Origin of the sequence: Streptomyces sp. NPDC016562, from assembly GCF_043076955.1 — a bacterium.
Classification (GTDB): Bacteria; Actinomycetota; Actinomycetes; order Streptomycetales; family Streptomycetaceae; genus Streptomyces.
In genome coordinates this window covers 1-57,671 of record NZ_JBIBRZ010000008.1, presented here as the reverse complement: position 1 = coordinate 57,671, position 57,671 = coordinate 1, and the positions used below count along the sequence as shown (strand labels likewise).

At 73.2% G+C, this 57,671-nt stretch carries 46 protein-coding genes (1 of these 46 running past the window's edge); 33 read left to right on the top strand and 13 right to left on the bottom strand.

Annotated elements, in window-relative coordinates; genetic code table 11:
• The 6 genes from ACF059_RS27430 to ACF059_RS27405 all read left to right on the top strand — a co-directional run.
• On the top strand, positions 1–1,410 hold the 3' portion of the coding sequence (locus ACF059_RS27430; protein WP_392062058.1) for a protein kinase. It extends 963 nt beyond the left edge of the window; 1,410 of the gene's 2,373 nt are visible here — the last part of the coding sequence; its start codon lies off the left edge, out of view; it ends in the stop codon at positions 1,408–1,410.
• A gap of 105 nt (positions 1,411–1,515) precedes the next feature.
• A complete protein-coding gene (locus ACF059_RS27425) occupies positions 1,516–4,050 on the top strand; it encodes a protein kinase (RefSeq protein WP_392062055.1) in 2,535 nt (844 codons plus the stop codon).
• Between the two features lie 125 nt (positions 4,051–4,175).
• Complete coding sequence (locus tag ACF059_RS27420; RefSeq protein ID WP_392062052.1) at positions 4,176–5,825, top strand: serine/threonine-protein kinase; 1,650 nt, start codon at positions 4,176–4,178, stop codon at positions 5,823–5,825.
• 105 nt (positions 5,826–5,930) lie between these two features.
• On the top strand, positions 5,931–7,604 hold the full coding sequence (locus tag ACF059_RS27415) for a succinic semialdehyde dehydrogenase (RefSeq protein ID WP_392062049.1): 1,674 nt from the start codon (positions 5,931–5,933) through the stop codon (positions 7,602–7,604).
• A 12-nt stretch (positions 7,605–7,616) separates the two neighbouring features.
• Positions 7,617–9,446 (top strand): GMC oxidoreductase, encoded by a 1,830-nt coding sequence (locus tag ACF059_RS27410; protein WP_392062045.1) that lies wholly within the window; start codon positions 7,617–7,619, stop codon positions 9,444–9,446.
• 166 nt (positions 9,447–9,612) lie between these two features.
• Positions 9,613–11,253, top strand: coding sequence for a peptidase (locus ACF059_RS27405; protein ID WP_392062042.1), 1,641 nt, complete (start codon positions 9,613–9,615; stop codon positions 11,251–11,253).
• Between the two features lie 294 nt (positions 11,254–11,547).
• Here ACF059_RS27405 and ACF059_RS27400 read toward each other — a convergent pair whose 3' ends face one another.
• Entirely contained in the window at positions 11,548–11,811 is a 264-nt protein-coding gene (locus tag ACF059_RS27400; RefSeq protein ID WP_360891121.1) for a chorismate mutase, read from the bottom strand.
• 298 nt (positions 11,812–12,109) lie between these two features.
• Between ACF059_RS27400 and guaA the strand changes: the two genes are divergently transcribed.
• The 4 genes from guaA to ACF059_RS27380 all read left to right on the top strand — a co-directional run bounded on the left by guaA (position 12,110) and on the right by ACF059_RS27380 (position 16,540).
• Positions 12,110–13,696 carry a glutamine-hydrolyzing GMP synthase gene (gene guaA / locus ACF059_RS27395; RefSeq protein WP_392062039.1) on the top strand — a complete coding sequence of 529 codons (1,587 nt, stop codon included), beginning with the start codon at positions 12,110–12,112 and terminating at the stop codon, positions 13,694–13,696.
• Positions 13,697–13,835: 139 nt separating this feature from the next.
• A complete protein-coding gene (locus tag ACF059_RS27390) occupies positions 13,836–14,648 on the top strand; it encodes a class II aldolase/adducin family protein (protein WP_392062037.1) in 813 nt (270 codons plus the stop codon).
• 101 nt (positions 14,649–14,749) lie between these two features.
• The gene (locus ACF059_RS27385; RefSeq protein WP_361944903.1) at positions 14,750–16,006 is read left to right on the top strand and encodes a hypothetical protein; all 1,257 of its coding nucleotides are present in this window, start codon (positions 14,750–14,752) and stop codon (positions 16,004–16,006) included.
• 18 nt (positions 16,007–16,024) lie between these two features.
• Positions 16,025–16,540: a DoxX family protein gene (locus ACF059_RS27380; RefSeq protein WP_392062034.1), complete on the top strand. Its 516-nt coding sequence runs from the start codon at positions 16,025–16,027 to the stop codon at positions 16,538–16,540.
• Here the strand turns inward: ACF059_RS27380 and ACF059_RS27375 are convergent.
• Together ACF059_RS27375 and ACF059_RS27370 are read right to left on the bottom strand one after the other, a co-directional pair.
• On the bottom strand, positions 16,486–16,710 hold the full coding sequence (locus tag ACF059_RS27375) for a hypothetical protein (RefSeq protein ID WP_392062032.1): 225 nt from the start codon (positions 16,708–16,710) through the stop codon (positions 16,486–16,488). The two genes, ACF059_RS27380 and ACF059_RS27375, sit on opposite strands and share 55 nt — an antisense overlap.
• Positions 16,697–18,010 (bottom strand): PspC domain-containing protein, encoded by a 1,314-nt coding sequence (locus ACF059_RS27370; protein ID WP_392062029.1) that lies wholly within the window; start codon positions 18,008–18,010, stop codon positions 16,697–16,699. The genes ACF059_RS27375 and ACF059_RS27370 overlap by 14 nt, the downstream gene beginning before the upstream one ends.
• A 131-nt stretch (positions 18,011–18,141) precedes the next feature.
• On the opposite strand from ACF059_RS27370, the gene ACF059_RS27365 reads away from it, so the two are divergent.
• The 5 genes from ACF059_RS27365 (at position 18,142) to ACF059_RS27345 (ending at position 23,632) form a co-directional block, all read left to right on the top strand.
• Positions 18,142–19,437 (top strand): PspC domain-containing protein, encoded by a 1,296-nt coding sequence (locus ACF059_RS27365; RefSeq protein ID WP_366865832.1) that lies wholly within the window; start codon positions 18,142–18,144, stop codon positions 19,435–19,437.
• A complete protein-coding gene (locus tag ACF059_RS27360) occupies positions 19,434–20,120 on the top strand; it encodes a response regulator transcription factor (RefSeq protein ID WP_360891145.1) in 687 nt (228 codons plus the stop codon). Before ACF059_RS27365 ends, ACF059_RS27360 begins: the two co-directional genes overlap by 4 nt.
• Positions 20,121–20,230: 110 nt before the next feature.
• The gene (locus ACF059_RS27355; RefSeq protein ID WP_392062026.1) at positions 20,231–21,334 is read left to right on the top strand and encodes an alpha/beta hydrolase; all 1,104 of its coding nucleotides are present in this window, start codon (positions 20,231–20,233) and stop codon (positions 21,332–21,334) included.
• A 269-nt stretch (positions 21,335–21,603) separates the two neighbouring features.
• Positions 21,604–22,878, top strand: coding sequence for a hypothetical protein (locus ACF059_RS27350; RefSeq protein WP_392062023.1), 1,275 nt, complete (start codon positions 21,604–21,606; stop codon positions 22,876–22,878).
• 1 nt (position 22,879) lies between these two features.
• The gene (locus ACF059_RS27345; protein ID WP_392062020.1) at positions 22,880–23,632 is read left to right on the top strand and encodes a hypothetical protein; all 753 of its coding nucleotides are present in this window, start codon (positions 22,880–22,882) and stop codon (positions 23,630–23,632) included.
• 34 nt (positions 23,633–23,666) lie between these two features.
• Here ACF059_RS27345 and ACF059_RS27340 read toward each other — a convergent pair whose 3' ends face one another.
• Positions 23,667–24,713, bottom strand: coding sequence for an NlpC/P60 family protein (locus tag ACF059_RS27340; protein ID WP_392062018.1), 1,047 nt, complete (start codon positions 24,711–24,713; stop codon positions 23,667–23,669).
• 116 nt (positions 24,714–24,829) lie between these two features.
• The gene (locus ACF059_RS27335; protein ID WP_392062015.1) at positions 24,830–25,183 is read right to left on the bottom strand and encodes a hypothetical protein; all 354 of its coding nucleotides are present in this window, start codon (positions 25,181–25,183) and stop codon (positions 24,830–24,832) included.
• Positions 25,184–25,296: 113 nt separating this feature from the next.
• Between ACF059_RS27335 and ACF059_RS27330 the strand changes: the two genes are divergently transcribed.
• Positions 25,297–25,656 carry an ArsR/SmtB family transcription factor gene (locus ACF059_RS27330; RefSeq protein ID WP_392062012.1) on the top strand — a complete coding sequence of 120 codons (360 nt, stop codon included), beginning with the start codon at positions 25,297–25,299 and terminating at the stop codon, positions 25,654–25,656.
• A gap of 12 nt (positions 25,657–25,668) precedes the next feature.
• On the top strand, positions 25,669–28,206 hold the full coding sequence (gene pcrA, locus ACF059_RS27325) for a DNA helicase PcrA (protein WP_392062009.1): 2,538 nt from the start codon (positions 25,669–25,671) through the stop codon (positions 28,204–28,206).
• Between the two features lie 72 nt (positions 28,207–28,278).
• Here the strand turns inward: pcrA and ACF059_RS27320 are convergent, their stop codons facing one another.
• Together ACF059_RS27320 and ACF059_RS27315 are read right to left on the bottom strand one after the other, a co-directional pair.
• Entirely contained in the window at positions 28,279–29,862 is a 1,584-nt protein-coding gene (locus ACF059_RS27320; protein ID WP_392062006.1) for a peptidoglycan DD-metalloendopeptidase family protein, read from the bottom strand.
• Positions 29,863–30,082: 220 nt separating this feature from the next.
• The gene (locus ACF059_RS27315; protein WP_392062003.1) at positions 30,083–30,865 is read right to left on the bottom strand and encodes an esterase/lipase family protein; all 783 of its coding nucleotides are present in this window, start codon (positions 30,863–30,865) and stop codon (positions 30,083–30,085) included.
• A gap of 174 nt (positions 30,866–31,039) precedes the next feature.
• Between ACF059_RS27315 and ACF059_RS27310 the strand changes: the two genes are divergently transcribed.
• Positions 31,040–31,441, top strand: a complete 402-nt coding sequence (locus tag ACF059_RS27310; protein WP_366865821.1) for a cobalamin B12-binding domain-containing protein — start codon at positions 31,040–31,042, stop codon at positions 31,439–31,441.
• A gap of 136 nt (positions 31,442–31,577) precedes the next feature.
• Here the strand turns inward: ACF059_RS27310 and ACF059_RS27305 are convergent, their stop codons facing one another.
• Together ACF059_RS27305 and ACF059_RS27300 are read right to left on the bottom strand one after the other, a co-directional pair.
• Positions 31,578–33,161, bottom strand: a complete 1,584-nt coding sequence (locus ACF059_RS27305; RefSeq protein ID WP_392062000.1) for a DUF5691 domain-containing protein — start codon at positions 33,159–33,161, stop codon at positions 31,578–31,580.
• Positions 33,162–33,466: 305 nt separating this feature from the next.
• On the bottom strand, positions 33,467–34,810 hold the full coding sequence (locus ACF059_RS27300; protein ID WP_392061997.1) for an SWIM zinc finger family protein: 1,344 nt from the start codon (positions 34,808–34,810) through the stop codon (positions 33,467–33,469).
• A gap of 135 nt (positions 34,811–34,945) precedes the next feature.
• Here ACF059_RS27300 and ACF059_RS27295 point away from each other — a divergent pair, with 135 nt between their 5' ends.
• The 5 genes from ACF059_RS27295 to sucD all read left to right on the top strand — a co-directional run bounded on the left by ACF059_RS27295 (position 34,946) and on the right by sucD (position 42,054).
• Positions 34,946–36,052, top strand: a complete 1,107-nt coding sequence (locus ACF059_RS27295) for an AAA family ATPase (protein ID WP_392061994.1) — start codon at positions 34,946–34,948, stop codon at positions 36,050–36,052.
• Complete coding sequence (locus ACF059_RS27290; protein WP_392061991.1) at positions 36,049–38,328, top strand: DUF5682 family protein; 2,280 nt, start codon at positions 36,049–36,051, stop codon at positions 38,326–38,328. Before ACF059_RS27295 ends, ACF059_RS27290 begins: the two co-directional genes overlap by 4 nt.
• A 187-nt stretch (positions 38,329–38,515) precedes the next feature.
• Positions 38,516–39,682, top strand: coding sequence for a VWA domain-containing protein (locus tag ACF059_RS27285; protein WP_392061989.1), 1,167 nt, complete (start codon positions 38,516–38,518; stop codon positions 39,680–39,682).
• Positions 39,683–39,963: 281 nt separating this feature from the next.
• Positions 39,964–41,142 (top strand): ADP-forming succinate--CoA ligase subunit beta, encoded by a 1,179-nt coding sequence (gene sucC, locus ACF059_RS27280; RefSeq protein ID WP_272259988.1) that lies wholly within the window; start codon positions 39,964–39,966, stop codon positions 41,140–41,142.
• Between the two features lie 21 nt (positions 41,143–41,163).
• Positions 41,164–42,054: a succinate--CoA ligase subunit alpha gene (sucD, locus tag ACF059_RS27275; protein ID WP_361954335.1), complete on the top strand. Its 891-nt coding sequence runs from the start codon at positions 41,164–41,166 to the stop codon at positions 42,052–42,054.
• Between the two features lie 97 nt (positions 42,055–42,151).
• Here sucD and ACF059_RS27270 read toward each other — a convergent pair whose 3' ends face one another.
• Positions 42,152–43,423: a helix-turn-helix domain-containing protein gene (locus ACF059_RS27270; protein WP_392061986.1), complete on the bottom strand. Its 1,272-nt coding sequence runs from the start codon at positions 43,421–43,423 to the stop codon at positions 42,152–42,154.
• Positions 43,424–43,644: 221 nt separating this feature from the next.
• Here ACF059_RS27270 and ACF059_RS27265 point away from each other — a divergent pair, with 221 nt between their 5' ends.
• Positions 43,645–45,333 (top strand): DUF6350 family protein, encoded by a 1,689-nt coding sequence (locus ACF059_RS27265; RefSeq protein ID WP_392061983.1) that lies wholly within the window; start codon positions 43,645–43,647, stop codon positions 45,331–45,333.
• A gap of 362 nt (positions 45,334–45,695) precedes the next feature.
• Here the strand turns inward: ACF059_RS27265 and ACF059_RS27260 are convergent, their stop codons facing one another.
• Positions 45,696–46,271 carry a hypothetical protein gene (locus ACF059_RS27260; protein WP_392061980.1) on the bottom strand — a complete coding sequence of 192 codons (576 nt, stop codon included), beginning with the start codon at positions 46,269–46,271 and terminating at the stop codon, positions 45,696–45,698.
• A 253-nt stretch (positions 46,272–46,524) separates the two neighbouring features.
• On the opposite strand from ACF059_RS27260, the gene purN reads away from it, so the two are divergent.
• Positions 46,525–47,148: a phosphoribosylglycinamide formyltransferase gene (gene purN, locus ACF059_RS27255; protein ID WP_392061977.1), complete on the top strand. Its 624-nt coding sequence runs from the start codon at positions 46,525–46,527 to the stop codon at positions 47,146–47,148.
• The gene (gene purH / locus ACF059_RS27250; RefSeq protein ID WP_392061974.1) at positions 47,145–48,737 is read left to right on the top strand and encodes a bifunctional phosphoribosylaminoimidazolecarboxamide formyltransferase/IMP cyclohydrolase; all 1,593 of its coding nucleotides are present in this window, start codon (positions 47,145–47,147) and stop codon (positions 48,735–48,737) included. The genes purN and purH overlap by 4 nt, the downstream gene beginning before the upstream one ends.
• 107 nt (positions 48,738–48,844) lie before the next feature.
• Here the strand turns inward: purH and ACF059_RS27245 are convergent, their stop codons facing one another.
• Entirely contained in the window at positions 48,845–49,522 is a 678-nt protein-coding gene (locus ACF059_RS27245) for a hypothetical protein (RefSeq protein WP_392061971.1), read from the bottom strand.
• A gap of 245 nt (positions 49,523–49,767) precedes the next feature.
• Here ACF059_RS27245 and ACF059_RS27240 point away from each other — a divergent pair, with 245 nt between their 5' ends.
• From ACF059_RS27240 to ACF059_RS27215, 6 genes are all read left to right on the top strand, one after another.
• Positions 49,768–50,628 carry a bifunctional methylenetetrahydrofolate dehydrogenase/methenyltetrahydrofolate cyclohydrolase gene (locus ACF059_RS27240; protein WP_360897303.1) on the top strand — a complete coding sequence of 287 codons (861 nt, stop codon included), beginning with the start codon at positions 49,768–49,770 and terminating at the stop codon, positions 50,626–50,628.
• The gene (locus ACF059_RS27235; protein WP_392061968.1) at positions 50,618–51,103 is read left to right on the top strand and encodes a DUF3017 domain-containing protein; all 486 of its coding nucleotides are present in this window, start codon (positions 50,618–50,620) and stop codon (positions 51,101–51,103) included. The genes ACF059_RS27240 and ACF059_RS27235 overlap by 11 nt, the downstream gene beginning before the upstream one ends.
• 261 nt (positions 51,104–51,364) lie before the next feature.
• Positions 51,365–52,354: a malate dehydrogenase gene (locus ACF059_RS27230; protein ID WP_361943340.1), complete on the top strand. Its 990-nt coding sequence runs from the start codon at positions 51,365–51,367 to the stop codon at positions 52,352–52,354.
• Between the two features lie 170 nt (positions 52,355–52,524).
• Entirely contained in the window at positions 52,525–54,237 is a 1,713-nt protein-coding gene (locus tag ACF059_RS27225; protein WP_392061965.1) for a hypothetical protein, read from the top strand.
• On the top strand, positions 54,227–54,643 hold the full coding sequence (locus ACF059_RS27220; protein WP_392061961.1) for a hypothetical protein: 417 nt from the start codon (positions 54,227–54,229) through the stop codon (positions 54,641–54,643). Before ACF059_RS27225 ends, ACF059_RS27220 begins: the two co-directional genes overlap by 11 nt.
• 3 nt (positions 54,644–54,646) lie before the next feature.
• On the top strand, positions 54,647–55,471 hold the full coding sequence (locus tag ACF059_RS27215; protein WP_392061958.1) for a hypothetical protein: 825 nt from the start codon (positions 54,647–54,649) through the stop codon (positions 55,469–55,471).
• A 3-nt stretch (positions 55,472–55,474) separates the two neighbouring features.
• On the opposite strand, the gene ACF059_RS27210 is transcribed toward ACF059_RS27215, so the two are convergent.
• Positions 55,475–55,981: a carboxymuconolactone decarboxylase family protein gene (locus ACF059_RS27210; RefSeq protein ID WP_360897315.1), complete on the bottom strand. Its 507-nt coding sequence runs from the start codon at positions 55,979–55,981 to the stop codon at positions 55,475–55,477.
• Between the two features lie 47 nt (positions 55,982–56,028).
• On the opposite strand from ACF059_RS27210, the gene ACF059_RS27205 reads away from it, so the two are divergent.
• Positions 56,029–57,450, top strand: coding sequence for a PLP-dependent aminotransferase family protein (locus tag ACF059_RS27205; protein ID WP_392061955.1), 1,422 nt, complete (start codon positions 56,029–56,031; stop codon positions 57,448–57,450).
• Positions 57,451–57,671: the final 221 nt, after the last annotated feature.

The following is a 57,671-nucleotide window of genomic DNA, read 5'->3' as shown; positions in this document are numbered from 1 at the left end:
GAGGGCGATCCCTCCGTCACCTCCACCGGCATGCTCGTCGGCGCCCCCTCCTACATCTCCCCCGAGCGCGCCCGCGGTTACAAGCCGGGCCCGCCCGCCGACATGTGGTCGCTCGGCGGTCTGCTGTACGCCGCCGTCGAGGGAGTGCCCCCGTACGACAAGGGCTCGGCGCTCGCCACCCTCACGGCGGTGATGACCGAGCCCGTGGACCCGCCGAAGAACGCCGGCCCGCTGACCGAGGTCATCTACGGCCTCCTCGTCAAGGACCCCGCGCTGCGGCTCGACGACGAGCGGGCGCGGGCGATGCTCACCGCCGTCGTCAACGCGCCCGAGCCCGCGCCGGCCCCCGTGGCCGCCGCGGTGGCCGAGGAGACCCGGCAGATATCCCTGGCGGACGCCAAGGAGGCCGCGGAGAAGGCCACGGCGGAGAAGGCAGCCGAGAAGGCGGCGAAGAAGGAGCGCGAGCGGCGCGACCGCGAGCAGCGCGAACGCGCCCGCGCCGCGCTGAAGTCGGCCCGCAAGGCGGCGGCCGCGGCGGCGACCCCCGCGGTGGCCGTCTCCGCCGCCGAAGCGCCGACGCCGAAGCCCAGGACCCGGACTTCTCCCGTCGCGGCTCCGCTCACCGACGTCATGCCGCGCCGCACGATCGCGCTGGCGATAGCCGCCGTACTCGTCGTCCTGGCGGTGGTCGGCTCGCTGATCGCCTACGCCTTCAGCGGCGAGGACAAGGGCGCCAAGAACGAGGGCAAGGGCGGCCAGAACACTCCCAGCGCCTCGGCCCCGCAGGCGGCCGGCGGCGCCGCACAGGGATCCCCGAAGCCGTCGCCGAACACCGGTGAGCCGGGCGGCGCCGGCGGCGCGGCGGGTACCGGCGGCAAGCCGGACCAGGGGCAGCAGGCGGCCTCCGGAGGCCAGGGGCAGGGCGCCACGACCGGGGGAGCGGCCGGTGGGATCCCCGCCGGATTCGCCCTGGTGCAGGACTTCGGATTCCACTTCTCGATGGTGATGCCCGAGGGCTTCCAGCACCTGGAGACGGCGGGCGAGAACTCCGGCGCCATCTACAGCCGCGCCAAGGACTTCCCGAAGATCCAGGTCGACTACAACTCCAAGCCGGGCGACGACGCGCGCACCGCCTGGGTCCAGCTGGCCCCCGCCGTGAGCGGCAGCAGCCGGGGATACAAGCTGATCCGTATCGACACGGTGGACTACAAGGGCTACCCGACCGTCGCGGACTGGGAGTTCGAGCGGGAGCAGAACGGGACGAGGGTCCGGGTGCTCAACCGCGGGTTCAAGGTGGACGCGACGCACGGCTACGCCATCATGATCAGCTGTCCCGCCGACCAGTGGGACGGCGCCCAGTGCACCCAGATGCGCAACGTCGCCTTCGAGACCTTCCAGCCGCTCGGCTGACCCTGGGACGCGGGCGGCCCCGGCGACGTATCGTGTCAGCGGGGCCACGGGGGACCCTCCCCCAGCTACCGCTGGGTGGTGCCCCCAGCACTCGGGGGAGGCGATGTGGAGGAGTACGCGGGCCGGATCCTGGCCCACCGCTACCGCCTGCCGCTGCCGCCGTCGGACGCGTACGAGCTGGTCGAGACCCGGGCCTTCGACACCCGCAGCGGGCAGGAAGTCCTGGTGCGGCAGCTGCCGTTGCCGGAGGTCGTGGACGCCGAGCTGATGGACGGGCCGCGGACCGTGCCGACGGCGGCGCGCCGCTCGCCCGCCGACCTGCCGGCCGTGCGGCGCGCCATCGAGGCGGCGCAGGCCGCGGCCTCGATCCCCGACCATCCCCGGCTCGACCAGGTCTTCGACGTGTTCGCCGAGGGCGAGTCGCTGTGGATAGTGAGCGAACTGATCCCGGCCAGGCCGCTGGCCGCGCTGATCGCCGACGAACCGCTGAGCCCCTACCGGGCCGCTGAGGTGGCGTCGGACGTACTGACCGCGCTGCGGGTGCTGCACGCGCACGGCTGGACGCACCGGAACATCACCGTCCGGACGGTCCTGGTGTGCGACGACGGCCGGGTCGTGCTGACGGGCCTCGCGGCCGGTGCGGCGGAGGAGGCCCTGTGCGGGTACGACCCCGTCCCCGGCGCGGAGGCCTCCGGCGGTGACGCCGGGTGGGGCGGCGGCGGGCCGGACCCGGCGGCGCCGGAGCCCGGGTGGGGTCATCCGCAGGAACCGGTGAGCCCCCGTCCGCCGGCACCACGGCCGGAGCCCGAGCCCGCGCCGGATCCGGAGCCCGGTTACGCGCCCCTGGTGGCCCCGGGATACGACACCGGGCCGCGGTACACCGACCACATCACCCCCGGGCGGCCGCAGGACCGGGCCGAAGTGCAGGCGGCCGCGCGGGCCGGGGCCATCGCCGCGTACCGGGCCGGGGCGCGGGCCGCAGCCGCCCGGGTCACCGAGCAGCGCAAGGCCGGGGCCGGGGCGGAGCCCCTGCCGGAGGGCAGGCCGGAGCGCAGGCCCGAGGGGTCGACCCTGCCGCAGGGGTACTCGTACCCGTACGGCGGACCGGAGGCCGGCGCCGCCGCCTCCTGGCACGGCGCGACACCCCGTCACCCGGCCCTGGCCCCGCAGGAGCGGGAGTCAGAGCGGGAGTTGGAGCCGCGGCCCGGCTCCGAGCTGCTGCCGGAGGCGGTGCCCGACCCGGAGCGCACGCCCCGCCCGGAGGTGGAGCCCCGGTCCGTGCTGCCCGCCCAGCTCCCCCCGGCCGCCCCCCAGCCCCTGCCCGCGCGGCTCGCCCTGCCCCAGGGCTTCCGTCAGGCCGACGCCGGCGACCGGGCACCGGCCCGGCCGGACGACACCCGCGCGGCCTCCGCCACCGGCGGGTGGGCCGGGCCCCAGGCCGGGCCGCAGACCGGCCTGGACGCCGAGCGGGCCCGCCAGACGCGGATGGCCGTCGTCGGGGCCGTCACCGAGCGGTGGGCTCCCGAGCAGGCGGGCCCCGTGCGCGGGCACTGGCAGCTGGCGCCCCCCGTCGGGCCCGCCACCGACCTGTGGGCGCTCGGCGCGCTGCTCTACCGGGCCGTGCAGGGACACGCCCCGTATCCCGAGGAGAGCGTCGCCGAGCTCGTCGAGATGGTCTGCGCCGAGCCCCCCGCCTTCGCGGAGGAGTGCGGCGCGCTCCGCCCGATCGTGGAGTCCCTGCTGCGTCAGGACCCCACCGAGCGGCCCGACTTCGAGGAGCTCCGCGGCTGGCTGCGCTCGCTCGTACGGTCCGCGCCCGAGCCGGAGGCCGGGTTCGGCGTGCTCCCGATGCCGGACCCGGATCCCGCGCGCCTGCCCGTCGTACGCCGCCGCGGCGAGCTCCACGGGCGTCACCGCAATCCCGCGGCCCCCCGCGCACCGCGCGCCCTCGGCCGGACGCTGCTCCTCGGCATCCTGGTCCTCCTCGCCGGGGCCGTGGCGTACGCGATGCTGTTCATGCCCCGCGCCGCCGATCCGGACGCACCGGGCGCAGGCAGCCAGGGCCAGGGCGGGGCCACGCGGACGCCGTCGGCGCAGAGCCCCTCCCAGGTGCCCAGCGGCACGCCGGAGTCCGGTCCCGCGCCCCAGACGACCGGGCCGGCCGCCACCCCGGCCGCCCCCGCTCCCGCCCCGGCCGGCTACACCACCCAGCAGGATCCGGAGCACTTCGAGATCGCCGTCCCCGAGGGCTGGGAGCGCCGCGGGATCAACGAGGCCGGTCAGGTGCGGTACACGGACGGGGCGTTCGTCCTGACGATCGTGCCCGGCCGGGACAAGGTCCAGGGCAACCCGGACCCGGCGGCCTACCAGAAGGACAAGGAGCCGGAGCTGACCCCGTACCGCACCTCCACCTGGTCGACGGTCGGTGACGTCAAGACCACCAAGGTGGGCTCCCAACTGCGGGCGACGGGACGGTACACGTGGATCGACGGCACCGGACGCAACGTCTACGCACGCAACTTCGTGGTCGCGCTGGGCGGCAGCTATCACGTCGTCATGGTCACCGGCCCGGAGGACGAGCAGGGCAAGGTCACCGAGGTCTTCGAAAAGGCCACGGCGAGTTACAAGTCCGGTGGCTGAGCGCGTCCTGATGACCGGTCAGTACGGCGATTGCGTCACAGTGCGGCCTTTCGGAGCCCGCGCGGTTCCGGCAGCCCCCGTGAGCTCCGTAATCTGGCCTGAAGTGCAGAGAGCGGCGGGATTTCGTGGAACAGCAGACAGGTGGGGGCGCCGTGCTGGCGGGCCGGTACCGGCTCGTCGAGCCGATCGGCCGGGGCGGCATGGGCAAGGTGTGGCGCGCGCATGACGAGCTGCTCCACAGGACCGTCGCCGTCAAGGAACTGACGGCGGGTCTGTACGTCGCCCAGGCCGACCGGGACGTCATGCACGCCCGGACCCAGAAGGAGGCCCGGGCCGCGGCCCGGATCCAGCATCCGGCGGTCGTCACCGTCCACGACGTGCTGGAGCACGACGACCGGCCGTGGATCGTCATGGAGTACGTCGACGGCCCCTCCCTCGCGGAGGCGGCCAAGGCGGCCGGACGGATCGAGCCCCGCGAGGCGGCCCGGATCGGCCTGCACGTCCTGGGCGCGCTGCGCGCCGCGCACGCGGTGGGCGTACTGCACCGGGACGTGAAACCTGGCAACGTGCTGCTCGCCAAGGACGGCCGGGTCCTGCTCACGGACTTCGGGATCGCCGCGATCGAGGGCGACTCCTCCATCACGCGCACCGGCGAGATCGTGGGCTCCATCGACTACCTGGCTCCCGAGCGGGTCACCGGCGCGACCCCCGGCACGGCCTCCGACCTGTGGTCCCTGGGCGCCACCCTCTACACGGCGGTGGAGGCCCGCTCGCCGTTCCGCCGCACCTCGCCGATCTCCAGCCTGCAGGCCGTCGTGAACGACGAGCCGCCCGCGCCGCGCCAGGCCGGAGCCCTGGGATCGGTGATCACGGCCCTGCTGCGCAAGGACCCGGCGCAGCGGCCCTCGGCGGCGGAGGCCGAGCGGATGCTGCTGGAGGCGATGGAGGGCCGGGAGCCGAAGGCGGCGCAGGCGTACGTACCGACGCGCGCGGTGAGCGTGGAGGAACTCGCCCCGGCGCAGGAGCGGCCCGAGGAGCCGGCGGGCCGCCGCCTCCCGCCGCCGGACGCCGCGGCGACGGCCCCCCTGCCCGAACCCCAGGCGCCCGAGCCCGCGGCCCCGGCCAAGGGCCGGCTCAAGCGCGCCGCGGCCGTCGCCCTGGTGGCGGCGCTGCTCGGCGGCGGCGGTGTCTTCGGCGTGCTCCAGTTCACCGGTGACTCGGACCGGGGGTACGGCGGTGGCCGCGCCGACGGCGGCTCCGACCGGACGGTGAGCGGGTCCGACACCGCGTCGGGTGACAAGGGCGGAGAGCAGACCCTCGCCGCGCCGGCGGGGTGGCAGAAGGTGACCGACCCCACGGGCTTCACCCTCTTCGTGCCGGACCACTGGACGCGCCAGATGGACGGCGACCAGATCGACTACACGCCGGACAACGGAAAGCACTTCATCCGGATCGCCGCCGACCCCACCCCGGACTACGAGAACCCGTACGTGCACCTGCTCGACCTGGAGAAGCAGGTGCAGAAGCGCACGGACTACAAGAAGCAGAGGCTGAACCAGAACACCTTCCGCGACAGCACCCGGGCCGCGCTGTGGGAGTTCACCTGGACCGAGAAGGTGAACCACCCCGGACCGCGCCGGGCCATCGAGCAGATGTACGTCGCCCCGAACGGCACCGAGTACGCGATCTACATGTCGAGCCCCGTCGCGGACTTCAACCGGCAGCAGTTCGACACGGTGCTCAGCGGCTGGCAGCCGCCCGCCGACAAGTCCTGATCCGCCAGCCGGATTCCGCCATCACGCCAGCGATCACTGGCAGAAATGGCAAAATCGGGTTACCCACGGGTACCCAAAGGCCCCCTGGCGCAATACGCTCACCGCATGACGGACTCGCAGGCCCCCGCCGCCCCTCTCCGGACCGTACCGGAGCCCACCCACCCGGTCGCCCCGGCCCCGGCCGGCGCCCGCCCCGCCACCAACCCGGTCGCACCCGCCCCCGCCGGCGCACGCACCGCCGCCGACGTGGTCACCCCGGGCCTCGTCGCCCGGCTGACCCGCGGAGTCATCGGCTCCGGGCGCACCGCCAACCACACCCCCTTCAGCGGGGACCGGCTGGCGGAGCTCCCCGAGGCCAGCGCCGAGGACGTGGCCGAGGCCTTCCGCCGGGCCCGCGCCGCCCAGCCCGCCTGGGCGGCCGTCCCCGTACGCGGGCGGGCGGCCGTCCTGCTGCGCTTCCACGACCTGATCCTGGCCCGCCAGTCCGAGATCCTCGACCTCATCCAGCTGGAGACCGGCAAGGCCCGCCTGCACGCCCACGAGGAGCTCCAGGCGGTCGTGATCGCCGCCCGCCACTACGGCCGCAAGGCCCCCTCGTACCTGCGCCCCAAGGGCCACACCGGCGCCATGCCCACCCTCACCAAGGTCACCGAGCTGCGCCAGCCGCGCGGGGTCGTCGGCCAGATCGCCCCCTGGAACTACCCCCTGGAACTGTCGGTCGGCGACGCCCTGCCCGCCTTCGTGGCGGGCAACGCGGTCGTCATGAAGCCCGACACCGAGACCGCCCTGACCGCCCTGTGGGCCCGCGACCTGCTGATCGAGGCCGGGATGCCCGCCGAGGTCTTCCAGATCGTCCTCGGGGAGGGCCCCGTCGTCGGCCCCGAGGTGGTCCGGCACGCCGACTACGTCTCCTTCACCGGCTCCACCCGTACCGGCCGCGAGGTCGCCCGGGGCGCGGCCGACCGCCTGATCGGGGTCAGCCTCGAACTCGGCGGCAAGAACCCCATGCTCGTCCTGCACGACGCCGACGTCGAGAAGGCCGCCGCGGGCGCCGTCCGCGCCTGCTTCTCCTCCGCCGGCCAGCTGTGCATCTCCATCGAGCGGCTCTACGTCCACGCCTCGATCGCCGACGTCTTCATCGAGCGGTTCGCCGCCCGCACCAAGGCCATGCGCCTGGGCAGCTCCCTCGCGTTCGGCGCCGACATGGGCTCCCTGGCGGGCGAGCGCCAGCTGGAGAACGTACGGCGGCACGTGGACGAGGCCGTCGCCAAGGGAGCCACCCTCGTCGCGGGCGGCGCCGCCCGCCCCGACATCGGCCCGCTCTTCTACGAGCCCACCATCCTCGACGGCGTCGAGGCGCCGATGGCGGTGTGCGCCGAGGAGACCTTCGGCCCGGTCGTGTCCATTTACCGCTTCACCGACGAGGACCAGGCCATCGCGGAGGCCAACGCCACCTCCTACGGCCTGAACTCCAGCGTCTGGACCAAGGACTCCCGGCGCGGCCACGCCGTCGCCGCCCGCCTGCGCACCGGCACCGTCAACATCAACGAGGGCTACGCCCCCACCTACGGCAGCGCCCAGGCGCCCATGGGCGGCATGAAGGACTCCGGCCTCGGCCGCCGCCACGGCTCCGAGGGCATCCTCAAGTACACCGAGGCGCAGACGGTCGCCCAGCAGCGGCTGCTGCCGATGGCGCCCTCGCTGGGCATGGACGACGAGAAGTACGCGGCGTTCATGACGCGCAGCCTCAAGGTCATGAAGGCTCTCCGACTCCGCTAAAGGGGCAGCTCAGTGTCGTACGACTACGACGTCATCGTCATCGGATCGGGCTTCGGGGGGTCGGTCTCGGCACTGCGCCTCACCGAGAAGGGCTACCGGGTCGGCGTCCTGGAGGCAGGGCGCCGCTTCACCCGCGAGGGCCTGCCGAAGAACAGCTGGGACCTGCGGAACTACCTGTGGGCCCCGGCCCTCGGGCTGTACGGGATCCAGCGCATCCACCTGCTCGGCAACGTCATGGTGCTCGCGGGCGCCGGCGTGGGCGGCGGCTCGCTCAACTACGCCAACACCCACTACGTGCCGCCCGCCGCCTTCTTCGAGGACCGGCAGTGGGCGTCCATCACCGACTGGCGCGAGGAACTCGCCCCGTACTACGACCAGGCCAAGCGGATGCTCGGCGTGCGGCTCAACCCGACCATGACCCCCTCCGACGTCCACCTCAAGGCCGCCGCCGAGAAGATGGGCTGCGCCGACTCCTTCCACCTCGCCCCGGTCGCCGTCTTCTTCGGCGACGGGGACGACGGCGAAGGACAGCGCAGGGTCCGGCCCGGCGACGAGGTCGCCGACCCGTACTTCGGCGGCGCCGGCCCCGCCCGCAAGGCCTGCACCGAATGCGGCGAGTGCATGACCGGCTGCCGGCACGGCGCGAAGAACACCCTGAACGAGAACTACCTGCACCTCGCGGAGGGCGCCGGCGCCGTCATCCACCCCATGACGACGGTCACCGCGCTCGCCGAGCACCCCGAGGGCGGCTACCGCGTCCGCACCGTCCCCACCGACGGCCGCCGCCGCGGCAAGGCCAAGGTGCTGCGCGCCCGGTACGTGGTCCTCGCGGCGGGCACGTACGGCACGCAGACCCTGCTGCACACCATGAAGGACCGCGGTGAGCTGCCGCGCCTGTCGCAGCGGCTCGGCGAGCTGACCCGTACCAACTCCGAGGGCCTGGTCGGCGCGCAGACCGACGACCGCCGCTACCGCAGGCGGCCCGGCGCGGGACCCGGCCGGGAACAGCGCGCCGACTTCACCCGCGGCGTGGCGATCACCTCCTCGGTGCACCCCAACGCCCAGACGCACATCGAGCCCGTGCGCTACGGCAAGGGCTCCAACGCCATGGGGTTCATGACCACCCTCCAGGTGCCCTACGGCCCGAACCGGGTCCGGGCCTGGCTGGCCAGGACCGCGAAGCACCCGGTGCAGCTGGTGCGTTCGCTGTCCAACCGGCGCTGGTCGGAGCGGACCATCATCGGCCTGATCATGCAGTCGGTCGACAACTCCCTGACCACCTACCGCAAGCCCGGCGGACTCGGGAAGGGACTGCTCACCGCGCGCCAGGGCCACGGCGCCCCCAACCCGGTCCAGATCGCGGAGGCCACGCAGACCGCGACCCTGCTGGCGCAGGAGATCAACGGCTTCCCGGGCAGCAACGTCGGCGAGCTGATGGGCACTCCGCTGACCGCGCACTTCCTCGGCGGCTGTCCGATCGGAGCCTCGCCCGAGGAGGGCGTGGTGGACCCGTACCACCGGCTCTACGGGTACCCGGGCATTTCGGTGGTGGACGGCTCGGCCATCACCGCGAACCTCGGGGTCAACCCGTCGCTGACGATCACGGCGCAGGCGGAGCGGGCGATGTCGTACTGGCCGAACAAGGGCGAGCAGGACCCGCGGCCCGAGCAGGGGGCGGCGTACGTCCGCCTGGAGGCGGTGGAGCCGGCCCGTCCGGCGGTCCCGAAGGAGGCCTTCGGCGCGCTGCGGCTGCCGTTCCTCGCGGTCCCGGAGATCCCGCCGCGCAGCGAGCCGCGGGACGAGCCGCGGATCGCGCCCCGCGATCCGGAACCGGCCGGATGACAGCGGCGGGTACCGCGCTCCCCCTCCGAGCGCGGTACCCGCCGCGGTACATAGGTGACAGATGTTCAGCCTTGATGGTTGTACCGGAACCGGGCGGACCGGTCTGTGGCGTCGATCACACGGTGAAGCGCGCAACTGCCGCTGATCTTCGTCGGTCAACGGCTGCATGAGAAAGCGCATCTCCTTGCTGGCCGCCTGCGGCCTCGTGGCCCTGGGGCCGGCCATCACCCCCGCCCACGCCGCGGACCCGGCCTTCACCCTGACCGGACCCGCCGAGATCGGCCTGCGCCCGCACCCGGGGCAGAGCGGCGAGCCGCAGAAGGCCTCGCTCGCGTTCCGCGTCGTCAACGACAGCGCCAAGCCCTTCGACCACCAGAGCACCTTCACGATCGACCTCAGCCCCCTCAAGGGCGTCGCCGACGTCAAGCTGGCCCAGCGGCAGGGCTCGGACTGCACGCTCACCGCCACCGCGGTCACCTGCCAGCGCGGCGGGCTCTGGGCGGGCGAGACCACCGTCGTGGACCTGGACCTCACCGCCGCCAAGGACGGCAAGGCCGGCGCGAGCGCCGACCTGACGGTGACCGGCACGACCCAGGGCGCCACCTTCAAGGCCGCCACCACCAAGGTGCGGGTCGGCGGCCCGGACCTGGTGCTGGAGCCGGCCCGGCTGAAGGCGGAACAGAAGCCCGGCGACCAGCAGAACCTGCCCGTCGTCTTCGCCAACGAGGGCACCGAGGCCGTGCAGGGCGTGGTCCTCGAACTGCGCACCACGCACGGCATCGGCCTGGTGGAGCGGTACGAGAACTGCTCGTACTCCGAGGACAGGGGCGACGGGCAGCCCTGGAACACCGGCTGGAGCACGGTGCAGTGCCTGCTCGACGGCACCTACGCGCCGGGCACGGTCTACGAGGTCAGCGGCGCGCTGACCCTCAAGGCCGCCCCGCACGCCTTCATGGACGGCCTGACCTACGCCGTGTACGCGGCGGGCGACCAGCCGAAGTCCGTCCGGCAGCTCAAGAAGCCGGCGGCCGGCGCGAAGCTGGCCGCCACGGCGCGCGCGGCCAAGGCCTCGGCGCGGTCGGTGGACCTCGACCCCTGGAACAACCTGCAGGAGTTCGACTTCGCGACGCGCAACACCGCCGACCTGGTGGCCACGGCCACGTCCCCCAAGGGCAAGGAGGGCGAGACGGTCAGGGCCGAGTTCGGCTTCCGCAACAACGGTCCGGCGTGGGTGGCGTACCTGCGCTCCGGTGAGGCCGTCGCCCGCACCGACATCGTCATCCCGGCGGGCACGAAGGTCACCAAGGTGCCGACGGGCTGCGAGGCGGTCAACGCCGACGGCTCCCGCCGCGAGCAGGCGCTGGGGGCGCCGCGCTACTTCTGCTCCACCGGGCACGTGGTGGGGGAGAAGGAGGCGTTCTCCTACCCGTTCGAGCTGAAGATCGACAAGCTGGTGCGGGGCGCCATGGGCTTCGTCTCGGTCGGCGGCTGGACGCCGGAGGGCACCCAGGCCCCGCGCTGGGACTCCGACCACGCCAACGACAAGACCGCCTTCGTGATCATCGCGAAGGACGGCGGTGCCACACCCACGCCGACCACCTCGGCCACGGCGACCCCGAGCGCCTCGGCCACCCCCTCCGCGACCGCCTCGACGACGGCGGGCGCCACCGCCGGCACGACGGCGCACGGCGGCCTCGCCTCCACCGGCACCTCCGCCGGGACGCTCGCGCTCGGCGGCGCGGTCCTGGTGGCGGCCGGCGGCGCGCTCACCCTGGCCTTCCGCCGTAAGGCGTCGGGGCACGCGTGACCTGACCCCGTAGGCGTCACGGCGTACGCGTCGTCGGCGTCACGGCGCACAGAAGAACGGCCGGCCCGGGGCGTCCCCAGGGCCGGCCGTCCTCTACGGGGTGACCGGGCTGCTGTCCCCTGCCGTCCGGTCACGCGAAGGAGCGAGGTCCCACGACGCGCGCTCCACGGGGCGCACGTCTCATCGCTCCAGCGCCACGCGTGGTGGTGCCGTCCCGCGACTGGCTGCCGCGGACTACCTCACCAACGAAGGCCCCCGGGGGCGGTCACGCTCCGGACGGGTGACGAACAGCCGTCAGACGCGGCCGCGGCACAGCTCCAGCAGGGTCATGGCGAGGGCGGTGCCCGGCTTGCCGAGGGCGTCGCTCCAGTGCGAGAGCACCTCCATCTCGCGGGAGAGGTTCACCCGCCTCCCGCCCGCCGCGATCCGGGCGTCCTGGATGACGGTGGAGACGGCCATCCGCTCCTGGATGAGACCGATGATCCGGTCGTCGAGGGCGTCGATGCGGGTGCGGCAGTCGGCGATCAGCTGCTCGGGGGTGGTGGTGATCGTGGTCATGGTCTTCTCTCCTGTCGGGTGGGGCCCGCAGGTCCGGAGCAACGCCAGAGCGCCCCGGTCCTGTCGGACCGGGGCGCTCTGGGAAGTCAGCGGCTCAAGCGAGCATCACGATGACCCATGGCGACCGGACCGGCCGGTGCCATAGGTAAAGAGGAAGCTCAGCTGCTTGCGCATGGTTCGGATTATTACCTTCCGTCCCGCTCCAGGCCAAGCGGGTTCGGATGGTGAGACGAAGAGGGGTGTGGGTCCCCCGTTAGAATTGACAAAACAGCCACCTCTTCCGCCGGAAGGCCGCCCCGTGCCAGAAGCACCCTCCGCCGCCCACGACAGCGCCCCGGACACGGTTCTCGTCGTCGACTTCGGCGCCCAGTACGCCCAGCTCATCGCCCGCCGCGTCCGCGAGGCACGGGTCTACAGCGAGATCGTGCCGAGCTCGATGCCCGTTGACGAGATGCTGGCCAAGAACCCCAAGGCGATCATCCTCTCCGGCGGACCGTCCTCCGTGTACGAGGAGGGCGCCCCCCAGCTCGACCGCGCCATCTTCGAGGCCGGGGTCCCGGTCTTCGGCATGTGCTACGGCTTCCAGCTGATGGCGACCACCCTCGGCGGGCAGGTCGACAACACCGGCGCCCGCGAGTACGGCCGCACGCCGCTGGCCGTCTCCAAGGCCGGCTCGACCCTCTTCGAGGGCACCCCCGAGAACCAGTCGGTGTGGATGTCCCACGGCGACGCCTGCTCCGCCGCCCCCGAGGGCTTCACCGTCACCGCGTCGACGAACGTCGTCCCGGTCGCGGCCTTCGAGAACGACGAGAAGAAGCTGTACGGCGTGCAGTACCACCCCGAGGTGATGCACTCCACGCACGGCCAGCAGATCCTGGAGCACTTCCTCTACCGCGGCGCCGGCCTCGCCCCCACCTGGACCACCGGCAACATCGTCGAGGAGCAGGTCGCGGCCATCCGCGAGCAGGTCGGCGACAAGCGCGCCATCTGCGGCCTCTCCGGCGGCGTGGACTCCGCGGTCGCCGCGGCCCTCGTGCAGAAGGCCATCGGCTCGCAGCTGACCTGCGTGTACGTCGACCACGGTCTGATGCGCAAGGGCGAGACCGAGCAGGTCGAGAAGGACTTCGTCGCCGCCACCGGCGTGCAGCTGAAGGTCGTCGACGCGCAGGAGCGCTTCCTGAACGCGCTGGCCGGGGTCTCCGACCCGGAGACCAAGCGCAAGATCATCGGCCGCGAGTTCATCCGCGTCTTCGAGCAGGCCCAGCTGGAGATCCTTCAGGAGGAGGGCCCCGCGGTCGCCTTCCTGGTGCAGGGCACCCTGTACCCGGACGTCGTCGAGTCCGGCGGCGGCACCGGCACCGCGAACATCAAGTCCCACCACAACGTGGGCGGGCTCCCCGACGACATCGAGTTCGAGCTCGTCGAGCCGCTGCGCCAGCTGTTCAAGGACGAGGTCCGGATGGTCGGCCAGGAGCTCGGCCTGCCCGAGGAGATCGTCCACCGCCAGCCCTTCCCCGGCCCCGGCCTCGGCATCCGCATCGTCGGCGAGGTCACGAAGGAGCGCCTGGACCTGCTGCGCGAGGCCGACGCCATCGCCCGCCACGAGCTGACCGCGGCCGGCCTGGACCGCGAGATCTGGCAGTGCCCGGTCGTGCTGCTGGCCGACGTCCGCAGCGTGGGCGTGCAGGGCGACGGCCGCACCTACGGCCACCCGATCGTGCTGCGCCCCGTCTCGTCCGAGGACGCGATGACCGCGGACTGGACGCGCATGCCGTACGAGGTGCTCGCCCGGATCTCCACCCGCATCACCAACGAGGTGCCGGAGGTCAACCGCGTGGTCCTGGACTGCACGAGCAAGCCCCCGGGCACCATCGAGTGGGAGTAGTCCCCACCCGCACGTGAACACGAGGCCGCCGTTCCCCTCGGGAGCGGCGGCCTCGCCGTTCCTCTGGCCACTTCGCGGGCGCCCCGGTACCTTGCGCCGCGAACCGAGCCGCCGAAGGAGCTGTCGAAGGAGCCGCCGCATGCCGGACCAGCCCGTGCCGGACACGCCCGTGCCGCCGGACCAGCCCGTCCCCGTGCCCGTGGAGCGGCTCGGCTTCGAGATGCCGCCGGTGCACGAGAGCGCCGAGGCGGCCCGCGCCCACCGCAAGGAACGGCTCGCCGGGGCGCTGCGCCTGCTGGCACGGCTGGGGTACGAGGACGGGGTGGCCGGGCAGATCACCGCGCGGGACCCCGAGTTCCGGGACTGCGCCTGGGTGAACCCCTTCGGGCGGGCCTTCGCCACCCTCACCGCCGAGGACCTGCTGCTGGTCGACGGCGACGGCCGGGTGGTCCGGGGCGGGCGCCGGGTCAACGAGCTGGCCTTCGCCGTGCACGCCGCGGTCCTGCGGGCGCGCCCCGACGCGGTGGCGGTGGTCCGCGCGCAGGCCCCGTACGGACGCGCCCTCGCGGCCCTCGGCGAGCTGCTGGCCCCGGTCACCGAGGAGGCCTGCGCCTTCTACGAGGACCACGCGCTGCTCGACGAGTTCACCGGGGACGGGGCCGCCGACGCCGCCCGGATCGCGCACGCGCTCGGCCCGTACAAGGCGCTGATCCTGCGCAACCGCGGGCTGCTGACGGTCGGGGACTCGGTGGACGCAGCCACCTGGTGGTTCATCGCGGCGGAGCGGGCGGCCCAGGTGCAGCTGATCGCCCGGGCTGCCGGGAAGCCCGTGCCCGTCGACCACCGCGCCGCGGTGGCCACGCGGGAGCGGTTCGGGTCCGATCTGGCCGCCTGGGTGAGCTACCAGCCGCTGCGCCAGAGCGGTGACACGCCGGTGGCGTCAACATCATGAACCGTTAATCACCTGCTCTGACATCGTGCGCAATCCGGAGCACTGCCGCAGTGGTGCACAATTCGCTGGCATCGCACCGTAGTTCAGAGAGGCGGCACGTCGTGGCTGTCCAAGAGATGTCCCGAGGCACCCATACCGCGGCCTGCGCCTGCGACGAATGCTCACGCGAGGGGCACCGGCGCGCGGTCGCCGCGTTCCTGGAGAAGCGTGACGAGTTCGCCGCCGGGCAGGGGGTGCCGGCCGCCGTGGCCCACTCGCTCGGAGCCTCCCGCCAGTGGGTCTCCGACGAGCTGACCCTGTCGGCCCGTACCGTCGCCGACCGGGGCCGGGAGGCGGGGAACTCCTGGCTGTACCTGTTCTCGCGGCGGGCCGTCCTCGCCGTGTGGATCGTCGCGGGGATCCTGCTGCTGGTCCAGGTAGCCGCCGCCCTCGGCACCGGCTGGTCGCCGGCGCGCACCGCCGGGCTGCTGGCGGCCCTCGCGCTGGCGGGGCTGCTGACGGTCGCGGCCCGCGCCCAGTCGGTGCGCGGCGGGCTGCTGGCCCCGCTGGTCGGCGAGGACAACCGGCTGTCCACGTCGAAGGCGGTGCCCAGCGCCTGGGTGGTGCTGACCGCGTTCGCCACGCTGCTGCCCGCCCTGCGGCTGGCCGCGTCGTCGCCCGGCCCCGAGCGGCAGGCGCTGTACGCGGGCTTCGCCCTGGAGCGGGCGCTGCCGCTGCTCGCCGTGGTCGCGCTGACCTCGGCGGTGGCGGTGCTGGTGCGCAGGGTGGTCTCCGTGCGGATCATGGGCCAGCGGCTGCAGAAGCTGCCGGCCGACCGGCCGCGCGGGGCGGACCTGCTGACGGACGACGCGGGGCGCGGGAGCTTCCCGGACGCGCAGTACGTGCTCGTCTCGACGGTGGTGCTGGCCTACGCGGCGCTGTCGCTGGCCCGTTTCCCGCAGCGGCTGCCGCAGCTGCCGTGGGCGCTGGCCCTGCTGGTGGCCCTGTCGGCCGCCGTGTACCTGGCGGCGAAGTACGCGGAGGGCAGCCGTCCGCTGGTGCTGTCGGTGGTGCGCAGACGGGAACCCGGGGACCTGGACGCGGCCGTCCGCCCCGGGGACGACATCGAGATCCGCGGCGTGGGCTTCGTGCCGCCGGGCGCGCAGACGCCGGAGATGCTGGCCCGTCTGGTGGTACGGATCGGGGCGGTCCACGTGCACGTGCCGCTGGTGCCGGTGGCGGGCGGGTTCACCAACCCGTCGGACGCCGTGCTGACCGTGCCGGTCCCGGCGGAAGTGGAACCGGGGCGCGTCGAGGTCCAGGTGGTCACCGCCGCAGGAGTGGAATCCAACCGCTGCAGCATCGACGTGGCCGAGTGATCGGGGTACACATGACGCGTGACCCGAACCGATGTTCCTGACACCGACGCCCCTCGCGACGTGGCGGGGCCGCGCGAGCTGGCCGCCCGGCACGCGTTGCTGCCCCTGCGGATCTTCCTCGGCGTGACCTTCGTGTACGCGGGCCTGGACAAGCTGACCGACTCCGCGTTCCTCTCCGACACCGGCGACGGCTCCATCGGCGAGCTGATGCGCGGGGTGCGCGACAGCTCGGCGGTCCCCGCCCTGGTGGACCTGGCGCTGAACTCCCCCGTCGGCTTCGCCGTCAGCCTGGCCATCGCGGAGATCCTGGTGGGCCTCGGGGTCCTGGCCGGCCTGCTGACCCGCATCGCCGCGGCGGGCGGCGCGCTGATCTCGCTCAGCCTGTGGCTCACGGTGTCCTGGGCGGTGACCCCGTACTACTACGGCAACGACCTGATCTACATGATGGCCTGGATCCCGCTGATCCTCGCCGGGGCGCCCTACCTGTCGCTGGACGCGCTGATCCGGTCGCGCCGGTCCCGTCGCACGGCGTAGGTCACCACCCCGACCAGGGTGGCGAGGCAGAGGCCGCCCACGGCCATCGGGACGACCAGGAACCACGGCACGTCGGCCTCGCCGGTCGCGTCGAGCAGGTACAGCACGCCCGCCGTCAGGAGCACGGTCCCCGCGAGGAACCGGCCGGGCTGGAACTCATGACGCGGCACGGGCCACCTCCACCTGTCCCACACCCGTGTCCAGGTGCAGCTCGATCGTCCCGCCGGCCTCGGTGCCGGCGGTGGGCGGCAGGGTCGCCTGCCGGTGGTGCTCGCGGACGTTCTCGATCCGGTCCGCCCGGTCCCCGGGCAGCTGGACGTCGCCCAGCCGACGGATGGTGATGTCGGCCCGGGCCGTGACCTCCCGCGGCACGATCACCTTGAGCCGTCCCGCGTCGAGGGAGGCGTGGACCGCCACTGTGGTGCCCTTCGGCACGTCCAGGCCGCTCAGGTCCAGCGTGGCGAGACCGGTGCCCGCCTCGTACACGGGCTGTACGTCGGCCACCGCGGCCGGCCGCCAGCGGACCTCGCGCCAGTCGGTGCCGATCTCGCGGGGCAGCGCCGCCGCACCCGCCAGCAGTCCGGCGGTGACCAGGGCCAGCAGGACCGTCCCGAAGCCGGTGCGGCCCTTGACCGAGCTGACCGCGAGGCCCAGGCCGAACACGGCCAGCGCGGAGGCGAGCCCGATCTGCAGGGCGTGGCTGAGCGCGCTGCCCTCCCACACGGAGGCGGTGGAGGCGATCCCCGCCAGCAGGGCCAGTACGAAGATCCGCCCGCCGATGCCGCCGCGGGGGCGGGTGAGCGCGGGGACGGCGGCCGGGCGGGCGGCCGCCCGCGGGACGGCGCCGGGCAGCTCCGACACGGCGTCCTCGGGGCCCCACAGGTAGCCCGTCGAACCGACCGGTCCGGTGGTGCCGTCCTTGACCAGCGGATCGCGCCACCAGGACGGGCCGCCGGGCGTGGGCGGCGCCTGCGTCTCCGGCGGGGCGGGCGAATGCGGGGCCTTGCCCGGGGCGGGCTTCTTCGCCTCGGGCGGATACGTGTGCCGGTGCCGCTGCGACCAGTAGGCCGCCCCGCCCAGCGCCAGCGCGGCCAGGACCGAGAAGACCGCCAGCCCGCCGTTGTCCAGCATCGACAGGAACAGCGCGCAGCCCACCAGCGCGGCGAACACCGCCGCCAGCGTGGCGCCCTCGATCCGGCCCGTCAGCATCTTCTTGGCCTCGCTGTCCTCCTCGCCGTCCTGGGGGAGCAGCAGCCACGCGAAGCCGTAGAAGATCAGACCGACGCCGCCGGTGACCGCGAGGACACCGAGGACGATCCGGAAGATCACCGGGTCCAGGTCGAAGTACCGGCCCAGGCCCCCGCACACGCCCGCGAGGACCTTGTCGCGCTTGCTGCGGCGCAGGGGAGGACGCTCGGCCGCGGCGGGGCCCCGGGTCCCCGCCGGCGGGGCGTCGTGTACTTCGGTCATGGGTCCATGGTGACGGGCGCCGGCGGCCCGCGGCATCCGGCCCGACCCTGGCACAACCCTGATATCCCCCCGGCAGAACTGGGGGGCTGCCCTGATGACCGGCCGCCCGCGCGCGTGTGACCCTTGGTGACATGCCCGTAGCCGCCGCCCCCCGTACCCCCCAGGCGTCCGACGCCGACGAACCGCCGCAGCGCAAGCTCTACCGCAGCGCCGACGGCCGGATGCTCGGCGGGGTCGCGCGCGGGCTCGCCGGCCACCTCGGGCTGCCCGTGATCTGGGTCCGGCTCGCCTTCCTCGGCCTGTTCCTGTGGGGCGACGGGCTGGGCGTGCTGCTGTACGCCGCGTTCTGGGTGTTCGTACCGCTGGGCGTCGGCGGCCGCACCGCGAACCGCTCCTTCTTCGAGACCCTCCCCGACGGCAGCCGCCGGCTGCGCACCCCCGACCGCGGGCAGATCACCGCGCTGATCGCCCTCTGCGTGGGCACCGGCATCTTCGTCTCCCAGGTCCAGCTCGGCGGCGCGTCCGGGCGGTACGTGTGGCCGACGCTGCTGGTCGGGGCCGGGGTGGTCCTCGTATGGCGGCAGGCCGACAACGCCCGGCGCGCCCACTGGAGCTCGGCGGCCGCGCGGCACGGACGCCTCTTCCAGGCCGCGCGGGCCCTGGCCGGAGTGGCCCTGGTCGGCGTGGGCCTGACCGTGTTCATCGTCGTACGGGGCTCCGCCGCCCAGCTGGGCAACGTCCTCACCGCCACCCTCGCCGTCCTCGTCGGCGTGGCCCTGCTCGCCGGGCCCTGGCTGATCCGCATGACCCAGGACCTGTCCGAGGAACGCCTGATGCGCATCCGCGCCCAGGAGCGCGCCGAGGTCGCCGCCCACGTCCACGACTCGGTGCTGCACACCCTCACCCTGATCCAGCGCAACGCGGAGGACGCCGGGGAGGTGCGCCGCCTCGCGCGCGCCCAGGAACGCGAGCTGCGGAACTGGCTCTACAAGCCCGAGGGCACCGGCAAGGACGAGGCCGAGGAACCGGCCACCCTGGCGGAGGCGGTGAAGAAGACCGCCGCCGAGGTGGAGGACCACCACGGCGTCCCCATCGAGGTCGTCGTCGTCGGCGACTGCCCGCTCGACGAGCGGCTGGCGGCGCAGGTCCAGGCCGCGCGCGAGGCGATGGTCAACGCCGCCAAGTACGGTGGCGAGGGCGGGCCGGTGCAGGTGTTCGCGGAGGTGGAGGGGCAGACGGTGTTCGTGTCCGTACGCGACCGCGGACCGGGCTTCGACATCGACGCGGTACCCGAGGACCGCATGGGCGTACGAGAATCGATCATCGGCCGGATGCAGCGCAACGGCGGGACCGCCCGGCTGCGGTCCGCGCCCGACGGCGGCACGGAAGTCGAGCTGGAGATGGAGAGGGCGGCGAACGCAGCATGACCGAGGAGAACGCAGTGGCGCAGAGCAGGCGCGTTCGGGTGGTGCTCGTCGACGACCACCGGATGTTCCGCACGGGGGTCCAGGCCGAGATCGGCGAGACCGAGCGGACCGGCGTCGAGGTCGTGGGGGAGGCGGCCGACGTCGACCAGGCCGTCACCGTCATCACCGCGACCCGCCCCGAGGTGGTCCTGCTCGACGTGCACCTGCCCGGCGGCGGCGGCGTCGAGGTGCTGCGGCGCTGCGCCCCCCTGATGACGGGCGAGCACCCGGTGCGGTTCCTGGCCCTGTCGGTGTCGGACGCGGCCGAGGACGTCATCGGCGTGATCCGGGGCGGCGCCCGCGGGTACGTCACCAAGACCATCACCGGCGCCGACCTCGTGGACTCGGTCTTCCGCGTGCAGGACGGGGACGCGGTGTTCTCGCCGCGGCTCGCGGGCTTCGTGCTCGACGCGTTCGCCTCGACGGACGCGCCGCCGGTCGACGAGGACCTGGACCGCCTCACCCAGCGTGAGCGCGAGGTGCTGCGGCTGATCGCGCGTGGCTACGCGTACAAGGAGATCGCCAAGCAGCTGTTCATCTCCGTGAAGACGGTCGAATCGCACGTCTCGGCGGTCCTGAGGAAGCTCCAGCTGTCCAACCGCCACGAGCTGACCCGCTGGGCCACGGCCCGCCGGCTGGTGTGAGCCCGGCCGGTGTGAGCCCCGGGCGGGCGGGGGAGCCTCACGCGGTGTGACCCACACCGCAGGGCGGCCGGGCAACCGGTCCGTGGCGCGCCGCCCTCTTGGGTGGCGTGATGAGCTTGACGGGGACCCCGTTCTTCGTGACGGCGATCGCGCTCACCGCGCTCGCCGTCGTCCTGCCGCTGGCCGTGTGGAGCAAGGTGCGCGGCCCTGCCGTCGTACGCACCGCCGTGCGCGCGCTGATGGTGGTGTTCGCCCAGGTCACCGCCATCGCGGTCGTCTTCGTCGCCGTCAACAGGGCCGAGCACTTCTACGCCTCCTGGGGGGACCTGCTCGGCACCGGCACGTACGTGACCGCAGCCCCCGACCTCGGCCCGGACGGGCTCGGCGGGAAGAAGGTCGCGGAGGCCCCGAAGGTGCTCCAGAAGTTCGAGCAGGTGGAGGGCCTCGGCGGCCGGGTCCGCAAGACCGAGCTCGACGGCAAGATCTCCGGGGTCAAGGGCGACGTCATGGTGTGGCTGCCGCCGCAGTACGACGACCCGGCGTTCAAGGACAAGAAGTTCCCGGTGGTCGAGCTCATCCCCGGCATCCCCGGCACGGGCAAGTCCTGGTTCCAGGGGCTCAAGGCGCACGAGGTGCTGGAGCCCCTGATGAAGAGCGGCAAGGTGCAGCCGTTCATCCTGGTCTCCCCGCGCGCCATGCTGCTCGGCAACGCCGACACCGGCTGCGCCAACATCCCCGGCAAGGTCAACGCCGACAGCTGGTTCAGCGTCGACGTCCGCAAGATGGTCGTCGACAACTTCCGGGCGTCGGAGGACGCCCGCACGTGGGGCGTGGCCGGCTACTCGGCCGGCGCCTACTGCGCCGCGAAGCTGGCGATCGCCCACCCCGACCGCTACAGCGCGGCCGTCTCCCTCTCCGGCTACAACGACCCGGGCCAGGAGCCCTCGTCACTGGTCGCCAAGGACCCGGAGCTGCGCCGTACGCACAACCTGAAGGCCGTGCTCCAGGCCGCGCCCCAGCCGCCGGCGGTCGCCCTGTGGATGTCGGGGGCCGAGCAGGACGGCTACCTCTCGGGCATGGACCTCAAGGGGCTGGCGAAGGCCCCGACGACGGTGCACGCGGAGAAGGTGGTCGGCGGCCACAACCTCGAATCGTGGTCGAAGCAGCTGCCCCAGACCTTCGGCTGGCTGAGCCAGCAGGTCAAGGCCCCGTAGCCCCGGCCCCGAGCGGCGACTTCAGCGGGACGCCGCGCCCGGACCCCCGCCCGACTGGCCGGGGCGGGCCCGGGCGGGGAGGATGGAAGGGAGAGCGGTGCCCGTTGGGGACGTGAAGCATCGGGATCATGAGGCCTTCGGGCGCTGTCCCTGCCCCCTCTCCCCTCCCCCCAGCCCCCAGCTCCGCCCCGGCCCGTCCTCGAGCGCCCGACGGTCCCACTTCCCGTTCATGCGGTGGCCGTGATCTCCGGCCGCCAGGACGGAGAGCCATGCTGGTCACCACGTTCGTCGTTCTGCTCGTGCTCCTCATCGTGTTCGTGTCGTGGCGCAAACGCGTGGCGGAGAGGCAGAACAGGAACCGCCCCGGGTTCGAACTCGAAGAGACCCCGCCGACGTTCCGGGTCGTGGCCCTGGGTCTGCAGGGCTCGGGCAAGACGCTGCTGCTGGCGAGCATGTACCAGCGGCTCAAGTCCCCTGCGGGTCAGAGCTATTTCCTCAAGGCCTCGCCGGACGACGTGCTGCACCTCAACCAGTGGTTCAGCCAGATGGCGGACACGACGGGGGAGGCCGGCTGGCCGCCGGGAACGGCGAAGGGGGAGACGCGCCAGTTCACCTTCACGGTGAAGGCGCAGGTCGCCACCGGGGTCAAACCCCGGCCCATGTTCCATCTGACCTACCTGGAGTACGCGGGTGAGCTCCTGACCGAGCCGCAGGCCCCCGGCTCGACCGTGCAGGAGGAGCTGTTCGACAACATCCGGAGCGCCGACGCGCTGATCGGGATCATCGACGGAAACCACATCCGCCAGCACATGGAGGGCTCCCCCCAGGGGCAGATCCGTCTCGAACAGACGCTCAACGCCCTGGTGCCGCTCATGATCGAGGCGGAGTGCCCCGTCAGCTTCGTCATCACCAAGTGGGACCTCCTCGCCCATCTGCACCCCGACGAGAGCGTCCGCCTGGAACTCGTGCAGGACCTGCTGACCTCGAACGACCACTTCCGGTCGCTGGTGAAGATCCACGGTGCGTCCCGCGTCGTCCGCCTCATCCCCGTCAGCGCGGTCGGCCCGGGATTCGCGACCGTCGACTCCACCGGGAGGGTCGTCAAAGTGCCCCAGCGTCACGTACATCCCACCCGCGTGGACGTCCCGCTGTCCGCCGTCGTCCCCGACCTGTTCGAGCAGGTGGAGAACCGGCTCGACGAGGACGCCCGCAGGGCCTTCCACGCCGAGGTGCACCGGCGCAACCAGATGACACCGCTGGAGGCGGTCAGCTCCCTGGTCACCTTCGCCGGCCGGACCGCCGGCAGGGCAATGATCGCCGCGCTCGGTCCCTCGGCCGCCGTACTGACGGGCAACGCCGTGATGAGCATGCTCCTCGACTCCATGGGCGGGCGCGGGCAGCCCCGGGAGAATGTCGACGAGGACCTGAGTCAGGCCGAGCGGGACCACCAGCAGTTCCGCGACGCACGCCGCCGGGTCATCGAGGACATGCGCCGGAAAGTCGCGGTCCTCGAAGACCAGTTGCCTCACTCCAGGCTGTCCTGACATGGACCGCCCCGCACACGACCGGTCCGCCTGGCCGTTCCTCGTCGCCCGCGGACGCCACCGCGGCTACCGGACGCTGCTCGCCCCCGACTTCCTCCTCGCCGACGGCGATTACGGAGTGCTCGACGACTCCGTCACGCCGGGCAGGGTCCCGGAGCAGGTGCAGGTCGCGCCCGTGGTCACCAGGTCCGGACGCCGCCTGACGGTGGTGCACACGACGCACCAGGTCACGGCGGCCGACGTCGACGAGGCGCCCCGGGACGAGTTCGGCCGCCCGCTCCAGCTGATGTACGGATTCGTCTGCGAGGAGGGCCGGCTCGCCGCACCCGATCCGGCCGACCTGGACGCCTGCCGTGCGACCGCGCTCGCCGTCTACCGGCGGTTCCTCGGGGACGAGGAGGGCTTCACGGTCGAGCCGGGGCGGCAGTTCGCGCTGAGATCCCCGGTCACCTCGGGCACGACGGGCACGACGGGCACGACGGGCACGACCGGCAGGACGGACACGACCGGTACGACGGACACGACGGACACGACGGGGAAGCGGCGGCTCGTCAAGGGGTCGTCGGGGGCCTCCGTACCGAGCCGGACGGGCTGCCTGATCCGCGTCGCGATCCTGGTGCTCATCGGGGTTCTGGTCTACGTGCTGGCGACGCAGTGCAAGCCGGGGTCGGAGGAGGCCGAGTGCGTCCCGGTGAGTGTCTTCGAGCCCTGTCACCCGTACGTCGACTCCCCGGCCAAGCTTTTCCGGCGCTAGGCGCGGTCGTACTCCGACGGCGGCCGGGCGCGGGCTACGAGGGGCGGGAGGCGCCCGCCCACGGCATCGAGTCGATCGGCGCGAGCCGGACCGTCGAGCCGGGGCGCGGGGCGTGGATCATCTGGCCGTTCCCGACGTAGAGGCCCACGTGGGTCACCCCGGAGTAGAAGAACACCAGGTCGCCCGGGGCCAGTTGGTCGCGGGACACGCGGCGCCCGGCGTTGATCTGGGTGTAGGTGGTGCGGGGCAGCGAGACCCCGGCCGAGCGCCAGGCCGCCTGCGTCAGGCCCGAGCAGTCGAAGGACCCCGGGCCCGTCGCGCCCCAGACGTACGGCTTGCCGATCGCGCCGTACGCGAACGCCACGGCGCTCGCCGCGCGGGAGCCGTCGGCGGGCGGCGGCGCGGGCGTGCCGCTCTTCGGCGCGGCGGGTGAGCCGCCGGGGCCCTGGGCCTCGTAGGCGGCGCGCTCCTCGGCGGTGAGCTTGGCCAGCAGGCGCTTGGCCCGGTCGAGCTTGTCCTCGATCACCGACTTGTGCCGGGCGAGCTCCTCCTGGCGGGAGCGGAGGTCGGCGAGGTGTCCGGCGGCCTGCTCGCGCAGCTTCCCGACCTCGTCGAGGCGGCGGCGCACGGTGGTGATCCCGGCGGCGTTGCGGTCCCCGGCGCGGGCGATGAAGGAGGCCTGGGAGAGGTACTCCTGCGGGTCGGGCGCCATCGCGAGCTGCACGGCCGTGCCCAGGGACCCGCTGCGGTACTGGGAGGCGGCGAGGGTGCCGAGCGCGCTGCGGGCGGTGTTGAGCTGCTCGGTCCTGCGGGCGGTCTCCTCGCGCAGCCCGGTCAGCGCGCGCTCGGCCTCGTCGGCCTGCTCCTTCGCCCCGTTGTACCGCTCGGTCGCCGCTTCGGCCTCCTCGTAGAGCCGGTCGACCTCCGACGTGACCTGGGAGGGCGTCGGTTGGGGGTCGGCCTGGGAGGTGCCTTCGAAGGCGGTGGCGGTGGCAGCGCCCGCGAGGGCGAGGGTGGCGGCGGTGGTGCGTACCGAGCCGCCGGAGAGCGGGCGCTGCCTGGGCTTTCGATGACTGGCCACGAGGGCCTCACGTCCTTCCCTGTCCTGAGCTGGGTCTTGGGGGAGGACGCTAAACCTGAGTTACGGGTCGGTGTCGAGAAGACCTGAACTGATCGGATATGGCGGATAGGTGTTCGTCAGCGCCAGAGGACGGCGATAAAAATATTGATCATGGTCAGTCCGCCGACCGCGCCGAACAGCGCCTTCTCCACCTTCTCCTTGTCGCGCTTGACGTAGACGAGGGCGAGGATCACGAACAGCACGGCGAGCTTCACGCCGATCTTGACGTTGTTGACGCTTCCGCCGTCCATCTCCCGGAAGCCGACGAGCAGGACGCCCGTCACGAGCATGGTGAGCGCGCCGTGCAGCATCGCGGGCGTGAAGCGGGCGGTGCCGGCGCTCATCGCCTTCATCTGGGTCAGGAAGCCGCCGAGCAGCGAGGCGATCCCGATGATGTGCAGGCCGATGAAGACATTGATCAGTACGTCCATGCGGTCGAGCGTACGGGGCGGCCGGGGCGGCCCGATCGGCCGGGATCGGCTGGGTCGGGCCCAGGAGGGAAGCGCTCACCGCTCACCGTACGAGATCTGCGTACAGTAGCTCCATGGCCGCCGCTGCTGAGCTCCCCCACCCCGCCGCCGACCGGATCGAGCTGGTCGAGGTCCTCGCGGCGCTCGGACACCCCGTCCGGCTGGAGATCGTCCGCAAGCTCGCCTCCGGCGAGGAGGTCTGCTGCGCCGAGGTCGTCCCCGACCTGCCCCGGTCGAGCGTCACGCACCACCTCAGGACGCTGCGAGAGAGCGGCGTGATCTGCCAGCGCCCCCAGGGCCGCAAGCTCTCCCTCGCCCTGCGCCGCGATGACCTGGAACGATCCTTCCCCGGCCTGCTGGAGATCGTGCTGGCGCAGCCCTCCGGGCCGGGGGATTTTCCGGGGGCGCAGCCGGCTGTCAGTCCCGCACCCTAGACTCGTAATGCGATGAGCAGCCTCTTTGACGACAGCTTCCTGGCGGACCTCACCCCCTCCGACGAGGTCCCGCCGCCGCCCGAGGATCACCCCGCCCCGGAAGCGGGCGCGGACGATCTCTTCGGGGGGCACTTCGACGTACCCATGACCGGGGACGCGTACTACCGGGACGGCGCCCCGCGGCCCGTCATCGACCCGGCGGCGCTCCTGGACGGGCTCAACGAGCAGCAGCGCGCGGCCGTGGTGCACGCGGGCTCCCCGCTGCTCATCGTCGCCGGCGCCGGCTCCGGCAAGACCCGGGTGCTGACCCACCGCATCGGCCACCTGCTGGCCGCGCGCCACGTCCACCCCGGCCAGATCCTGGCGATCACCTTCACCAACAAGGCCGCCGGTGAGATGAGGGAGCGCGTCGAAAACCTGGTGGGCCCGCGCGCCGCCGCCATGTGGGTCTCCACCTTCCACAGCGCGTGCGTGCGCATCCTGCGCCGCGAGTCCAAGCGGCTCGGCTTCACCTCCTCGTTCTCGATCTACGACGCCGCCGACTCCAAGCGCCTGATGGCGCTCGTCTGCCGCGACCTGGACCTCGACCCGAAGAAGTTCCCGCCGAAGTCCTTCAACGCCAAGATCTCCAATCTGAAGAACGAGCTGATCGACGAGGAAGCCTTCGCCGACCAGGCCGTGGACGGTTTCGAGAAGACCCTGGCCCAGGCGTACGCCATGTACCAGGGGCGGCTGCGCGAGGCCAACGCCCTCGACTTCGACGACATCATCATGACCACCGTCCACCTGCTCCAGGCCTTCCCGGAGGTCGCCGAGCACTACCGGCGCCGGTTCCGGCACGTCCTGGTCGACGAGTACCAGGACACCAACCACGCGCAGTACACGCTCGTGCGCGAGCTGGTGGGCACCGGCTACCCCGACCTGCCGCCGGCCGAGCTGTGCGTGGTGGGTGACGCCGACCAGTCCATCTACGCCTTCCGCGGCGCGACCATCCGCAACATCCTCCAGTTCGAAGAGGACTACAAGGACGCGACCACGATCCTCCTGGAGCAGAACTACCGCTCCACGCAGACGATCCTGTCCGCCGCCAACGCCGTCATCGAACGCAACGAGAACCGCCGCGCGAAGAACCTGTGGACCCAGGCCGGCACGGGCGCGGTCATCACCGGGTACGTCGCGGACACCGAGCACGACGAGGCGCAGTTCGTCGCCGACGAGATCGACCGGCTGACGGACGCCGGGGACGCCAAGGCGGGCGACGTCGCGATCTTCTACCGCACCAACGCCCAGTCGCGCGTGTTCGAGGAGATCTTCATCCGCGTCGGCCTGCCCTACAAGGTCGTCGGCGGCGTCCGCTTCTACGAGCGCAAGGAGGTCCGCGACGTCCTCGCGTACCTGCGCGTCCTGGCGAACCCCGAGGACAACGTCCCGCTGCGCCGCATCCTGAACGTGCCCAAGCGCGGCATCGGCGAGCGGGCCGAGGCGATGATCGACGCCCTCGCGATGCGCGAGAAGATCACCTTCCCGCAGGCGCTGCGGCGGGTGGACGAGGCCTTCGGCATGGCCGCGCGCTCCACGAACGCGGTGAAGCGCTTCAACGTGCTGATGGAGGAGCTGCGCACGATCGCCGAATCGGGCGCCGGCCCGGCGGTGGTGCTGGAGGCGGTACTGGAGCGCACGGGCTACCTCGCCGAACTGCAGGCCTCGACCGACCCGCAGGACGAGACGCGCATCGAGAACCTCCAGGAGCTCGCGGCGGTGGCGCTGGAGTTCGAGCAGGCGCGGGAGGCCGCGGCCGCCGAGGCGGCCGAGAACGGCACCCCCGCCCCCGGTCCCGGCACCCTGGCCGAGTTCCTGGAGCAGGTCGCGCTCGTCGCCGACTCCGACCAGATCCCGGACGAGGACACCGAGGGCACGGGCGTGATCACGCTCATGACCCTGCACACCGCCAAGGGCCTGGAGTTCCCGGTGGTCTTCCTGACCGGCATGGAGGACGGGGTCTTCCCCCACATGCGGGCGCTGGGCCAGACCAAGGAGCTGGAGGAGGAGCGCCGCCTCGCCTACGTCGGCATCACGCGGGCGCGCGAGCGGCTGTACCTGACCCGCTCCGGCATGCGCAGTGCGTGGGGGACCCCCTCGTACAACCCGCCGTCGCGGTTCCTGGAGGAGATTCCGGCGGAGTACCTCCAGTGGAAGCGCACGGGGGCGACCCAGAAGCCGGCGGGGCCGATGCGCAGCGGCTCGGGCTCGGGTTCCGGGTACGGATACGGGTCTTCGGGGCCGGGCAAGACCTCGTTCGGCACCTCACCGGAGGCATTCCTGTCCTCGTCGCGCACGCGGTCGGGCCCGTCCGGCTTCGCGACGCGGCGGGCCACCGACAAGCCGGTGGTCTCGCTGGTGGTCGGGGACCGGGTCACGCACGACCAGTTCGGGCTGGGCACCGTCATGGAGGTCAAGGGAGCGGGCGCGGACGCGCAGGCCACCATCGACTTCGGGGACGACAAGCCCAAGCGGCTGCTGCTGCGTTACGCGCCGGTGCAGAAGCTGTAGCGGGGGAGGGCGGGGCCTGGGCGGCCGGGCGATCTCCCGGCCGGCCGCTCACCGGCTCGGTCGCCGGCTCGGTTACGTCGGGTCCAGGCCGTGGCTGCGGAGCCACGACAGCGGGTCGATCGCGGACCCGCCGCCGGGCCGGACCTCGAAGTGCAGGTGCGGGCCGGTGGAGTTGCCGGAGTTGCCCGAGTAGGCGATGACGTCGCCCGCCTTGACCTTGCCGCTACGGATCTTGGTGCTGCTGAGGTGGCAGTACCAGGTCTCGGTGCCGTCGGGGGCGGTCACTATCGCCATGTTGCCGTAGGCGCTGTTGTACTGCGTGCGCACGGTGCCGTCGGTGGCGGCCATGACCGGGGTGCCGTAGGTGACCGGGAAGTCGATGCCCGTGTGCACGGACATCCACATGCCGCCGGCCTGCCCGAAGCTGGCGCTGAGGCCCTGCTGCGCGACGGGAAGGGCGAACTTGGGGCGGGCGGCCTCCTTGGCCGCGGCCTCCTCCGCCTTCTTCTTCTTTTCCTCTTCCTGGCGCTGGTGCAGGTCGATTCGTTCCTGCGTGCGGCTGGCGCGGTCGGCGAAGTCGCCCGCGTCGGCGCTGAGCGCGACCAGTTGGGTGTCGAGCTTGGTGTTCGCCGCGACCGGCTTCACCGAGGCCGGGTCGGGGGCGGCCATCGTGGTGGTGTCCTCGGAGGACTTCTCCGCGCCGGTCAGTCCACCGACGGAGGCGGCCGCCACACCCGCGACACCCATCACGCAGGCGGAGGGCACCGCCACGGTCAGCAGGGCGGAACGCTTCGCCGGGGTGCGGCGACGGCTGCTGCCGCCCGCCTTGGCGCCGGACGTGGCCGCGGTTTTGGTGGCGCCCTTGGCGCCCTTGGCGGCGGTCCGGCGCGCGGAGCGCGGAGCGGACGTCACGGGCATGGCCTGGGTGGGAAGGTCGTGGACCCCGTGATCGCCGTGGTCCTCGTGCCGCTCGGGCGCCGCGGGCGTGTCGTCGGAGAGCACCTCGAACACGGCGGTCTCGCTGTACGTGCCGGCCTCGGTGTACGCGTCGGCCTCGTTGTAAGCGTGGTCCGCGTCGATGACGACGGCCGGGGCCTCGTAGGCGTAGCCGGCGGAGGTCGCCTCGTAGGCGTACTCCTGCTGCGCGGGCTGGTACTCGTAGGAGTATCCGGCCTCGGGCTGGGCCTGCATCTGCGTCTGCGTCTGCGTCAGCGCCTGGTCCTGGGGCGGCGTCTGCGTGACGGTGTTCCAGGTGGTGGCGTCGTACGCGCCGGTCTCGGTGCCGGTGGTGCCGTAGCCCGGCATCGCCCAGTGACCGGTCTGCTCGGCGGAGGTGTCGTAGGCGAAGGAAGCCGGCTGGTATGCGGTGGTGTAGCCGGAATGGTCCGCGCTCGGCGTGTTCCAGGCGCTCGTGTCCCACTGACCGGTGGTGTCCTCGGGGACGCCCTGGGCCGGGATCGTGGACAGGTAACCGTCCTGCGCGGTCCAGGCGGTGGTGTCGTACGCGCCGGTTTCGTAAGAACCGTAGGCGGCGTAGTTGACCCCTTGGCCCTGCGTTTCATAGGAAACGTAGGCCGAGTCACCAGAGAAAGTGGTGGTGGAAAGGCCGTCGTACCCGGGCTCCGGGTACTGGCCCGACAAGGGGCGGTCGTTCACCAACTTCTCTTTCGCCTCGGCAGTGGGGCCTGGGTGGCCGGGAACTCTGGGTTCACCGGAGGAGAGCAGTGGCGTGACTGTACCCGGCGGTTACTCGCAACGACAATCTTCGACTGGCTCCGGTATCGCCGGAACCGGGCATTCGGCCGTCTTTCGGTCGCTCGAAGACGCAGCCTTGGCCTTGAGTTCGAAATTAGTTCGACTGGCGGTCGCGGGTCGGCTAGGCGACCGACGCGGTGTCAGAGGGCGCGACCAGGGCCGGACCGGCCCCGTCGAGGGCGCGCCGTACCGCCGCGATCACCGTGGGGTGGGCGGGCAGCGCGAGGTGGCCGATGCCGGTGACCTGCACGTTCTCCACGCGCAGATCCGGGTGTTCGATGCGCGCCGCAGCGACCGGGGCCATCAGCGCGTCGAACTCGCTCCAGAACGCGACGCATCGGGTGGCGCAGCCGGGCGCGGGCGCCGCCAACTCCGCCAGCACCTCGGAGTCAGGGCGCATCTGCCGTACGAGCGGGTGTGCGTCCATGAAGGGGGCGACGCGGGTGCCGCTGTGCGGTGTACCGAGCGTGACGAGGGTGCGGACGCGGGCGTCGCCGCCGAGGCGCTGGACGTAGTACCGGCCGACGAGACCGCCCAGGCTGTGTCCGACCAGGTCCACCTGCTCCTGTCCGGTGCGTTCGCACAGTGCCTCGACGCGCCGGGCGAGGTGGCGGGCGGTGCGGCGCAGGTCGAGGGTGAAGGGGGAGTAGTTGTACGCCTCCACGTGCCGCCGGCCGTCCGCCCCGAGGGCGCGGCGCAGCAGGACGAAGACGGACCGGTTGTCGGTGAAGCCGTGCAGGAGGAGGACGGGCGGCCTCGTCGCGGAAGGGCCGACGGCGACCTTTTCCTGGCACACTCCGGAGGGATAGAGGAGGAGGTGCCCGCCGAGCACCACCACCTCGAGCGCGCCGGCCCGCAACGCGGCGCCGGACCAGGGCGCGGAGATGGATATGGACAGTCCCATCGACGGCCTCCCCTGAGCCTCACGGGACCCGCGGCCGTCGCGCCACCGTGCCGTGCGGCTGTCGGCACGGTGGCGCAATGCCGTCCCACGTGTGATTTCCCCCTCGTGGTTGACCGCGAAACGGCGGCGTGCGCGATGCTGTACTTAACGTTCGTTCACTCGGGAGGCAGTGCGATGGGTGTGACCGGTCCGATCCGTGTGGTGGTGGCCAAGCCGGGTCTCGACGGCCACGACCGCGGGGCCAAGGTGATCGCGCGGGCGCTGCGGGACGCGGGTATGGAGGTCATCTACACCGGCCTCCACCAGACCCCCGAGCAGATCGTGGACACCGCGATCCAGGAGGACGCCGACGCGATCGGCCTCTCGATCCTCTCCGGCGCCCACAACACGCTGTTCGCGCGCGTCCTGGAACTCCTCAAGGAGCGCGACGCGGAGGACATCCAGGTCTTCGGCGGCGGCATCATCCCGGAGGACGACATCGCCCCCCTCAAGGAGAAGGGCGTAGCCGCGATCTTCACCCCGGGCGCGACGACGACGTCGATCGTGGACTGGGTCCGCGCGAACGTCCGCCAGTAGCCCCACCCGGCCCGCAGCCGCCGCCTGCCCCCGGCCCGGGGCAGGTCGGCGCCCGGGGCACAAGCCCCAGGCCCCTGGGCCGCACCGGCCCTGCCCGGCCTGGGCCGCGCCCGACCGATCGGCCCCCCGCGAGGGGTCAGGTGGTCGGAGCGAGCTCTGTCAGCATGGCTTCGCGTAGTCGCAGGGTGGCTACCAGGCGTTGGAAGGCCTCGGCCCAGTACGCGGCCGCGCCCGGCACTGCGTCCGGTGGCTCTTCCGCGGTGGCCGTGAGTGCCTCCAGGCGCTCCGCCTCCGCAGGGTCGAGGCAGCGCTCCGCCAGGCCCATCACCCCGCTGAAGCTCCACGGGTAGCTACCCGCTTCCCGGGCTATGTCGAGCGCGTCCACCACCGCCTGGCCCAGCGGCCCCGCCCACGGCACCACGCAGACTCCGAGCAGCTGGAACGCCTCCGACAGACCGTGGGCACGGACGAACTGCGCCACCCACTGCGCCCGCTCCGCATCCGGCAGAGTCTCCAGCAGCTTGGCCCGCTCCGCCAGTGACGCCGTGCCCGGCGCGGCCGCGGGCGGCGCGGTCGCCGGGCCGAGCAGGGCCCGCGACCACTGCGGGTCGCGCTGGCGGACCGCCGCCCGGCACCAGGCCGCGTGCAGTTCCTCCGTCCAGCCCTCGCCCGCGGCCACCGGCAGCGCCACTATCTCCTCCGGCGAGAGCCCCCCGAACTGCTCCCGCCAGCACGACAGCGGCGCGGCCTCCACCAACTGGCCTAGCCACCACGCCCGTTCCCCGCGCCCGGCGGGCGGCTGCCTGACCACGCCGTCGCGCAGCATCCCCGCATCGCACTCCGCCGGCGGCGTCACCCCTTCGGGGCCCACGCAGGCCAGCGCGCGCTCCGCCATCCGTCCCGCCAGCGCCGACTGCGGCAGCGCAGACAAGAGCTCGGCGGCCGTCGCGCGGACATTGCGGCTGCGGTCGTCCAGCGCCGCCTCCAGGAACGGCTCGTCCGCGTGGGACAGCCCCACCCTCAGCGAATCGAGGAACATCAGCCGGTCCTCGGCCCGTTCGGCGGTCCAGGTCGTCCCCATCAGCTCCAGCGCGGCCGCCGCGTCATGGGCCCGTACGGCGCCCAGCAAGGCCACCCGCTCCGCGAACAGCCCCTCCTGCCACAGTCGTTCCACCGCCGCCCGGTCGGTGACGTCCGGCATCCCCCCGCCGCCACCCGCCCCGCCGCGCAGGGCGAACCGCCAGTCCGGATTCAGTCGCGCCAGCCACAGCCCCCGCGTGCCGGCCAGGGCCAGAGCCTGGGGCCGCAGATCCGTCCGGGCCCGGGCCGCGTCCAGCAGGGCCGGCACCAGTGCCGCCGGCGCGCGGTAGCCGTACCGTCCGGCCGCGGCCAGCCACTGGGGCAGCAGCTCCGTCAGGTCAGGGGCGGCCCCCCGCCGCCCGCCCCTGCCCGCGGCGCCGGTCCGTCCGGCCAGCAGCTGGGCGAGCCGGCGGCGGGCCGCCTCCGGTGGCGCCGGGCGCGGGTCCCTGGGCGCGGGCTCCGGGCGCGGGCCCGCCGGGGCGGGTCTCAGGCCCGCCCGGCGCCGTACGGCATGCACGGCCGCAGCATCCAGCAGCGCCTCCGGGGAGCCGGCCGGGCCCGCGCCCCGGCGCCGGTCGGTGCCCAGCAGCGCGGCGCCGACCAGTTCCTCCCACTCCCCGTACCCCTCAGCCTTGCTCATCGGGCCCCTCCCTCGTCGCTCGTGGCTCGTCGCTCGTCGCTGGTTCCTCGTCGTCCCGCGGTGCTCCGGTCCCGCCCCCTCCACGGGACCGGAGCTGTCGGGCAGTCCGACTTCGCTAGCTGGCGTGGTTGTCGTTCATGCAAGCCCCCCGGCTTCTCGTCACCTCTACGACGGCGCCCCCGCGCCCCCGCTTCCTCGTCGTGCCGCGCACGGCGCCCCCGCGCCCCACGCGTCCCCTCCCCGCCGCCCTCACGGGCGGCACACGTCCCCCCAGGCCCCCAGCGTGTGTGCTCGTCGGCTCTGGGTCAGGACAGGGCGACCGGCTCGGGCGCCTCCGGCTGCCACGCCGTCAGCGGGGTGAAGCCGCGGTGGCCGCACTCGCCGAACACCGTGACCGGGCCCCCGCCCGACAACGCGGCCAGCTGCCACAGGCCCGTGCGGGAGCGGCTGCCGGTCCCCGTGAGGGGTACCGGCAGGGCACAGGTGCCCTCCGCGTCCGCCAGCTGCCAGCCGAGCTCTCCCGGTATCGGAATCACCGGACCGAGCACCACCGGCCAGGACTCCAGCCACGGATCGGCCCGCAGCGCCGCCCCGTACGCCTCCAGGGCGGCCCCCGTGCTCACCCCGGCCGGAACCCCCGTGCACGGCACGGCCGCAGCGCCCCTCTCCCCGAGGTCCGCCCGCAGCCCCGCCGACCCGGGCCGGAAGCGGATCTCCGCCTCCAGCTCCAGCCCCACCGGCAGCGCCAGACCCGGCGGCCGCCCGGGCGGCCCGAAGTCCAGCAACAGCGCCGGCCGCCCGCCCACCTGCCCGCGCAGCCATATCCGGCGGGTGGTGAGCCGGCCGTCCGGTGACACCGAGTCGTGCTGCGACAGCACCAGCCAGCGGTCCCGTACGGCCTCCCCCTCCCCGGAGGCCGGCAGTCCCACCCGGCTGCGCACCGTCGCCGCCAGCGGTTCGGGCAGCCCGGCCACCCCGAGCCAGGCCCGGTCCAGCAGGTGCAGCAGCGCCGCCTCCTCCAGCATCCGGGCGGGCCAGCCGGGGCCGCAACTGGGTATCGTCCCCAACTCCCTGACCCGCCCGGCCAATCCGGGCGCCTGCGCGTCGACCATCCGGGCCGCGGTCTCCTCCCACGCCGCGTAACCCGTCTGCTCCTGGCCCGCGAGGCCACCGCGCAGCAGATCGGCCAGCCGCTGCTCCAGCTCCGTGACGCCCGCGCCGATGCGCGCCGCCCGCCGCTCGGCCCGCTTGCGCGCCCCCTCCGCGTCCACCGCCCTGCCCGCCCCGGCGGCCGGACGCGCGGCCTTCGCCGCACGCTCCGTCAGCCATTGCGCGGCCCAGTCCGGCGCCTCGACCGGCTCGCCGACCCCCTCGGCGGACCAGAGCAGCAGCAGTCCCAGCGCGTGCTTGCACGGGAACTTCCGGCTCGGGCAGGAGCACTTGTACGCCGGCCCCGCCAGGTCGACCACCGTCCGGTACGGCGTGCTGCCGCTGCCCTTGCACAACCCCCATACAGATCCGGAAGCGGAACCTCCGGTCTGTGACCATGTCCCCGCCCCGCCGAGTCTGCCTCCCGCCTTGCGTGAGGCATCGTCAGGAGCCAGAGACAGTACCTGTTCCGCCGTCCAGCGGACCCCCTGCTCAGTCATGTGTTCCACCGTAGAGACCCCCACTGACAATCGCTCTGACCTGCAACGACGCTATGGGCAGGGCCCGTTGTCAGTGGCGTGGTGCACCGTTGGGCAAGCAGTCACCGAGTGGCTGCCGAGCACTGGAGGGGGACCATGACCATGCCCGAGAACAGCACCGGCGCCCAGGCGCTGCGCCCGCACGCCGAAGATGCCTTCGCACACGAACTGAAAGCCCTGGCGGCGGCCGACGACCGGCCCCGCCCGGCCCGCTGGAAGCTCTCCCCGTGGGCCGTCGCCACCTACCTGCTCGGCGGCACGCTCGACGACGGCACGGTGATCACCCCGAAGTACGTCGGCCCCCGCCGCATCGTCGAAGTGGCCGTCACCACCCTGGCCACCGACCGCGCCCTGCTCCTGCTCGGCGTCCCCGGCACGGCCAAGACCTGGGTGTCCGAGCACCTCGCAGCCGCCGTCAGCGGCGACTCCACCCTCCTCGTCCAGGGCACCGCGGGCACGCCCGAAGAGGCCATCCGGTATGGCTGGAACTACGCCCGGCTCCTGGCCCACGGCCCCAGCCGCGACGCCCTCGTCCCCAGCCCCGTGATGCGGGCCATGGCCGACGGCATGACCGCCCGCGTGGAAGAGCTCACCCGCATCCCCGCCGACGTCCAGGACACCCTCATCACCGTCCTGTCCGAAAAGACGCTCCCGATACCGGAGCTCGGCGAAGAGGTCCAGGCCGTGCGGGGCTTCAACCTCATCGCCACCGCCAACGACCGCGACCGCGGGGTCAACGAGCTCTCCAGCGCCCTGCGCCGCCGCTTCAACACCGTGGTGCTGCCGCTGCCCGCCACCGCCGACGCCGAGGTCGACATCGTCGCCCGCCGCGTCGACCAGATGGGCCGCGCCCTCGACCTGCCGGCCGTGCCCGAGGGCCTGGAGGAGATCCGCCGCGTCGTCACCGTCTTCCGCGAGCTGCGCGACGGCGTCACCGCCGACGGCCGTACGAAGGTGAAGTCACCCAGCGGCACCCTGTCCACCGCCGAGGCCATCTCCGTCGTCACCAACGGCCTCGCCCTGGCCGCCCACTTCGGGGACGGCGTACTGCGCCCCTCCGACATGGCCGCCGGCATCCTCGGCGCCGTCGTCCGCGACCCGGCGGCCGACAAGGTCGTCTGGCAGGAGTACCTGGAGACCGTGGTCCGCGAGCGCGACGGCTGGAAGGACTTCTACCGGGCCTGCCGGGAGGTGACGGCATGAGCAGCAGCCGGCAGGGCCCGCTGCTGCTGGGCGTACGGCACCACGGGCCCGGCTCGGCCCGCACGGTGCGCGCCGCCCTGGACGCGGCCCGCCCCGCGGCCGTGCTGATCGAGGGGCCGCCCGAGGGCGACGAGCTACTCGCCCTGGCCGCCGACCCCGGGATGAGACCGCCCGTGGCGCTGCTCGCCCACGCCGCGGACGACCCCGGCCGGGCCGCCTTCTGGCCGCTGGCCGAGTTCTCCCCCGAGTGGGTCGCCATCCGCTGGGCCCAGCAGGCCGGCGTACCGGTGCGGTTCATGGACCTCCCGGCCGCGCACACGCTGGCCGCCCAGGGGGACGCGGACCGGGCCGAGCCGGACGCCGTCAGGGTCGACCCGCTCGCGGTGCTGGCCGAGACCGCCGGGTACGACGACCCCGAGCGGTGGTGGGAGGACGCGGTCGAACACCGCGGCGCCAAGGAGGCCGACGCGCTCGGGGCGTTCGAGGCACTCGGGGAGGCCATGGGCGCCCTGCGCGAGGCCTACGGCGACGGCGGACACCACCGGGACCTCGTGCGCGAGGCGTACATGCGCCAGCGGATGCGGGCCGCCCGCCGGGAGTTCGGCGACACGTACGCCGTGGTGTGCGGCGCCTGGCACGTCCCGGCCCTGCGCGCCAAGACCACCGTGGCCGCCGACAAGGCGCTCCTCAGCGGACTGCCGAAGGTCAAGGTGACGACCACCTGGGTGCCCTGGACCCACCGCCGGCTCGCCCGGGCCGGCGGGTACGGCGCGGGGATCACCTCGCCCGGCTGGTACGCCCACCTCTTCTCGGCGCGGGACCGGCCCGTGGAGCGATGGCTGACCAAGGTCGCCGGGCTGCTGCGCGAGGAGGACCGGCAGGTCTCCTCGGCGCACGTCATCGAGGCGGTCCGGCTGGCTCAGACCCTGGCCGCGATGCGGGGCCGGCCGCTGCCCGGTCTGACGGAGACCCTGGAAGCGGTCCGGGCGGTGATGTGCGACGGCTCCGACATACCGCTCGCGCTCATCGAGGACCGCCTGGTGGTCGGCGACGTGCTCGGCGAAGTCCCGGACGGCGCGCCCGTCGTGCCCCTCCAGCGCGACCTGACCCGCCAGCAGCGCTCGCTGCGGCTCAAGGCCGAGGCGCAGGAGCGCGAGCTGGAGCTCGACCTGCGCAAGGACACCGACGCGGCCAAGTCGCTGCTCCTGCACCGGCTGGGCCTGCTCGGCATCGGGTGGGGCAGGGCGACCGCCTCGCGGGGCAGCACCGGAACCTTCCGGGAGACCTGGCGGCTGCGGTGGGATCCGGAGCTGTCCGTGCGGATAGCCGAGGCCGGGATATGGGGCACCACCGTCCTGGCGGCCGCCACCGCCAAGGCCGAGGCGGATGCGGCGGGCGCCGACGAGCTGGGCGAGGTGACGGCGCTGGCCGAGCGGTGCCTGCTGGCCGGGCTCTCGGAGGCGTTGCCGGCCGTACTGCGGGCCCTCGCGGACCGCGCCGCGCTCGACACCGACGTGGCGCGGCTCGCCAAGGCCCTGCCGGCCCTGGCCCGCTCGCTGAGGTACGGGGACGTTCGGGGCACCGACGCGACGGCCCTCGGCACGGTGGCGGCCGGGCTCGCCGAGCGGATATGCGTGGCGCTGCCGTCGGCGTGTGCCGCCGGCCTGGACGCCGACGCGGCGGCGGAGCTGCGGGGCCATGTGGACGGGGTGCACGGGGCGGTGGGGCTGCTGGCCGACACGGCGCAGGGGCTGGCGGAACGCTGGTCCGCGGTGCTGCGGACCCTGGCGGGCCGGGACACCGTGCCGGGCGTGATCCGCGGCCGGGCGGCCAGGCTGCTGCTCGACGAGGGCCGGCTGCCGGCCGAGGAGACGGCCCGCCTGATGGGGCTCGCGCTGTCCCCGGCGGCCGCCCCGGCCGATGCGGCGGGGTGGATCGAGGGCTTCGCGGGCGGGGGGTCGGGCGGGGGCACGCTGCTCGTCCACGACGAGCGGCTGCTGGGGCTGATCGACGCGTGGCTGGTGGGGGTGCCGGAGGGGGCGTTCACGGATGTGCTGCCGTTGCTGCGGAGGACGTTCGGGGCGTATGAGGCGGGCGTGAAGCGGATGTTGGGGGAGCTGGTTCGGCGGGGCCCTGCCGGGCCGGGTGGGGGTGGTGGCGGGGGCGGTGCCGGTGTGGGGGCGGGGGGTTGGGGTGGCGAGGGCTTCGGCCCGGAGCTGGATGTGGTGCGGGCGGATGCGGTGGTGCCGTTGGTGCGGATGCTGTTGGCCGGGTGAGGCGCCGTTGCCGGGGGCGCTGCCCCCGGACCCCCGCGCCTCAAACGCCGGCGGGGCTGCAAGTGTGCCGACCGGGCTGAAAGATCGGGGCTCCGCCCCGGACCCCGCGCCTCAAACGCCGGCGAGGCTGGAGGGGTGGGCGGGGGATGTGGTGGGGGAGATGCGACTAGTGCGAGGGGATGGGCCGATGGCGGGTGCGGGCGGGAGTGTGGGTGTGCGGGACGGGGATGAGCGGTTGCGGCGGTGGCGGATGGTGTTGGGTGGGGGAGAGGGTGAGGGGACCGGGTGTGCGCTGAGTGGGCGGGACGCGCAGATGGATGCGGCGCTCGGGGCGCTGTACGGCGGGGGTGAGGGTACGTCGCGCAAGGGGGCTCGGGCGGCCGGGCTCGGGGGGTCCGCGCCTAGCGTGGCCCGGTGGCTGGGGGACATCCGGACGTACTTCCCCAGTTCGGTGGTCCAGGTCATGCAGCGCGACGCGATCGAGCGGCTCGGCCTGGCCGCCCTGTTGCTGGAACCGGAGATGCTGGAGGCCGTCGAGCCCGACGTCCACCTGGTCGGCACCCTGCTGTCCCTCAACAAGGCGATGCCCGAGACGACCAAGGAGACCGCGCGTGCGGTGGTCCGCAAGGTGGTGGAGCAGCTGGAGCAGAAGCTCGCGGCGCGCACCCGGGCCACGCTCACCGGCGCCCTCGACCGCTCCGCGCGCATCAGCCGCCCGCGCCACCACGACATCGACTGGAACCGCACGATCCGGGCCAATCTCAAGAACTACCTGCCCGAATACCGCACCGTCGTCCCCGAGCGGCTGATCGGCTACGGCCGGGCGGCGCAATCGGTGAAGAAGGAGGTGATCCTCTGCATCGACCAGTCGGGTTCGATGGCGGCCTCCGTCGTCTACGCCTCCGTCTTCGGGGCGGTGCTCGCCTCGATGCGTTCGATCGCGACCCGGCTCGTCGTCTTCGACACCGCCGTCGTGGACCTCACCGACCAGCTCGACGACCCGGTCGACGTCCTGTTCGGCACCCAGCTGGGCGGCGGCACCGACATCAACCGCGCCCTGGCCTACTGCCAGTCGAAGATCACCCGGCCGGCCGACACCGTCGTCGTCCTGATCAGCGATCTCTACGAGGGCGGCATACGCAACGAGATGCTCAAGCGGGTCGCCGCCATGAAGGCGGCGGGCGTGGAGTTCGTGACGCTCCTGGCGCTGTCCGACGAGGGGGCCCCGGCCTACGACCACGAGCACGCCGCAGCCCTTGCGGCGCTTGGCGCCCCGGCCTTCGCCTGCACCCCCGACCTGTTCCCCGAGGTGATGGCCGCCGCACTGGAGAAGCGGCCCCTGCCCGTGCCCTGACGAGGCGGGACCGCCGCGCCGTGTGAAGCGGCAGATCACACGAACTTCCCCTTCACCTGTGAGGCGATCTGTGACAGGTATCACCGCTCAGGTGTGATCTGCGATTTAGGGACCCACGTCCTGCGGGGATAACCTGCGGGACGGACATGCCGCGTCCACGGTCACCGTGTGCGCCTTCCTTGTGACAGCGCCGTCACGTTGCCCTCCGCGGCACGCCCACGCAGATAGCAGACAACCGCGAATCACTGCGAATCTTTAAAAAAGACAAGGGACGGACGCGCGTGGACCTGTTCGAGTACCAGGCGAGGGACCTCTTCGCCAAGCACGGTGTACCGGTGCTGGCCGGTGAAGTCATCGACACGCCTGAGGCGGCTCGCGAGGCCACCGAGCGGCTGGGCGGCAAGTCGGTCGTCAAGGCGCAGGTGAAGGTCGGCGGCCGCGGCAAGGCCGGCGGCGTGAAGCTGGCCGCCACCCCGGACGAGGCTGTCGCCCGGGCGACGGACATTCTCGGCATGGACATCAAGGGCCACACGGTCCACAAGGTGATGATCGCCGAGACTGCTCCCGAGATCCTGGAGGAGTACTACGTCTCCTACCTGCTCGACCGCACCAACCGCACCTTCCTGGCCATGGCCTCGGTCGCGGGCGGCATGGACATCGAGCAGGTCGCCGAGGAGACCCCGGAGAAGCTCGCCAAGGTCCCGGTGAACGCCAACGAGGGCGTGACCATCGAGAAGGCCCGCGAGATCGTCGCCCTGGCGAAGTTCCCGGCCGAGGTCGCCGAGAAGGTCGCCGAGGTCCTCGTGACCCTGTGGGACACCTTCATCGCCGAGGACGCGCTCCTCGTCGAGGTCAACCCGCTCGCGAAGGTCGCCTCCGGTGACGTCATCGCGCTCGACGGCAAGGTCTCGCTCGACGAGAACGCCGAGTTCCGCCAGCCGGGCCACGAGGAGTTCGTCGACCACGCGGCCGCGAACCCGCTGGAGGCCGCCGCCAAGGCGAAGAACCTCAACTACGTCAAGCTCGACGGTGAGGTCGGCATCATCGGCAACGGCGCGGGTCTCGTCATGAGCACCCTCGACGTCGTCGCGTACGCCGGCGAGAACCACGGCGGCGTCAAGCCCGCCAACTTCCTGGACATCGGCGGTGGCGCCTCCGCCGCCGTCATGGCCAACGGTCTCGAGATCATCCTCGGTGACCCGGACGTCAAGTCCGTCTTCGTCAACGTCTTCGGTGGCATCACCGCGTGTGACGAGGTCGCCAACGGCATCGTCCAGGCGCTGCAGCTGCTCGAGGACAAGGGCGAGGCGGTCACCAAGCCGCTGGTCGTCCGTCTCGACGGCAACAACGCCGAGCTGGGTCGCAAGATTCTCTCGGACGCCAACCACCCGCTGGTCCAGCGCGTGGACACCATGGACGGCGCGGCCGACAAGGCCGCCGAGCTCGCGGCTGCGAAGTAAGGGCAGAGGTCACAGACTCACATGGCTATCTTCCTCAACAAGGACAGCAAGGTCATCGTCCAGGGCATGACCGGTGCCACGGGCATGAAGCACACCAAGCTGATGCTGGCTGACGGCACCAACATCGTCGGCGGCGTGAACCCGCGCAAGGCCGGCACCAGCGTCGACTTCGACGGCACCGAGGTCCCGGTCTTCGGTTCCGTCGCCGAGGCGATGGAGAAGACGGGCGCCAACGTCTCCGTCCTCTTCGTCCCGCCGGCGTTCGCCAAGGCGGCCGTCGTCGAGGCGATCGACGCCGAGATCCCGCTGGCCGTCGTCATCACCGAGGGCATCGCGGTGCACGACTCCGCCGCCTTCTGGGCGTACGCGACCGCCAAGGGCAACAAGACCCGGATCATCGGCCCGAACTGCCCGGGTCTGATCACCCCCGGCCAGTCCAACGCCGGCATCATCCCGGGCGACATCACCAAGCCCGGCCGCATCGGTCTCGTGTCCAAGTCCGGCACGCTGACCTACCAGATGATGTACGAGCTCCGTGACATCGGCTTCTCCTCCGCCGTCGGCATCGGGGGCGACCCGGTCATCGGCACGACGCACATCGACGCCCTCGCGGCGTTCGAGGCCGACCCCGACACCGACCTGATCGTCATGATCGGCGAGATCGGCGGCGACGCCGAGGAGCGTGCGGCGGACTTCATCGCGAAGAACGTCAAGAAGCCGGTCGTCGGCTACGTCGCGGGCTTCACCGCCCCCGAGGGCAAGACCATGGGCCACGCGGGCGCCATCGTCTCCGGCTCCTCCGGCACCGCACAGGCCAAGAAGGAAGCCCTTGAGGCTGCCGGCGTGAAGGTCGGCAAGACGCCGACCGAGACCGCCAAGCTGGCGCGCGAGATCCTGAACGCCGCTCAGTAAGCACGTCTGCGCGAACAGGGCGTGGCCCGCACCCCTCGGGGGGTGCGGGCCACGCCCTGTTTCATGTGCCCCATGTGCCACGCGGGCCCGTCGCGCCTCATTCGACCTTCGGGGCGATCCGGGCAGGCCCGGCGGCGGGGTCCGCGCGCAGCTTGTCGTGGAGCTGCTTGCTCTGCTCGGTGAGCTGCTGCGGGCCGCTGAGCGGGGGTACGCCGGAGACGCTCTCGCCGGGCGAGCGCGGGGGCTCGTAGTGGGTGGGCGCGGTCACGGCCGTGTAGGCGGTCGCGACGGCGATGACCGCCGTCAGGCCGAGGGTCGCACGGCTCCACAGCCGGATGCGGCGCTCGCTGCCGCCGCGTACGGCCGCCGCCGGGCGGAGGTCGAGCGGCGCGGCCGGCCGCAGCGCGGCGAACAGGCCGTGCAGCACCGCGGACTGTTCCCGCGGCGGTACGGCGGCCAGTTCGGGGATCCGCTCGGCGAGGTCGGCGTGCGCGTGCAGGAGGCGGCTGCCGGTGGCGGGGGTGGTGGCCTCCGTCTCGGCCGCGGTGTCGGGGAGGTCCAGGCCCACGCCGTCGTAGAGCAGGACCGTCCGGCGGTGGACGGCCGGCAGGGCGAGCACCGCGTCGAGGAGGATCCGGTCGGCGGGCTCGGCGGGAGGTGGGTCGGGCTGGCGGTGGGCGTGCCGGTAGCGGTGCCAGGGGGAGAGGGCGTACTCGTGCGCCACCGCACGCACCCAGCCCTCCGGGTCCGGGTCGGTGGCCACCTCGGGCCACTGGTTCCAGGCCCGGTGGAACGCTTGCTCCACGGCCTCCAGGGCGAGGGCCCGGCGGCCGGTGAGCAGGTAGGTCTGCCGTGCCAGGGCGGGGGCGGCGTGGGCGTAGAGGGCGTCGAAGCCGGCCGTTGCACCTGCCGGTGCCGGTGCCGGTGCCGGTGATGGTTCTGGTGGCGCTGCCGGTGGAGGTGGCGGTGTCGCCGCCGGTGCCGCTGCCGGTGCGGGGTGTTCGGCGGGCGCGGCCGCCGGTTCCGGCTCGGCGGGTGCTTCCGGCTGCGCGGGCGCGGTGGATTCGGGCTCGGCCGTTCCGGTGGTATCGGGTTCGGACGCGGCCGCCTCCGCCGACGGGGCGTCGGCCTCTGACGGGGCCTCGGATTCCGGTTCCGGCAGGGCCGGTGGGCCCGCGAGGCCCGCGAGGAAGGCCGCGTACGCCTCGCGCATGCGCCCGCGGGGGCGGGTGCGCCCCGCCTCCCAGGATCGGACCGTGTTCACGGTGACGCCCACGGCCGACGCGACCTGCTCGGGCGTCAGATGCGCCGCCTCGCGCAGCCTGCGGCGCTCGTTGGGGGCGGGCAGGCTCTCGACGCCACGTGTCATGCCACTCTCCCCGCGACCTGGCAGCCCTGAGCGAAAAAGTACATAAACGTATATTGGGCGACACCACGGACATTCGCCTGTTACCCGCCCATAGCGCGTGTCGTTGGCACCATGGCGGGGTGACCCAAGTGACCGAACGCGGGACCCCGTTGTCAGCGGCCCCGCGAGCCGGAACGCGGCGCCGCTCGCCGGCCGCCGCCGCATGCGTAGTGGGCGGGGCCGTGGCGGCCGGACTCGGGCTCGGCTTCCTCGCCGTGCTCGTCATCGTGCTGTGGATCAGCTCGCCCTACCCCGACAGCGGTCCCGGCGGGGCCCTGCACCTCGCCGCCGGGCTGTGGCTGCTCGCCCATGGGACGGAACTCGTGCGGTACGAGACCCTGTCCGGCATTCCCGCGCCCGTCGGGGTGACGCCCCTGCTGCTCGTCGCGCTGCCCGTGCTGCTCCTGCGGCGGGCGGCGCGGCTGGGTGGCGCGTCCGAGGAGGAGGGCGAGGAGGTGCTGCCCGCGGGCGCCGTGTTCTCGGCCGTGCTCTGCGGATACCTCGCGATCGGGGCCCTCGCCACGGTGTACGCCGCCGGTGGGCCGATGCCGGCCGACCCGATCAGCGCGGCCTGGCACGTCCCCCTGGTGGCCGTGCTCGCCGCCGCGGGCGGGGTGTGGGGGACCAAGGGGCGTCCGCTCGGGACGCTGCCGTCCTGGCTGCCGAGGGGCGTACGGAGGGTGGTCGCGCGCCCCCGTTACGCGCTGGCGCTGCGGGCGGGTGCGGGCGGGGCCCTGGTCCTCCTCGGGGGCGGTGCGCTGCTCGTCGGCGTGTCGCTCGCGTGGCACGGGGCGGAGGCGCAGGGCTCGTTCCTCGCGCTGACCGGGGTGTGGTCCGGGCGGTTCGCGGTGCTGCTGCTCGCGGTCGCGCTGATCCCGAACGCCATGGTCTGGGGCGCGGCCTACGCCCTCGGGCCCGGCTTCGCCGTCGGCGCCGACGTGACCGCCACCCCGCTCGGCTTCGCGGGCGGGGTCGGGCTGCCCCGGTTCCCGCTGCTGGCGGCGCTCCCGCCGGAGGGGCCGGGCACCCCGCTGACCTGGGCGGTCGCCGGCGTGCCGGTGGTGGCCGGGCTGGCGGTGGGCTGGTTCGCGGTACGCCGGGCGCGTGAGGTCTCGTACGGGGAGACCGCGCTCACGGCGGCCTTGGGCGCACTGGTGTGCGGCCTGGTGATGACCGGGCTCGCGGCGGCGGCCGGGGGGCCGCTGGGGTCGCGGCGGCTGGCGGAGTTCGGGCCGGTGTGGTGGGCCACCGGGGCGGCGGCCTTCGTGTGGACGCTGGGGCTGGCGGTGCCGGTGGCGGTGGGGGTGCAGGTGTGGCGGACGCGGCCGGCGAGGGGGATGGGGGCGGCGGGGATGGACGGGGACGGGTTGTTGGGGGATGCGTGGCATGACAGTGGGGTGCGGGAGGTTCGGTGGGCGGCGATGCGGAGGGCGGCGGGGGTGTTGGTGCCGGATATGGGGGAGGCGGGTCCGGTTGCTCCGCCCGCGCCTGCCCTGCCGGCCGAACCGGCCCTTGCGGCTGCGCCGGGCCCTGCGGCTGCGCCGGGCTTGGCTGTGCCGGACTTGGCCGGGCCGGGCTTGGCGGCTGCGCCGGGCTTGGGGGCTGGGCCGGGCCTTGCGGCTGCGCCGGGCGTTGTGGATGGGCCGGGCCCTGCGGCTGCGCCGGGCTTGGGGGTGGGGCGGGTGCATCGGCCGGTGACCGTCGTGCCGGGGATCAGCCTGGACCTGAGTCCGCTTCCCGGCCCGGCGCCGAGGCCGGGATCCGGGCCGGTGCCGGGCCCGGCTGAGCCGGTTGCCGGGCAAGGGGTCGAGTCGTTGGCTCCGCCGGTGGTGGGGGCGCGGGTGCTGACGCGCCGTAAGCCGTCGGTGTAGCGGGCGCGCCGCCGCCGCTGGGGCTCCACCCCAGACCCCGCGCCTCAAGCGCCGGCGAGGCTGGATATGTGCGGCGGGGCTGGATGGACCGGGTGGTGCGCGGGGCGAAGATCGGGGCTCCGCCCCGGACCCCGCGCCTCAAACGCCGGCGAGGCTGGGTATGTGCGGCGGGGCTGGATATGTGCGGCCGGGCTGGATGGGTGCGGGGCTGAAAGAGCGGGGCTCCGCCCCGGGCCCCGTGCCTCAAGCGCCGGCGAGGCTGAACGTGTGCGGCCGGGCTGGATATGAGCGGCCGGGCAGGTGGGGAGCGGGGCTTTGCCCCGGGGGCCCCCCGAGAAGGGGGCAGGGGCCGGGCCGGAGGGCTACTGGCGGACCTTCAGGATGTCGCCCAGGACGTTGTCCGGGAGGAGGGTGTTGCACTGCTGTTCGGCCGCGTTGGTGAGGGCGTCGTCGCGGCAGACGTAGAAGTCCTTGTAGGCCAGCTGCAGGGCGTACGAGCTCATCGCCAGGAGGATCGCCAGAGTGGCCGTGATCAGGCCGCTCACCGCCGCCGTGCGTTGGGGGCGGGCCGCCGGACCCAGGGAGGCCAGGCCCGTCGGGGCGTCCGGGGCGGTGGGCTCGGCCGGCTTGCCGCGCAGGGCGCTGATGCCCCAGTACAGGGCGAGCGCGCCCAGGAGCAGGCCCACCGACGGAATGCCGAAGATCCCGAAGAAGAAGCCCCACATGCCGGCGAGCAGCGCGTAGCGGGCGCGGCGCTGGATCGGGTCCGTCGGGTCCCAGCGCGCCGGGCCCCGCTGGCCGTCCGCGTCACCCGGGCCGTCGCCCGGCCCGCCCTCGCCGCCGCCGCGCGGCTGCCACGGCTGGTCGGGCCGGCCCTCCGGCGGAGCCGCGAAGGGGTTGTCGTCGGTGGGGGACTCGGGCTGACGGCGGTCCGGCATCGGGTGTGTTTCTTCCCCTGTGTCATGGACGTCACGAGGACGTCGTGGCGAGGTGGGCCCAGTTCGCGGCTTGTAAGCCAGACGCTACCGCCCGGCCGTCCCCCCGTCCCTCGGGGGCCGTCCGGTGTGCCGGTATCGTTGCAGGCGGTCGGTCGCTTCGTAGGGTCCCCCGTATATCGGTACCCCGAAGTTTTGTATGACCACACAAGACGAACACCACGAACACCGCAATTCCCGCGAGAAAGGGCCTCCCATGGCCGCCTCCCGCCTGGTCGTGCTGGTCTCCGGTTCCGGCACCAACCTCCAGGCCCTGCTCGACGCCATCGACGCCCACCCCGGCGGATCCGAGGGCTTCGGTGCCGAAGTCGTCGCCGTGGGGGCCGACCGCGAGAACATCGCCGGCCTGGAACGGGCCGAGAAGGCCGGGATCCCCACCTTCGTCTGCCCGGTCAAGGCCTACGGGAGCCGCGAGGAGTGGGACATCGCGCTCACGGAGGCGACCGACGCGTACGCCCCGGACCTCGTCGTGTCCGCCGGGTTCATGAAGATCGTGGGCAAGGCGTTCCTCGACCGCTTCGGCGGCCGGTTCGTCAACACCCACCCCGCCCTCCTCCCCGCCTTCCCCGGTGCGCACGGCGTACGGGACGCGCTCGCCTACGGCGCGAAGGTCACCGGCTGCACCGTCCACTTCGTGGACGGCGGCGTGGACACCGGTCCGATCATCGCCCAGGGTGTCGTCGAGGTCCGGGACGAGGACGACGAAGCCGCTCTCCATGAGCGCATCAAGGAAGTCGAGCGAGCGCTGCTCGTCGATGTCGTGGGGCGTCTGGCCCGGCACGGCTACCGCATTGAGGGACGAAAGGTAACAATCCAGTGACCGCCGTAGAGACCGTAGACAGCAACGACCCGACCACTACCCAGCGGCCGATCCGGCGTGCGCTCGTCAGCGTCTACGACAAGACGGGACTGGAAGAGCTGGCCCGCGGGCTGCACGAGGCGGGCGTCGCGCTCGTCTCCACCGGCTCCACCGCCTCGAAGATCGCCGCGGCCGGGGTGCCCGTCACCAAGGTCGAGGAGCTGACCGGCTTCCCCGAGTGCCTGGACGGCCGGGTCAAGACCCTGCACCCGCGCGTGCACGCCGGCATCCTCGCCGACCTGCGCCTGGAGGACCACCGCAACCAGCTCGCCGAGCTGGGCGTCGAGCCCTTCGACCTGGTGATCGTCAACCTCTACCCCTTCCTGGCTACCGTCCAGTCGGGTGCCACCCCCGACGAGTGCGTCGAGCAGATCGACATCGGCGGTCCGTCGATGGTCCGCGCCGCCGCCAAGAACCACCCCTCGGTCGCGGTCGTCACCAGCCCGGCCCGCTACGCCGACGTGATCGCGGCCGCCCAGGGCGGCGGCTTCGACCTCACCGCCCGCAAGCGCCTGGCGGCCGAGGCCTTCCAGCACACCGCCGCCTACGACGTGGCCGTGGCCTCCTGGTTCACGAACGCGTACGCGCCGCAGGAGGACGCCGTCCTGCCCGAGTTCCTCGCGGGCGCGTGGGAGCGCAAGTCGACCCTGCGCTACGGCGAGAACCCGCACCAGGCCGCCGCCCTCTACACGGACGGCCAGCCGGGCGGGCTCGCCAACGCCGAGCAGCTGCACGGCAAGGAGATGTCCTTCAACAACTACGTCGACACCGAGGCCGCGCGCCGCGCCGCCTACGACCACGACGAGCCCTGCGTCGCGATCATCAAGCACGCCAACCCGTGCGGGATCGCCGTCGACGCCGACGTCGCCGCCGCGCACCGCAAGGCGCACGCCTGCGACCCGCTGTCGGCCTTCGGCGGCGTCATCGCCGTCAACCGTCCGGTGACCGTCGAGCTCGCCGAGCAGGTCGCGGAGATCTTCACCGAGGTCATCGCCGCCCCCGCCTACGAGGACGGCGCGGTCGAGATCCTCGCCAAGAAGAAGAACATCCGCGTCCTGAAGGTGGAGGGCACCCCGCACCAGCCGGGTGACCTCAAGCCGATCTCCGGTGGCGCGCTGCTCCAGCAGTCGGACCTCTTCCAGGCCGAGGGCGACGACCCGGCGCACTGGACGCTCGCCACGGGCGAGGCCCTGTCCGAGGCCGAGCTCGCCGAGCTGGCCTTCGCGTGGAAGGCCTGCCGGGCCGTCAAGTCCAACGCGATCCTGCTCGCGAAGGACGGCGCCTCGGTCGGCGTGGGCATGGGCCAGGTCAACCGCGTCGACTCGGCCAAGCTCGCCGTCGAGCGGGCGGGCGCCGAGCGCGCGCAGGGCTCGTACGCCGCCTCCGACGCCTTCTTCCCCTTCCCGGACGGGCTGGAGATCCTGACGGCCGCGGGCATCAAGGCCGTGGTCCAGCCGGGCGGTTCGGTCCGCGACGAGCAGGTCGTCGAGGCTGCGAAGAAGGCCGGTGTGACCATGTACTTCACCGGCACCCGGCACTTCTTCCACTGAGGTCCCCGCGCAACCGAGGTCCCCAGGCATACGGCGAAGGCCGCGTCCCGCAGTGCGGGGCGCGGCCTTCGCCGTAGCCGGGGTCGGTGCGGGGCCCGGTGCGGGTGTCAGTAGCGGGGGCGCTGGAAGTAGGCGCTCGCGGCGCTGTTGGAGAGGCCCACGACGATCCAGAGGCCGAGGCCCAGCGGGACCAGGGCGAACGCCACGGACACGGCGATCGCAGCGGCCGGCATGTCCGCACTGGAGGACGACGCGGCGGACGCGGCGGAGAGGGCCACGAGGTTGCTGATCACGGTGCCGACACCCGCCAGGGTGAGCAGCGAGCCGTAGACGATGCCCGAGGCGCGGACCCCGCCGCGGCCCTTGCTCAGCTTGGCCGCCGTGAGGATGGCCCACAGCGCGAAGGCCACCGAGACGGCGATGACGATCACGAGGACGATGCCGGCGAAGGTCGCCACCTCGTCCGCGTCCGAGCGGTAGGAGCCCCTCGTGTCGGAGGTGAAGTACGAGGCGAGCAGCGCACCGCCGATGATCCAGACCACGGAGCCCAGGGCCTGCAGGCCGCCCAGGATGAAGAGGATGACGCGGGCGGCCTTCACGCCGCCGGGCATCTCGACGACGGGGCTGCCCGGGTACCCGGCCGGAGCGGCCGGGTACGCCTGCTGCGGGTAGGCGTAGCCGCCCTGCGGCGGGACGCCCTGCGGGGCCTGCTGCGGGTAGCCGTAGCCCGGCTGGCCCTGCGGCGGCTGCTGTCCGTACGGATTGTGGGGGTCGCCGAAACTCATCTTGGGGTGTTCCTCCGTAAAAGTGCGGGGACGCACGGCACACACGCGGAGGAATCCTGGATCGAGCGGTCCGCCCCCCCGGCACTGCCCGCGGCACTCATTCGTTGCATGGTCGTCCGATTGGCGAGGGGTTGTCCAGCTCGTTGCGGCGCGGCCGTGCACTTGTTGTGCAAGTGCAATGAACCGTGCACCCCTGCGAGCGCCTTGACTGGAACCGGGGCCACCTCATCCGGGAGGATGGGGTCATGACCGCCCAGATTCTCGATGGCAAGGCCACCGCAGCCGCGATCAAGTCCGAACTGACCGCCCGTGTGGCGGCCCTGAAGGCCAGGGGCGTCGCCCCCGGTCTCGGCACCCTGCTGGTCGGTGACGATCCGGGCAGCCGCTGGTACGTCAACGGCAAGCACAAGGACTGCGCCGAGGTCGGCATCGCCTCCATCCAGCGCGAACTGCCTGCGACGGCCTCCCAGGAGGACATCGAGGCGGTCGTACGGGAGCTCAACGCCAACCCGGAGTGCACCGGCTACATCGTCCAACTCCCGCTCCCCAAGGGCATCGACACCAACCGGGTCCTGGAGCTGATGGACCCGCTCAAGGACGCCGACGGCCTGCACCCCACTTCCCTCGGCCGGCTGGTGCTGAACGAGCCGGGCCCGCTGCCCTGCACCCCCTACGGCATCGTCCAGCTGCTGCGCCGCCACGACGTGGAGATCAACGGCGCGCACGTCGTGGTCCTCGGCCGCGGGATCACCGTCGGGCGCTCCATCGGCCTGCTGCTGACCCGCAAGTCCGAGAACGCGACCGTGACGCTCTGCCACACCGGTACGCGCAACCTCTCCGGGCTGCTGCGCCAGGCCGACATCATCGTCGCGGCGGCGGGCGTCCCGCACCTGGTCAAGCCGGAGGACGTGAAGCCGGGCGCGGCCGTGCTCGACGTCGGCGTGAGCCGCGACGAGCAGGGGAAGATCGTCGGGGACGTGCACCCCGGCGTGGCCGAGGTGGCCGCCTGGATCTCCCCGAACCCGGGCGGCGTCGGCCCGATGACCCGGGCCCAGCTGCTCGTCAATGTCGTCGAGGCGGCGGAACGGATCTCCAGTGCAGGCTGAACCGGACGCCGCTCAGCCCGCGGCCGCGGGCGGCGCGCCCGCGACGAACGGCCCGACCGGCCCGACCGGCGCGAGCGGCGCCGAGGGTCCCAGGTCCCGCCGCTTCCCGTCCGTCACCCGGGACACCGCCCGCCCCGAGGGCAGCGGCCGCGCCGTCCCCGGGGCGGTGTCCACGCCCGCGCGGCAGTGGCCGATGCTCAGCGTGCTCACCGCGACCGCGGCGGGCCTGCTGGCCACGGCGCTGGGCCAGCCGAGGATCGGCTGCCTGGTGATCGGCGTGGCCCTGATCGCGGCGTCGGTGCTGCGCCGCGTCCTGCCCTCGGTGGGGATGCTCGCGGTGCGCTCCCGCTACACCGACATGATCACGTACGGGGTGCTGGGCGTGGCGATCACGCTGCTCGCTCTGGTCATGGAGCCGAAGCCGTGGCTGGACATCCCGTTCCTGGAGAGCGCGGTCCGCTTCACCGTGCGGTGAGGGCCGCCGTACGGTCGAACCCCCGCGTCGCCCCTGGTCGGCCCCCGGTAACCCTTGGTCGAACAGGGGTCCGTGGGTCGATCTGACCTTCGAACGCCGGGGTCCGTGTGCCACGCACCACAGGGACCCGGGGGTTCGGCCGCTCACAGGTCGGATAGCCTGACCGCGGATGTCTCTTCACGTCAAGATTTACTGGGGAGCGGCGTCCGCCAGCACATGGGGCAGGGACGCCCCACCGCCAGCTGTCTAACGGAGAAGGCCATGACCCGCACTCCCGTGAATGTCACCGTCACCGGCGCCGCCGGCCAGATCGGCTACGCGCTGCTCTTCCGCATCGCATCCGGTCACCTGCTCGGCGCGGACGTGCCGGTCAAGCTCCGACTTCTGGAGATCCCCCAGGGCATGAAGGCCGCTGAGGGCACCGCCATGGAGCTCGACGACTGCGCGTTCCCGCTGCTCAAGGGCATCGACATCTTCGACGACCCGAACCAGGGCTTCGAGGGCGCCAACGTCGCGCTGCTCGTGGGCGCCCGCCCGCGTACCAAGGGCATGGAGCGCGGTGACCTGCTCTCCGCCAACGGCGGCATCTTCAAGCCGCAGGGCGCCGCGATCAACGCGCACGCCGCGGACGACATCAAGGTCCTCGTCGTGGGCAACCCGGCCAACACCAACGCGCTCATCGCGCAGGCCGCCGCCCCGGACGTACCGGCCGAGCGCTTCACCGCGATGACCCGTCTGGACCACAACCGGGCGATCTCGCAGCTGGCGAAGCGCACGGGCGCCGACGTCACCGAGATCAAGCGCCTCACCATCTGGGGCAACCACTCGGCGACCCAGTACCCGGACATCTTCCACGCGGAGATCGCAGGCAAGAACGCCGCCGAGGTCGTCAACGACGAGGCCTGGCTCGCCGACACCTTCATCCCGACCGTCGCCAAGCGCGGCGCGGCGATCATCGAGGCCCGTGGCGCGTCCTCGGCCGCCTCGGCCGCCAACGCCGCCATCGACCACGTGCACACGTGGGTCAACGGCACGGCCGCGGGCGACTGGACCTCCATGGGCATCCCGTCGGACGGCTCCTACGGCGTCCCGGAGGGCATCATCTCCTCCTTCCCGGTCACCACCAAGAACGGCACGTACGAGATCGTCCAGGGCCTGGACATCAACGAGTTCTCCCGCACCCGCATCGACGCCTCCGTCCAGGAGCTCGTCGAGGAGCGCGACGCGGTCCGCGCGCTCGGCCTGATCTGATCCGATCCGGTCTCATCGCTCAGATGTGATCTGATCCGGTCGGCCCAGCCGACCCGCTCTTCCCGAAGGCCCCGGCGCACGGCGCGCCGGGGCCTTTTGGCGTGATCGCGCCTGTCGGCTTCGAAACCGCCGCCCTATCGTTTCCCTCCGCACACCGAAAGGGGGATTCGGTGACAGGCAACGGGGACGGCAGAACTCCCGTGCACCCTTCGCTCAGCGAGGCGGGCCGGCTGCTGTGCGCAGGCACGTATCTGGACGCGGCGTACCGCGACCGGGTGATCCAGGAGCTCTACGTCCACGAGGAGCGCTACGTCGCGCCCTCCTACGGCTTCGACGCCGCCCGCGTCCTCGCCCACGCCCTCCAGGCCCGCCGCGCCGAAGCGGCCTGGGCCTCGGCCGTCGTGGCGGTGTGGGGCCTCGGGCTGCTCCTGGCCCAGGCGCTGCTGATCTTCCTGCTGATCCCGGCCGCGTTCCTCAGCGGCGCCGGGAGGATCAAACGGCGCCGCGAACGAGGGCGTCGCGCCAGCCGGTTCCTCGAATCGCTGCTGCGCGGATGCGGCTACGTGCTGCTCGCCGGGGTCGTCCTGGGGGTGGTGGTCGGCGCACTCGACGGCAGTGCGAACGTCGGCGGGGGCGAGGACTCCGCCGTCCTCCTCGAAGACCTCACCCGGCGGCTCGAACGCACGCCCTTCGGACTGCTCTTCGAGCTGCCCCGGCTCGGCTACGTCCTCGGCGCGGTGTACGGCTGGACCGCCCTGATCCTCTTTTTCCTGCTCAGCGTGGTCGTCGGCCTGCAACGGGGCCACTTCGCCCGCGTCATCACCACCTCCCTCAGCCGGACGCGCTACGCCGACCCGAGCGCCGACCCCGCCTCGGGCGGCCGCTACGCACGCGCCCGCAACCGGATCGTCCGCACCCAGCACGCCCCCCTGATCATCTACAACGTCGACGACCCGTTCTGCGGCGCCGGCGAGGCCCACCGGCCCTGGCACCTGTCGGTGGAACTGCGCCCCCAGGACGACGCCGCACCCGAACCGCTCGACAACGCACGGATCGTGGAGCGGATCCGGCCACGGCTGGAGGCCCTGCGCGTCCCGTCCCCGCACGGCTCGCCCGAAGCGCAGGAGGCCGTTCTGGACCGGCTGCGGGAGCTGGTCGTGGACGAGTGCGTGTTCCTGCCGCCCGCCGAGCTGCCCGGCGGGCACGAACTGGACCTGTCGGAGCAGGCGTTCGCGGCGCACCGGGCCGCGGCCGTCGAGGAGGGCGGGGAGCGGCGCCGCCACTTCCTGCGGGTCCGGGTCGGGGGCTGGGACGAGAACCTCGTCATCACCGTCTTCGTACGCGTCCACACCCAGGGCGGGATGCTGATGCTGGAGGTGGCGCCGCACGTACTGCTGCCCGTGCGGCCGGAGTTCCAGGAGGCCGACGACGTGGCCCGGCGGCACCTGCGCAACAGCGCCTTCGCGAAGGCGGTCTGGGCGCTGAAGAACGCCCCGCGCTCGCTCGCTGCGGCGCTCGGCACCCTGTCGGGCGGCAGCCGGGCCCCGTGGCAGATCGCCACGGCGGGCTACGGGGGCGCGCTTCCGGCCGGTCCGGCCGTGTCCGTGCGCGAGCTCGCGGCGCAGGAGAAGGCCTCGCTGTTCCAGCTGATGGACCTGGACCGGTACCTGAAGACCATCCAGGACCGGATCGTCGCCGGGGTGACCCTGGCCCTGCACGAAGCGGGCTGGCACACCGAGGAGTTCGCCCAGCGCGCGGTCACGGTGGCGGACGGCGGGGTGTTCATCCAGTCGGTGAACCACAGCGCGTTCAGCGTGGGCGGCAGCGGCCACAGCAACCAAGCGAGCCACCACACGGGGGGAAGGAACAGCGATGACGGATGACACGAGGGGCGCGGCGGCGGGCGCCGAAGGCGGCGCGAGCGCGGGCGCCGTAACCGGGGCGGTGCGGATCACCCGCATCGACGGCAGCAGCGTCAGCATCGGCGGCGCCCACATCACCAACACCGTCCACCACGGCGGTACGGGGACGGGCGCCCCGGACGCCGCGGAACTGCTGGAGGCCGTGCGGGAGCTGCGCGCGGCCCTCGTCCGCCTGCCGCGCAGCGCCGACCGCGCGGCGCTCGACGCCGAACTGGACGAGGCCGCCGGCGAGCTGGAGGAGGCGGGCCGGATCCGGCCCGGGCTGCCCGCCCGGCTGCGCGGGGCGCTGGAGCGGTGGGCGCCGCTGGTGGAGACGGTGAGCGCGGCCACCGCCCTCGGCGGGCTGCTCACCGCGCTGGGGGGCTGACCGGTGGCCGCGTCCCCGGGCGGCGGCCCCCAGTGGAACCCGCAGTCGCAGCGCTGGGAGTGGGCCGAGGAACCCCCGACGCCCCCGCGGCAGCAGCGGTTCGGCAGACCCGGCCGGCTCTCGCCGGCCGCGGGCGCCGGCCGGGAGTGGAAGGTCCCGCTGCTGGTGGCCGTCGGGGCCGCCGTCCTGGGCGGCTCCGCCGTGGCGGGGTGGTTCGTCCTGTCCGGGCCGGACGCGAAGGACCCCGAGGCACCCCCGTCGGCCTCGGGGACCCGCGATCCGGCGTCCGACGCGAACGCGAGCCCGTCCACGAGCCCGTCCGCGCGACCCTCGTACGGCTCGTCGCCCGACGTGTCGCCCGGCCCCGGGACCTCCGCGAGCCCCTCGACGGAGCAGGGCCACACGGTGGTCCACGACGAGGACGGCTTCTCGGTCGCCGTACCGGCGGGCTGGGAGCGCAGCCGCAGCGAGAACGGCAACGGGTCCTTCTACCGCCGGCCCGGAGACCGCAGCGCACTGCTCCAGATCTTCCGGGTCACCGAGCCGGCCGACGTCGGCGCGTGCGCACTGCTGGGCATCTCCTCCACGTACCTGAGCAGCAACGAGGGCTACCGGGAGGTCTCCCTCGGCCCGTCGGCCGGTACGTCCTGCGAGCTGGTCTACGAGTACGACAGCGCGGAGTCGAACGGCCGCCGCCGCGGGATCGAGCGGATCACCGCCGCCGCGGACGGCAGCCGGTGGGCCCTGCTGTCGGCGGGCCCCGCCGCCGACGAGACGGCGGTGCGCGCCCACCTGACGGCGGCCCTGGACTCCTTCAGACCGGACTGACCGTCACGCCTGCTTGTACATGCCCGGGGTGTAGTGCCCGGGCACCAGGCGGGTGGTGACACCGATCCGGTTCCAGACGTTGATCGTCGCGATGACGGCGATCAGCTGGGCCAGTTCGCGCTCCTCGAAGTGCTTCGCGGCCTTCGCGTACACCTCGTCCGGCACGAAACCGTCCGTCAGGACCGTGACGGCCTCGGTGAACTCGATCGCCGCGAGCTCCTTCTCGGTGTAGAAGTGCCGCGACTCCTCCCAGGCGCCCAGCAGCACGATCCGGTCGACGCTCTCCCCGGCCGCGATCGCGTCCTTGGTGTGCATGTCGAGGCAGAAGGCACAGTGGTTGATCTGCGAGGCGCGGATCTTGACGAGCTCGACCAGGGCCGGGTCCAGCCCCTTCCGGGAGGCCATCTCCAGGGCCAGGACGGCCTTGTAGACCTCGGGGGCGAGTTTCGCCATCTGCATGCGCGGGGTGTGTTCGTGGGCGGTTTCGGTCACTGCGGTGGTCGTCGTCATGTGATCCACCCTAGGAGCCGGGCGGCCCAGCGATATGGTCCATATCCATGACGGAATCCTGGGCCACTTTCGGGGCGGACCTGCATCTGGACCTGTCCGCCGGGCGCGGCCTGCGGGCCGGACTCACCGAGGCGCTGCGGGAGGCCGCGCGCAGCGGGCGGCTGGCCGCCGGGACCCGGCTGCCGTCCTCGCGCAGCCTCGCCGCGGACCTCGGCATCGCGCGCAACACGGTGGCGGAGGCGTACGCCGAGCTCGTGGCCGAGGGCTGGCTGACGGCCCGCCAGGGATCCGGTACCCGCGTCGCCGAACGGGCGCGGCCCCGCCGGCCCGCCGCGCCCGCCCGCGTACGGCGCCCCGCGCGCGGCGGACCCTCGTACAGCCTGATGCCCGGCTCCCCGGACCTGGCCGGTTTCCCGCGCGCGGCCTGGCTGTCGGCGGCCCGGCGGGCCCTGACCGGCGCGCCGAACGAGGCCTTCGGCTACGAGGGCGACGCACGCGGCCGCGTCGAGCTGCGCCGCGCGCTCGCCGACTACCTGGCGCGGGCGCGCGGGGTGTACGCGGACCCGGAGCGGATCGTGCTCACCGCGGGCTTCGTGCACGGGCTGAAGCTGCTGGCGCGGGTGCTGCGGGCGCGACGCGTGCGGGAGGTGGCGGTCGAGGGGTACGGCCTGGACTACCACCGGGACGTGTTGGTGCGGGCGGGGCTGCGGACGCGGCCGCTGGGGGTCGACGGGGACGGGGCCCGCACGGGAGAGCTGACCGGAGCGGGCGGTGCGGCCGGTGCGGCCGGCGCGCCCGGCGCGGTGCTCCTGACCCCGGCGCACCAGTTCCCGACGGGCGCCGCCCTGACCCCGGCCCGGCGGGCGGCCGCGGTCGACTGGGCCCGGACCACGGGCGGGCTGATCCTGGAGGACGACTACGACGGGGAGTTCCGCTACGACCGCCAGCCGGTGGGGGCGCTCCAGGGCCTCGACCCGGACCGGGTGGTGTACCTCGGCACGGCCAGCAAGTCGCTGGCGCCGGGGCTGCGGATGGGCTGGATGGTGCTCCCGCCGGGGCTGCCGGACGAGGTGCTGGCGGTCAAGGGACTGGGCGACCGGACCTCCAGCGCGCTGGAGCAGCTCACGCTCGCGGAGTTCATCACCTCGGGGGCGTACGACCGTCACGTGCGGGGGATGCGGCTGCGCTACCGGCGGCGGCGCGACGAGCTCGTCGCGGCGGTGGGCGGGCGGGTGGCCGTGTCCGGGATCGCGGCGGGGCTGCACGCGGTGCTGGACCTTCCCGCGGGGACGGAGAGGTCGGTGCTGCAGTCGGCGGCCTGGCAGGACCTGGCCGTGTGCGGCCTGGCCCGGTTCCGGCATCCCGAGGCCGAACTCCCCGCGCGGGACGCGCTGGTCGTCGGCTACGGCACCCCGCCGGACAGCGCGTGGGCGCCGACGCTGGCCGCCCTCGCCGCCGCACTGCCGTGAGCCTCGCCGGCGCTTGACGCTGGTCGGGCGCAAAGCCCTGGTCTTCCAGCCCCTGGCGTTCGAGTCCGATGGTCCGGAACGGAGCCCTGGTCTTTCAGCCCCTCCGGCGTTTGAGGAGCGGGGTCCGGGGCGGAGCCCCGACGGTGGCGCCGCTGTGGGGGGGGGGGGGGGGGGGGGGGGGCGCGCCCGCCGCGCCGCACCGCCCGACGCGCGCGGGGCGG

Coding starts and splice junctions, on each gene's coding strand:
- ACF059_RS27345 (WP_392062020.1), top strand. CDS start 22,880: ATGGACCGCCCCGCACACGACCGGTCCGCCTGGCCGTTCCTCGTCGCC.
- ACF059_RS27365 (WP_366865832.1), top strand. CDS start 18,142: ATGCCCGTAGCCGCCGCCCCCCGTACCCCCCAGGCGTCCGACGCCGAC.
- ACF059_RS27315 (WP_392062003.1), bottom strand. CDS start 30,865: ATGGGACTGTCCATATCCATCTCCGCGCCCTGGTCCGGCGCCGCGTTG.
- ACF059_RS27350 (WP_392062023.1), top strand. CDS start 21,604: ATGCTGGTCACCACGTTCGTCGTTCTGCTCGTGCTCCTCATCGTGTTC.
- ACF059_RS27290 (WP_392061991.1), top strand. CDS start 36,049: ATGAGCAGCAGCCGGCAGGGCCCGCTGCTGCTGGGCGTACGGCACCAC.
- ACF059_RS27400 (WP_360891121.1), bottom strand. CDS start 11,811: ATGACCACGATCACCACCACCCCCGAGCAGCTGATCGCCGACTGCCGC.
- ACF059_RS27335 (WP_392062015.1), bottom strand. CDS start 25,183: ATGGACGTACTGATCAATGTCTTCATCGGCCTGCACATCATCGGGATC.
- ACF059_RS27240 (WP_360897303.1), top strand. CDS start 49,768: ATGACCGCCCAGATTCTCGATGGCAAGGCCACCGCAGCCGCGATCAAG.
- ACF059_RS27245 (WP_392061971.1), bottom strand. CDS start 49,522: ATGAGTTTCGGCGACCCCCACAATCCGTACGGACAGCAGCCGCCGCAG.
- ACF059_RS27360 (WP_360891145.1), top strand. CDS start 19,434: ATGACCGAGGAGAACGCAGTGGCGCAGAGCAGGCGCGTTCGGGTGGTG.
- ACF059_RS27415 (WP_392062049.1), top strand. CDS start 5,931: ATGACGGACTCGCAGGCCCCCGCCGCCCCTCTCCGGACCGTACCGGAG.
- ACF059_RS27305 (WP_392062000.1), bottom strand. CDS start 33,161: ATGAGCAAGGCTGAGGGGTACGGGGAGTGGGAGGAACTGGTCGGCGCC.
- ACF059_RS27210 (WP_360897315.1), bottom strand. CDS start 55,981: ATGACGACGACCACCGCAGTGACCGAAACCGCCCACGAACACACCCCG.
- pcrA (WP_392062009.1), top strand. CDS start 25,669: ATGAGCAGCCTCTTTGACGACAGCTTCCTGGCGGACCTCACCCCCTCC.
- ACF059_RS27390 (WP_392062037.1), top strand. CDS start 13,836: ATGCCGGACCAGCCCGTGCCGGACACGCCCGTGCCGCCGGACCAGCCC.
- ACF059_RS27220 (WP_392061961.1), top strand. CDS start 54,227: ATGACGGATGACACGAGGGGCGCGGCGGCGGGCGCCGAAGGCGGCGCG.
- ACF059_RS27310 (WP_366865821.1), top strand. CDS start 31,040: ATGGGTGTGACCGGTCCGATCCGTGTGGTGGTGGCCAAGCCGGGTCTC.
- ACF059_RS27285 (WP_392061989.1), top strand. CDS start 38,516: ATGGCGGGTGCGGGCGGGAGTGTGGGTGTGCGGGACGGGGATGAGCGG.
- ACF059_RS27355 (WP_392062026.1), top strand. CDS start 20,231: ATGAGCTTGACGGGGACCCCGTTCTTCGTGACGGCGATCGCGCTCACC.
- ACF059_RS27205 (WP_392061955.1), top strand. CDS start 56,029: ATGACGGAATCCTGGGCCACTTTCGGGGCGGACCTGCATCTGGACCTG.
- ACF059_RS27270 (WP_392061986.1), bottom strand. CDS start 43,423: ATGACACGTGGCGTCGAGAGCCTGCCCGCCCCCAACGAGCGCCGCAGG.
- ACF059_RS27295 (WP_392061994.1), top strand. CDS start 34,946: ATGACCATGCCCGAGAACAGCACCGGCGCCCAGGCGCTGCGCCCGCAC.
- ACF059_RS27300 (WP_392061997.1), bottom strand. CDS start 34,810: ATGACTGAGCAGGGGGTCCGCTGGACGGCGGAACAGGTACTGTCTCTG.
- ACF059_RS27330 (WP_392062012.1), top strand. CDS start 25,297: ATGGCCGCCGCTGCTGAGCTCCCCCACCCCGCCGCCGACCGGATCGAG.
- ACF059_RS27260 (WP_392061980.1), bottom strand. CDS start 46,271: ATGCCGGACCGCCGTCAGCCCGAGTCCCCCACCGACGACAACCCCTTC.
- ACF059_RS27230 (WP_361943340.1), top strand. CDS start 51,365: ATGACCCGCACTCCCGTGAATGTCACCGTCACCGGCGCCGCCGGCCAG.
- ACF059_RS27405 (WP_392062042.1), top strand. CDS start 9,613: ATGAGAAAGCGCATCTCCTTGCTGGCCGCCTGCGGCCTCGTGGCCCTG.
- ACF059_RS27370 (WP_392062029.1), bottom strand. CDS start 18,010: ATGACCGAAGTACACGACGCCCCGCCGGCGGGGACCCGGGGCCCCGCC.
- purN (WP_392061977.1), top strand. CDS start 46,525: ATGGCCGCCTCCCGCCTGGTCGTGCTGGTCTCCGGTTCCGGCACCAAC.
- sucD (WP_361954335.1), top strand. CDS start 41,164: ATGGCTATCTTCCTCAACAAGGACAGCAAGGTCATCGTCCAGGGCATG.